At 60.9% G+C, this 57,671-nt stretch carries 45 protein-coding genes and 1 rRNA gene (1 of these 46 running past the window's edge); 39 read left to right on the top strand and 7 right to left on the bottom strand.

Features of this window, described 5'->3' with window-relative positions; all coding sequences use genetic code 11:
• The first annotated feature begins 6 nt into the window (after nucleotides 1-6).
• Nucleotides 7-122: ribosomal RNA gene (gene rrf, locus BM026_RS09590) — 5S ribosomal RNA — on the top strand.
• 283 nt (nucleotides 123-405) lie between these two features.
• A complete protein-coding gene (locus tag BM026_RS09595; RefSeq protein ID WP_071489588.1) occupies nucleotides 406-2,286 on the top strand; it encodes a methyl-accepting chemotaxis protein in 1,881 nt (626 codons plus the stop codon).
• A 44-nt stretch (nucleotides 2,287-2,330) separates the two neighbouring features.
• On the opposite strand, the gene BM026_RS09600 is transcribed toward BM026_RS09595, so the two are convergent.
• From BM026_RS09600 to BM026_RS09620, 5 genes are all read right to left on the bottom strand, one after another.
• Complete coding sequence (locus BM026_RS09600) at nucleotides 2,331-2,789, bottom strand: SRPBCC family protein (protein WP_092248780.1); 459 nt, start codon at nucleotides 2,787-2,789, stop codon at nucleotides 2,331-2,333.
• A gap of 18 nt (nucleotides 2,790-2,807) precedes the next feature.
• The gene (locus tag BM026_RS09605; protein WP_093528295.1) at nucleotides 2,808-6,185 is read right to left on the bottom strand and encodes an amino acid adenylation domain-containing protein; all 3,378 of its coding nucleotides are present in this window, start codon (nucleotides 6,183-6,185) and stop codon (nucleotides 2,808-2,810) included.
• The gene (locus BM026_RS09610) at nucleotides 6,182-7,129 is read right to left on the bottom strand and encodes a diiron oxygenase (RefSeq protein ID WP_092248774.1); all 948 of its coding nucleotides are present in this window, start codon (nucleotides 7,127-7,129) and stop codon (nucleotides 6,182-6,184) included. The genes BM026_RS09605 and BM026_RS09610 overlap by 4 nt, the downstream gene beginning before the upstream one ends.
• Nucleotides 7,126-7,884, bottom strand: coding sequence for a DUF3050 domain-containing protein (locus tag BM026_RS09615; protein WP_092248771.1), 759 nt, complete (start codon nucleotides 7,882-7,884; stop codon nucleotides 7,126-7,128). Before BM026_RS09615 ends, BM026_RS09610 begins: the two co-directional genes overlap by 4 nt.
• Before the next feature lie 314 nt (nucleotides 7,885-8,198).
• Nucleotides 8,199-8,909, bottom strand: coding sequence for a GntR family transcriptional regulator (locus BM026_RS09620; RefSeq protein ID WP_071489593.1), 711 nt, complete (start codon nucleotides 8,907-8,909; stop codon nucleotides 8,199-8,201).
• A 367-nt stretch (nucleotides 8,910-9,276) separates the two neighbouring features.
• On the opposite strand from BM026_RS09620, the gene BM026_RS09625 reads away from it, so the two are divergent.
• From BM026_RS09625 to BM026_RS09655, 7 genes are all read left to right on the top strand, one after another.
• Nucleotides 9,277-10,170 carry a TauD/TfdA dioxygenase family protein gene (locus tag BM026_RS09625; protein WP_071489594.1) on the top strand — a complete coding sequence of 298 codons (894 nt, stop codon included), beginning with the start codon at nucleotides 9,277-9,279 and terminating at the stop codon, nucleotides 10,168-10,170.
• Between the two features lie 26 nt (nucleotides 10,171-10,196).
• Nucleotides 10,197-11,048 (top strand): ABC transporter ATP-binding protein, encoded by an 852-nt coding sequence (locus BM026_RS09630; protein WP_093528298.1) that lies wholly within the window; start codon nucleotides 10,197-10,199, stop codon nucleotides 11,046-11,048.
• 12 nt (nucleotides 11,049-11,060) lie between these two features.
• Entirely contained in the window at nucleotides 11,061-11,909 is an 849-nt protein-coding gene (locus BM026_RS09635) for an ABC transporter permease (protein ID WP_071489596.1), read from the top strand.
• 51 nt (nucleotides 11,910-11,960) lie between these two features.
• Nucleotides 11,961-12,881 (top strand): LysR family transcriptional regulator, encoded by a 921-nt coding sequence (locus BM026_RS09640; protein ID WP_071489597.1) that lies wholly within the window; start codon nucleotides 11,961-11,963, stop codon nucleotides 12,879-12,881.
• 102 nt (nucleotides 12,882-12,983) lie between these two features.
• The gene (locus BM026_RS09645; RefSeq protein ID WP_093528624.1) at nucleotides 12,984-14,519 is read left to right on the top strand and encodes an MFS transporter; all 1,536 of its coding nucleotides are present in this window, start codon (nucleotides 12,984-12,986) and stop codon (nucleotides 14,517-14,519) included.
• 15 nt (nucleotides 14,520-14,534) lie between these two features.
• A complete protein-coding gene (locus BM026_RS09650; RefSeq protein ID WP_093121903.1) occupies nucleotides 14,535-15,593 on the top strand; it encodes an HlyD family secretion protein in 1,059 nt (352 codons plus the stop codon).
• A complete protein-coding gene (locus BM026_RS09655; protein ID WP_256572955.1) occupies nucleotides 15,590-17,140 on the top strand; it encodes an efflux transporter outer membrane subunit in 1,551 nt (516 codons plus the stop codon). Before BM026_RS09650 ends, BM026_RS09655 begins: the two co-directional genes overlap by 4 nt.
• On the opposite strand, the gene BM026_RS09660 is transcribed toward BM026_RS09655, so the two are convergent.
• Both BM026_RS09660 and BM026_RS09665 read right to left on the bottom strand, forming a co-directional pair.
• The gene (locus tag BM026_RS09660) at nucleotides 17,040-17,744 is read right to left on the bottom strand and encodes a DUF3142 domain-containing protein (RefSeq protein WP_093121898.1); all 705 of its coding nucleotides are present in this window, start codon (nucleotides 17,742-17,744) and stop codon (nucleotides 17,040-17,042) included. The two genes, BM026_RS09655 and BM026_RS09660, sit on opposite strands and share 101 nt — an antisense overlap.
• Nucleotides 17,741-19,909: a PA5441 family protein gene (locus tag BM026_RS09665; protein ID WP_093528301.1), complete on the bottom strand. Its 2,169-nt coding sequence runs from the start codon at nucleotides 19,907-19,909 to the stop codon at nucleotides 17,741-17,743. The genes BM026_RS09660 and BM026_RS09665 overlap by 4 nt, the downstream gene beginning before the upstream one ends.
• Nucleotides 19,910-20,077: 168 nt before the next feature.
• Here BM026_RS09665 and BM026_RS09670 point away from each other — a divergent pair, with 168 nt between their 5' ends.
• From BM026_RS09670 to BM026_RS09805, 30 genes are all read left to right on the top strand, one after another.
• Nucleotides 20,078-21,682, top strand: coding sequence for a glycosyltransferase family 39 protein (locus BM026_RS09670; protein WP_093513609.1), 1,605 nt, complete (start codon nucleotides 20,078-20,080; stop codon nucleotides 21,680-21,682).
• A gap of 33 nt (nucleotides 21,683-21,715) precedes the next feature.
• Nucleotides 21,716-21,970 carry a DUF2789 domain-containing protein gene (locus BM026_RS09675; RefSeq protein WP_058425812.1) on the top strand — a complete coding sequence of 85 codons (255 nt, stop codon included), beginning with the start codon at nucleotides 21,716-21,718 and terminating at the stop codon, nucleotides 21,968-21,970.
• Between the two features lie 273 nt (nucleotides 21,971-22,243).
• Nucleotides 22,244-22,654, top strand: a complete 411-nt coding sequence (locus tag BM026_RS09680) for a MarR family winged helix-turn-helix transcriptional regulator (RefSeq protein WP_058425810.1) — start codon at nucleotides 22,244-22,246, stop codon at nucleotides 22,652-22,654.
• Nucleotides 22,651-24,729, top strand: coding sequence for an FUSC family protein (locus tag BM026_RS09685; RefSeq protein WP_092248756.1), 2,079 nt, complete (start codon nucleotides 22,651-22,653; stop codon nucleotides 24,727-24,729). Before BM026_RS09680 ends, BM026_RS09685 begins: the two co-directional genes overlap by 4 nt.
• Nucleotides 24,726-24,935, top strand: coding sequence for a DUF1656 domain-containing protein (locus BM026_RS09690; RefSeq protein WP_010214247.1), 210 nt, complete (start codon nucleotides 24,726-24,728; stop codon nucleotides 24,933-24,935). The genes BM026_RS09685 and BM026_RS09690 overlap by 4 nt, the downstream gene beginning before the upstream one ends.
• Nucleotides 24,932-25,822: an efflux RND transporter periplasmic adaptor subunit gene (locus BM026_RS09695; RefSeq protein WP_092248753.1), complete on the top strand. Its 891-nt coding sequence runs from the start codon at nucleotides 24,932-24,934 to the stop codon at nucleotides 25,820-25,822. Before BM026_RS09690 ends, BM026_RS09695 begins: the two co-directional genes overlap by 4 nt.
• Entirely contained in the window at nucleotides 25,819-27,261 is a 1,443-nt protein-coding gene (locus BM026_RS09700; RefSeq protein WP_093528307.1) for an efflux transporter outer membrane subunit, read from the top strand. The genes BM026_RS09695 and BM026_RS09700 overlap by 4 nt, the downstream gene beginning before the upstream one ends.
• An 81-nt stretch (nucleotides 27,262-27,342) precedes the next feature.
• Nucleotides 27,343-27,975 carry an NADH:ubiquinone oxidoreductase subunit N gene (locus BM026_RS09705; RefSeq protein WP_092248747.1) on the top strand — a complete coding sequence of 211 codons (633 nt, stop codon included), beginning with the start codon at nucleotides 27,343-27,345 and terminating at the stop codon, nucleotides 27,973-27,975.
• A 146-nt stretch (nucleotides 27,976-28,121) separates the two neighbouring features.
• A complete protein-coding gene (locus BM026_RS09710; RefSeq protein WP_093121873.1) occupies nucleotides 28,122-29,618 on the top strand; it encodes a YdgA family protein in 1,497 nt (498 codons plus the stop codon).
• Between the two features lie 300 nt (nucleotides 29,619-29,918).
• Complete coding sequence (pgaA, locus tag BM026_RS09715; protein ID WP_092248744.1) at nucleotides 29,919-32,399, top strand: poly-beta-1,6 N-acetyl-D-glucosamine export porin PgaA; 2,481 nt, start codon at nucleotides 29,919-29,921, stop codon at nucleotides 32,397-32,399.
• 12 nt (nucleotides 32,400-32,411) lie between these two features.
• Nucleotides 32,412-34,409, top strand: a complete 1,998-nt coding sequence (pgaB, locus tag BM026_RS09720) for a poly-beta-1,6-N-acetyl-D-glucosamine N-deacetylase PgaB (RefSeq protein ID WP_093528310.1) — start codon at nucleotides 32,412-32,414, stop codon at nucleotides 34,407-34,409.
• A gap of 2 nt (nucleotides 34,410-34,411) precedes the next feature.
• On the top strand, nucleotides 34,412-35,752 hold the full coding sequence (pgaC, locus tag BM026_RS09725) for a poly-beta-1,6-N-acetyl-D-glucosamine synthase (protein WP_071489607.1): 1,341 nt from the start codon (nucleotides 34,412-34,414) through the stop codon (nucleotides 35,750-35,752).
• 2 nt (nucleotides 35,753-35,754) lie between these two features.
• Nucleotides 35,755-36,237: a poly-beta-1,6-N-acetyl-D-glucosamine biosynthesis protein PgaD gene (gene pgaD, locus BM026_RS09730; RefSeq protein WP_093528313.1), complete on the top strand. Its 483-nt coding sequence runs from the start codon at nucleotides 35,755-35,757 to the stop codon at nucleotides 36,235-36,237.
• 368 nt (nucleotides 36,238-36,605) lie between these two features.
• Nucleotides 36,606-38,327, top strand: a complete 1,722-nt coding sequence (locus BM026_RS09735) for a ShlB/FhaC/HecB family hemolysin secretion/activation protein (protein ID WP_092248738.1) — start codon at nucleotides 36,606-36,608, stop codon at nucleotides 38,325-38,327.
• Nucleotides 38,328-38,357: 30 nt separating this feature from the next.
• Nucleotides 38,358-46,934, top strand: coding sequence for a two-partner secretion domain-containing protein (locus BM026_RS09740; protein WP_256575508.1), 8,577 nt, complete (start codon nucleotides 38,358-38,360; stop codon nucleotides 46,932-46,934).
• 8 nt (nucleotides 46,935-46,942) lie between these two features.
• Complete coding sequence (locus BM026_RS09745) at nucleotides 46,943-47,401, top strand: SMI1/KNR4 family protein (RefSeq protein WP_064054208.1); 459 nt, start codon at nucleotides 46,943-46,945, stop codon at nucleotides 47,399-47,401.
• 56 nt (nucleotides 47,402-47,457) lie between these two features.
• Nucleotides 47,458-47,712: a hypothetical protein gene (locus BM026_RS09750; protein WP_231808977.1), complete on the top strand. Its 255-nt coding sequence runs from the start codon at nucleotides 47,458-47,460 to the stop codon at nucleotides 47,710-47,712.
• Between the two features lie 356 nt (nucleotides 47,713-48,068).
• The gene (locus BM026_RS28910) at nucleotides 48,069-48,479 is read left to right on the top strand and encodes a hypothetical protein (RefSeq protein ID WP_139212873.1); all 411 of its coding nucleotides are present in this window, start codon (nucleotides 48,069-48,071) and stop codon (nucleotides 48,477-48,479) included.
• Between the two features lie 4 nt (nucleotides 48,480-48,483).
• Nucleotides 48,484-49,302, top strand: coding sequence for a hypothetical protein (locus tag BM026_RS09755; RefSeq protein ID WP_139212872.1), 819 nt, complete (start codon nucleotides 48,484-48,486; stop codon nucleotides 49,300-49,302).
• Nucleotides 49,303-49,412: 110 nt separating this feature from the next.
• Nucleotides 49,413-49,919, top strand: a complete 507-nt coding sequence (locus BM026_RS28915) for a transposase (protein ID WP_139212871.1) — start codon at nucleotides 49,413-49,415, stop codon at nucleotides 49,917-49,919.
• Nucleotides 49,920-50,340: 421 nt separating this feature from the next.
• Nucleotides 50,341-50,733, top strand: coding sequence for a DUF2846 domain-containing protein (locus BM026_RS09760; protein ID WP_170856112.1), 393 nt, complete (start codon nucleotides 50,341-50,343; stop codon nucleotides 50,731-50,733).
• Nucleotides 50,734-50,812: 79 nt separating this feature from the next.
• Entirely contained in the window at nucleotides 50,813-51,508 is a 696-nt protein-coding gene (locus BM026_RS09765) for a hypothetical protein (protein WP_093528316.1), read from the top strand.
• A 163-nt stretch (nucleotides 51,509-51,671) separates the two neighbouring features.
• The gene (locus tag BM026_RS09770; RefSeq protein ID WP_071489755.1) at nucleotides 51,672-52,448 is read left to right on the top strand and encodes a tetratricopeptide repeat protein; all 777 of its coding nucleotides are present in this window, start codon (nucleotides 51,672-51,674) and stop codon (nucleotides 52,446-52,448) included.
• A gap of 292 nt (nucleotides 52,449-52,740) precedes the next feature.
• Complete coding sequence (locus BM026_RS09775) at nucleotides 52,741-53,322, top strand: hypothetical protein (protein WP_093528627.1); 582 nt, start codon at nucleotides 52,741-52,743, stop codon at nucleotides 53,320-53,322.
• Between the two features lie 40 nt (nucleotides 53,323-53,362).
• Nucleotides 53,363-54,043: a CsgG/HfaB family protein gene (locus BM026_RS09780; protein ID WP_071489756.1), complete on the top strand. Its 681-nt coding sequence runs from the start codon at nucleotides 53,363-53,365 to the stop codon at nucleotides 54,041-54,043.
• Between the two features lie 29 nt (nucleotides 54,044-54,072).
• Nucleotides 54,073-54,435 carry a DUF4810 domain-containing protein gene (locus BM026_RS09785; RefSeq protein WP_025855472.1) on the top strand — a complete coding sequence of 121 codons (363 nt, stop codon included), beginning with the start codon at nucleotides 54,073-54,075 and terminating at the stop codon, nucleotides 54,433-54,435.
• A complete protein-coding gene (locus BM026_RS09790; RefSeq protein ID WP_093528319.1) occupies nucleotides 54,432-55,082 on the top strand; it encodes a DUF799 domain-containing protein in 651 nt (216 codons plus the stop codon). The genes BM026_RS09785 and BM026_RS09790 overlap by 4 nt, the downstream gene beginning before the upstream one ends.
• Nucleotides 55,083-55,293: 211 nt before the next feature.
• Nucleotides 55,294-56,916, top strand: a complete 1,623-nt coding sequence (locus tag BM026_RS09795; protein WP_071489757.1) for a vWA domain-containing protein — start codon at nucleotides 55,294-55,296, stop codon at nucleotides 56,914-56,916.
• Nucleotides 56,917-57,069: 153 nt separating this feature from the next.
• Nucleotides 57,070-57,642 carry an RNA polymerase sigma factor gene (locus tag BM026_RS09800; RefSeq protein ID WP_093528321.1) on the top strand — a complete coding sequence of 191 codons (573 nt, stop codon included), beginning with the start codon at nucleotides 57,070-57,072 and terminating at the stop codon, nucleotides 57,640-57,642.
• Nucleotides 57,639-57,671, top strand: the 5' portion of a protein-coding gene (locus BM026_RS09805; RefSeq protein WP_093513603.1) for a hypothetical protein. 561 nt of this gene lie beyond the right edge of the window; the window shows 33 of its 594 coding nt (coding positions 1-33); its start codon is at nucleotides 57,639-57,641; its stop codon lies off the right edge, out of view. The genes BM026_RS09800 and BM026_RS09805 overlap by 4 nt, the downstream gene beginning before the upstream one ends.

The raw sequence follows: 57,671 nt of genomic DNA on the forward strand, positions 1-57,671 counted from the left end.
GAATTTCTTGACGACCATAGAGCATTGGAACCACCTGATCCCATCCCGAACTCAGCAGTGAAACGATGCATCGCCGATGGTAGTGTGGGGTTTCCCCATGTGAGAGTAGGTCATCGTCAAGATTGAATTCCAAAACCCCTGTCTGCTAGCGCAGACAGGGGTTTTGTCGTTTGGGGCTATAAGTCGGCACAATTTTTAGTTTCCTCACACATGCCTACCGCTGGTCAGTTTCCTGCTTAAAAATCAGAAACGTCTCACAATTTTCTAAGCTTTACCGCGGCTTGGCCGAAAGCCTGACGAGCCATGCGTGCACCGAAATAGAGCGGCCCGAGAAGCTGCCTATACCGTTACATGGAATGTTCCGCTCGGCACGCTCACCCCCCTTTGGCAAAAGAAGTCGATGAAATGAATCTCAAGTTCAGTCATAAAATTCTGTTGGCCGCGTCAGGCGTCGTGGTTCTGGCCTTCGCGTTATTCACCCTCTACAACGACTACCTGCAGCGCAGCACGATCAAGCAGAACCTGGAGTCGTCCATCCAGCAATCCGGTGAACTCACTGCCAGCAGTGTGCAGAACTGGCTTAGTGGCCGAATATTGGTACTCGAAAGCCTTACGCAAAACGTTGCTCACCAAGGCAGTGGTGCCGACCTTCCTGGCCTGGTTGATCAGCCGGCGTTCACTGATAACTTCCAGTTCACCTATGTTGGCCAAACCAACGGCGTGTTTACCCAACGTCCTGACGCAAAAATGCCCGACGGCTACGACCCCCGTCAGCGCCCTTGGTACAAACAAGCCGTAGCTGCAGATAAACCCATGCTTACGCCACCCTATATGGCAGCGGTGGGTGGGCAGATCGTGACCATTGCCATGCCGGTGAAAAAGAACGGCGAGTTGCTCGGTGTGGTCGGCGGTGACCTGAGTCTGCAGACCCTGGTGAAGATCATCAACTCGGTGGATTTTGGCGGCATTGGTCATGCGTTCCTGGTCAGTGGTGACGGGCAAGTCATCGTCAGTCCCGATCAGGATCAGGTGATGAAAAACCTCAAGGACATCTACCCCGGCACCCAAGTGCGCATTGAGAAGGTCAGTCAGGACGTCGTTCTCAATGGCCAGGACCGAATCTTGTCATTCACCCCTATCAGCGGCTTGCCAGGCGCGGATTGGTATATCGGCCTGTCGATTGATAAAGACAAAGCCTACGCACCACTGGGCAAATTCCGGACATCTGCGTTGATTGCCATGTTGATCGCCGTGGTTGCGATTGCCGTGCTCCTGAGCTTGCTGATTCAAGTCTTGCTGCGACCCCTGACCACTATGGGCGTGGCGATGCAGGATATCGCCCAGGGCGAGGGTGACCTGACCCGTCGTCTGGCGGTCACCAGCAAGGACGAATTTGGCGAGGTCGGCAGTGCGTTCAATCAGTTCGTAGAGCGCATCCATGCTTCGATTTCGGAAGTGTCCTCGGCTACCCGCCAGGTGCATGACTTGTCCCAGCGTGTGATGGCCTCGTCCAATGCCTCAATCGTCGGTTCCGACGAGCAAAGCGCGCGCACTAACAGCGTCGCCGCAGCGATCAATGAACTGGGTGCCGCCACCCAGGAAATCGCGCGCAACGCCGCCGATGCGTCACAACACGCCAGTGGTGCCAGCGAGCAGGCCGACGATGGCCGCAAAGTGGTCGAGCAGACCATCCTTGCCATGTCTGAGTTGTCGCAAAAGATCAGCTTGTCCTGCACCCAGATCGAGACCCTGAACGCCAGCACCGACAACATCGGTCACATCCTTGATGTGATCAAAGGCATCTCCCAGCAAACCAATTTGCTGGCGCTTAACGCTGCCATCGAGGCCGCCCGTGCAGGTGAGGCCGGGCGAGGCTTTGCAGTGGTCGCCGACGAGGTGCGTAACCTGGCTCACCGCACCCAGGAGTCGGCCGAGGAGATCCACAAAATGATCACTTCGCTGCAAGTAGGCTCGCGCGAAGCGGTCACCACCATGAACGCCAGCCAGGCCTCCAGCGAAGAAAGCGTAGAAGTCGCGAACCAGGCTGGTGAGCGCCTGGTAAGTGTGACGCAGCGGATCGTTGAGATCGACGGCATGAACCAGTCTGTCGCCGCAGCTACTGAAGAACAGACGGCCGTGGTGGAAACCCTCAATGTGGACATCAATCAGATCAACTTGCTGAACCAGCAGGGCGTGGCGAATCTCAATGAAACCCTGAAGGATTGCGATGCCCTGTCGCAGCAGGCCAATCGTTTGAAGCAATTGGTCGATAGCTTCAAGATATGACCCGCTGATTCAACGGCGGGGGCGCATCGAGTCGCTCCTGCCGTTTAGCTGAGCATTCGACGGACATTGTCCAGGGCGCTGCTGGCAAAGCCTTGCACAAACTGTTCGAACCCCTCGTTCGCCTCCTCTGTGGGCTCTGCAATAATTGTCCACATCACCTTGGCGCGCTCCGCTTCAATTGCTTCCACTTGGATCGCCGCCCATAGTCTGGCCACACCCAGGGTGTTGTAGATCGTGGTCCAGGTCATGTGCATAGCCTGCTCGTCCCGGCTATTGAGTTGCTCCACTACACAATTGCCATCGCGGAAGAATTTTGTCCGCAAGGCGCCCACGCCTGAGCCCATCATTTCGATATGGCTCAAGTCCGGAATGAACATATCGAAGCCGGCAAATCGTCCCACCATGTCCCACAGGCGAGAGGCGGAGCAGTTGACCACAACGGACGCCACTATCGGCAGGCCACTCGGGTTGCGGATTAATGTATCGGGTTGCAGCAGTTTCATGAGGTTGTCCTGGGGTATTCAAAGAAAGCCGATGGCCTTGAGGTAACTGCAGCCTTTGCTCAACAGTGCCGTGTCCTTTGCGGGGTAGTGTTCACCCATCTGCTGGACACCTATTCGCGCGTTGTCATAACGAATCATTGAAGTGTCCCCGATGTCTTCGTCGAGGCGGTCGAGGTAAAAACCGAGCACGCCAAACAGTGCGTTGTCCTGGCTTACCGTTCGCAGCGCCTGCTGCCATTGCGCGATGCCCACTCGCTTGAAGCGATGGCCCGCCCGACTGAACGCATCCAGGTAGTGCGCCCAGCTCAACGGTTGTGGGTTATGCAGGTTGAACACACTCCGGCTGGCGTGAAAGCGGGTGCAGTGGAATGCAATGAAGCGAGCCAGAAAGTCCACCGGCATCAGGTCGAAGTTCAGCGCCAGCCGGGGCAGCAGGCCCAGTTGCAGTGACCCCTTGAGCATCAGCATCAGGCGATTTTTTTGCGGCTGGCACGCGCCGTTTCGGCTGTTGAAGCTGATATTGCCTGGACGATGGATATTCACCCAGGCACCGCGCGCCACCGCATGCCCCAACTGTCGCTCCGCAACCCATTTGGACAGGTTGTAGCCATTCTTGATGTACAGCGGCAGCGTGGTAGAGGCGGGTGCTTCGAGGACATAGCCCTGCGAGTCGACACTGCTTGAGGCCGACAGTGTCGAGACAAAGTTGAAGACTTTCTTGCGGTGGGTTTCACACAAGCGCAGGCATTCGCGTATGGGGTCAACGTTGTCCCGCGTCAGTGACGCATAGTCCATCACGTGATTGACCCGCGCCGCGTTATGGACCAGCACGCCGAAGTCTCTGGCGAGAGACTCATGCACAGCGTCAGCCAGGCCCAATCGAGGTTGGCTGATATCGGCCGCATATACCTTCACTCGGCTCAGGTCCACATGCTCCAGGCGGTATTCATGTAACGCCTGGATGAGTCGTGACATTGGCGACCGCCCCGGTTCCTCACGTACCAGGCACGCCACCTCGGCTGCACCAGCGGCCAGTAATGCTTCGACGATATGGACACCCACAAAACTGTTGGCTCCGGTCACGATCACTTTGTGCGGATCACCTGCACGGTCCTCGGGCAACGTGTCGAGCACCCACTCCGATTGAGCATCACGGGCGGCCCGGCCGGATCCTGCATCGGGTCGTTCACCGTTCTCCACCAGCGTTGCGAGCGTACGAATCGTCGGCACTTCAATAAAGTGACTCAACACAAAGCTACGGCCGAATTGCTCGCGAACACGCAGCAGCAAGGTCGATAGCAAAATCGAATGCCCGCCGAGATCAAAGAAGCTCTGGTCAATAGACAGATTACCTGCGGGCACTGCCAGCAGCTCGCTCCACAAGCGGGACAACCGAACGTGAAGCGGACTTTTCGCGGCACTGCCGTCTGCTTGCAACGCAGACCGAATCGGCAGTGCCAGCAATGCCGGCCGGTCGACTTTCCCATTGACGGAGCACGGCAGGTGGGGCAACACCTCCCAGAAGCCCGGCTGCATGTAGTCTGGCAGCCATTGTCGTGCATGGTGCTTCAGGGCGGCCACGCTCGCGTCTGGTTCAGGCTGGGCGATGTAGCTGCGGATCCTGCTGTCCCGGTCGATTACTACCGCCACCTGGCGATACAGCCGACTATTGCGCAGGCATTGTTCAATCTCCTGCGGCTCGACCCGAAACCCGCGGATTTTCACTTGGTCATCACGCCGTCCACCCAGCACGATCCCGTCGGCGGTCCATCGTGCCAGGTCGCCACTGCGGTAGGCCCGCAGTGGCTGACTCCCTGGTACCGCCAGTTCCACGAAAGGACTGGCAGACGGTTGCGACGTGCCCACATACCCCAAGCTGACTCCGGGGCCGACGATGTACACCTCACCCATCACCTCTTCATCCACCGGTTGCAGAGTGTCATCGAGGATCAGCACCTGGCTGTTGGCGATGGGGTAGCCGAGGTTGCGGTTGCAGTCACCGGGGAGCAGTGTCCGATGGGTGGCCAGCACCGTGGTCTCCGTGGGCCCGTACAGGTTGTGAAACCGGCACTGCCCTGCCAGGCGTTCGATGACATGGGGTTCGCACACATCGCCGCCGGTCAGCAGGTGCGTCAGGCCCAATGGTTGATCAAGCGGCAGGATGCTCAACAGCGCAGGCGGCAAAAAGGCATGGGTGACGCGTTGCTGGTGGAGCAGATCCAACAGTTGCTCAGGGGCGTGCCGTTGCTCGGCGCTGGGGACGATCAACTCGGCACCCGCTATCAGGGCGGGGAAAATATCGATCAGCGATGAGTCGAAGCTCAATGGTGAGAACTGCAAGACACGGCTCTGGTCATCCACGTTCATACAGGACCTGAACCAGGCCGTGAAATGCGCCAGGTTTGCCTGGCTGAGCAGCACGCCCTTGGGTTGGCCTGTGGTGCCAGACGTAAAGAGCGTCATGCAGGGCGCATCGGGGTGGGGGCGAGCTGGCATCAGCGCAAGCGTGAGGTCGACATGCCTGAGGTCGAGACGGGTGACATCCAGTGCAGTGAAGTGCGCTCGCAAAGGATGTTGACCGGCGTCCAGCAACACATGCGCCCCTGCGGTCTCGAGCATGACTTGATGGCGTTGTGGCGGGTGGTCCGGGCCCAGCGGTAGATACACCGCTCCACAGCCGAGCACCGCAAGGATACTCGCGTACAACTCGATGGATTTTTCCAGGCACACGCCAACCACGGGGGGCGCCTGCGTATTGCCCAGCATGGGGTGTAACTGTTGCTGGATCGTGAGGGCCTGGACGTGCAGCTCGCGGTAAGTCACTACACTACCGGCGATCCTCAGCGCCGGTCGATCAGCGGACCTATGGAGGCTGGCCTGCACGCGTTCAATCAAGGGCACCTGAGCTTCGCGCAGTACAGCGAGGTCTTCGGTGCGGTTGAATCGATGGACAAACGCCAGCGCGTCAAGCGCATCCAAACCCTGCTCTGGCCAGTCATTGGCAACCGCACTCACGGAGAAATATCCAGGGTCCCGTGAGAAACGACTGATGTGCAGCGCGACCCATTCCACCAATGCGTGGCTCACTTGCTGGCGTAACCGTTGCCCGTTGCCCGTTGGTTCGTCGGCGATGTCCAGGACTCCCGACAAGCTCCGGCTGGCTCCATAGGCGCGCAACTGCAGCGCGGGCAGTCCGCAGTCGGGTACCGGGCCAACGCCCAGGCGCAGGCTCAACGCTGGGGTTGGGTCTGTCGGGTCCCGCAGCGGCTGACGTCCGTCGTCTATCCACAGGTCGACGTCTTCATCGCTCGAGACATGCCCATGCTGTTCCAGCTCCCGTCTGATGGCGTCCAAGGCACTGCTGGCACCGGAAAATCCGATTGTCAGGCGCTTCATGTCGCGCCCCCGGGCATCGGCAAATAGTCTTTCAACGCGTGCACCACGCTCGGTGTCTGCAGCAAACCGCTGTGTTGCAGGAAGTCAAGGATATTGCTCAACAACGGGTGCCGGCGGGTGATGGGGAAGGTGAGCGCGGCGATTTCATTGCGCAACGCGTTGCGCAGGCTGGCGTCGATGTCGAGGTGTTCGATCAAGTGAAGGTCAAAGTCTTTTTGCAGATCGTTCGTCAGGTACTGAGCCAGGAACGTCGGCAGTACCTTGGCAATACTGTCGCGATCGTCCGCGTTCGCGGCTTGCCAATACATGCGTACGAGTCGCGTCCAGAAGTGCGCGTGGCGGCCTTCATCAAACAGGTGGTCGGCCATCAAGCCACGGATGGAGGCTTTGACACTGCTGTCCTTGGAGAATGCTGCTACATCATGGGTCACCGTGTTTTCGGCGATGGCCACGGCAATCAGTTCTACTGCATCGTGCAGATGGGCTGGCGCCTGGGCTTGTGCTGTCGGCAGTGCGCGGGTCAATTCGATTTGCCTGGGTAGCTCCAACGGCTGTATGCCGGTCAGGGCCACGGTTTGCTGCAGGAAATCCAGTGCGACCAGCGCGTGGTAGTCCTCGTCCACGACGACTGTCATTGCATCAACGCGGCACGCCAGCGGGAAGGGGATCGAGAAGCGGTTCTTGGCGATGCTGCGCGCAGTCTTGTCGACGATCTCCGTCTCGAATATCACCACGTCGTTGATGAACTTGTAGAAGCTCTGCACCAGCACGAAATCGCGCCATTGCGGGCAGTGTTCAAGAAAAGTCGCACTGAGCACCAACGGTTGGCGGCACAGTGGGTAGATCAGCTTGTCATCGTTTTCCAGCAAACGGCGAGGGCGTGTACGGATGGTTGCACGGCGCTCCCAGTCGTCGGCGATGGATGGGTAGTCGCCGGTGTTCATGGGCGCACCTCTTGCAACGAGCCCTGAACCTCATCCCAGAACGCGATGCGGTTTTCCATGGCGGTAAGGGCTGCGTCATGGGCCTGTTGCGCGTGCGCCGGGTCTGCGCTGGCGAGCCGTTCGAGCAACCGCTCGGCGGCCGGCCCATGCTCCTGGGCGTCCATCTCAATGTGACGCTTGAGGTAGGCGCACAAGGTAGGCGCCTGGTGGTGGAGGCGTTGATCGGATTGCAGGATGCGCTCGAACATTATCGGGATGACATGCTCGCGTCCGTACAGGAATGTTGCAGCCACACAATGGGTGGGAGCGCTCAGCGCAAGGTTCAAGGTGTCGCTGACAAAGCGCGCCACGCCAGGAAGAACCTCGACTTCCTGTAAGGCAGCATGTGCTTCCAGGCCTTGGCGTTGCAGCGTAATAAAGCGGTTGATAGACGTGGTGCTGGCGCCCACTTCGGCCATGGCCTCCAGATAGAGTTCGAAGTGGCTGCAATAGCCTTGCGCGGGATGTTCGTCCGACTCCTCGCCCAATACGATCTCATTGATCAGACGTGCGGCCAGCGGGTCTGTCGGTGGCAGCCAGGGCAGGCGTGTACAGGTCAGATCCTGTTGCAGGCGTTTGGCGAGGGTCATGAAGTCCCAGACTGCAAATACATGGCTCTCCATGAAAAGTTGTAACTTCCGTAAGGAAGTTATTTCTGAAAATAACGAATGACTGCATAACTGCAGTTTTGCTGTTTCAAGTAACGGTTGATGCATGGTTGATGCCTATAAGTTGTCGCGTCTGCTGTGTAAACAGCGATGAGTTCTTTATGGTTGGCAGGGGGAAGTCGTTGTTAAACGGCTGCTGGCGTGCAGGGTCGCTAAATATGACGAGTGCCGGGGTTGTTAATAAATATAATAAGCGGGTTAAACAAGTTGGCGAACATACAAATATGTTAGAAGTTTTTCTAAATAATATTTATGTAAGTTGGCGTCTTGGTTGTAAGTGGGAAGTTTCTTCGGGGCGAGGCGCTCACCGTCAGTCAGGATGCCCCGCCACAGGGAAGGTCGGGGCAAGAGGGCCGTGTGCCTTACTGCGTATCTTTCTTGCCTTGGGCATCCAGACCATTGAGGTACGCTGTGATCACTTCCATGCCTCGCATCAAGTGATTGCGCAGCGTCAGGATGCTTTCCTGGGTTTTCTTCCGCGCCACCAGGTTCAGCAGTTCGCGGTGGTCTTCCTGGGACGTCTCGCCCAGCCCCATGGCCTCAAGGTTATAACGCAGGAAACGCTCCTCTTCGTTCAACCCATGCTCCACCAATTTGAGTAGCCTTTGGTTCGGGGCTTTGCCATAGAGGGCCATGTGAAACAGTCGATTGAGGCGGCCCATTTCGGCATAGTCTTTTTCCTGCTCAAGAGCACAAATAATGGCGTCCGCCTCGGCAATATCGGCCTCGGTGAGCAAAGGAATCGACAAGCGCAGCGCCTCAGATTCCAGGAGCATCCGCAGTTCATAGGTCTCGGCCGAGTTGTCCTCGATCAAGGGGGCAACCACGGCGCCTTTGTGCGTTACCACATGCAGCAGTGATTGGGCTTCCAGCTGGCGCAAGGCTTCCCTCACCGGCATGCGGCTGACTCCGAACAGGCTGGCCAGTTCCTGTTGACGCATAGCGGTACCGCAGGGCAATCGACCATCCAGGATGGCGTTGCGCAAGGTTTCTTCAATCACGGAACGAGCAAGATGCGCGGGAATAGGACCGCTTATCTTGATGCTGTTCAAAGGGTTCGGCTTCTGCGTCACGGTTACGCTATCCTCCTTTTTCTAATTGGGTAGCTAATTGGATCCAATGCACACTAGAGACTGCCCATGAGCTTGTCAAACGGGCACGGTTTCGGCTTGTAAGCGGTTCAACACCATGCTCTCAGCGCCCACAGCCGGCATTTATGGCGTCTTACGCAACCAGGTTCATTGAGCCTGTTCCAGCAGCCACCAATGGCAAGACCGCCGGCGATGTACTCAAAACACTTTGCCGTTGCAATTTATTTCCCAGGTGCCAGAGGGATGAGTTCTCACGGTACTTTCCTGCATATGGATATTCATTAACGGTATTTAAATTGAAGTTCTTATATCTATAAAGTCGCTCTCCTGACTGACCGGGAGTGACCTCATGTCCGCCACCTCTACTGTTCCAACAGCGACCGCCACCGCCCAAACCTTCGAGATTCTTCCTTTTTCCGGCAGTGTCGGCGCCGAGATCATCGGCCTGGACCTGTCGCGTCCGGTCAACGATCAGGATTTCACCCGCATCCATCGAGCGCACCTGGACCACCACGTCGTGGTGTTTCGCGACCAACGCATCACCCCCGAACAACAGATTGCCTTCAGTCGCCGCTTCGGTGTGCTGCAGATCCACGTGCTCAAACAGTTCCTGCTGGCCAACCACCCGGAAATCCTGATCGTCTCCAACATCATCGAAAACGGCCAATCCATCGGCCTGGGAGATGCGGGAAAATTCTGGCATTCGGACCTGTCTTACAAAGAGCTGCCGAGCCTGGGCTCGATGCTGCACGCCCAGGAACTGCCGTCTGAAGGTGGCGATACCCTGTTCGCCGACATGCACAAAGCCTGGGACCAGTTGCCCGAGCACCTGCGTAAAGCCGTCGAGGGCCGCAGCGCCGCGCATTCCTACACCGCGCGTTACAGCGAGACCAAATTCGAAGGTAACTGGCGCCCCACGCTGACCCCAGAGCAGCTCGCCCAGGTCGCGGAAGTCGTGCACCCCATCGTGCGCACCCACCCGGAAAACGGCCGCAAGGCGCTGTTCGTCAGTGAAGGGTTCACTACCCGCATCGTCGGCCTGCCGGAAGACGAAAGCCGTGACCTGCTGGCCCAGCTCTACGCCCATAGCGTGTTGCCACACAACATCTATCGCCACCAATGGCAGCCCCACGACCTGGTGTTCTGGGACAACCGCTCGCTGATCCACCTGGCCGCCGGCTGCCCAAGCCACCTGCGCCGCAAGCTGTTTCGCACCACCATCCAGGGCGATGCGCCTTTCTGATCCCCATTTGCGCCAAGTGAGATGAAATGAACATGCCCCTGCAAGGCCACGCGGCCAGCACTCTGAACACGGCGCAGCCGCTGCTGGCGGTGGATAACGTCAGCCTGGAATATCGCACGCCCGAGCGGGTGGTGCGGGCCACCCACCAAGTGAGTTTCGAGATCGACCCGGCCGACCGCTACGTGCTGCTCGGCCCGTCGGGCTGTGGCAAATCCACCTTGCTCAAGTCCATCGCCGGGTTTATCAAACCCTGCGAAGGCGAGATCCGCCTGTTGGGGCAAAAGGTCGAGCAACCCGGCCCGGATCGCATCGTGGTGTTCCAGGAGTTCGACCAGTTGCCGCCGTGGAAAACCGTCAAGCAGAACGTGATGTTCCCGCTGTTGGCCTCGAAGACCTTGAAGCGCGCCGAAGCTGAAGAGCGCGCGCTGCAGTACCTCGACAAAGTCGGCCTCAGCGCCTTTGCCGATGCCTATCCACATACCCTTTCCGGCGGCATGAAAGCCCGCGTCGCCATCGCCCGCGCCCTGGCCATGCAGCCGAAAATCCTGCTGATGGACGAGCCCTTCGCCGCCCTCGACGCCCTGACCCGACGCAAAATGCAGGAAGAGTTGCTGCTGCTCTGGGAAGAGGTGCGCTTTACCCTGCTGTTCGTCACCCACTCCATCGAAGAAGCGCTGGTGGTGGGCAATCGCATCCTGTTGCTGTCGCCTCATCCCGGGCGCGTACGTGCGGAAGTCCACAGCCATCAATACGACCTGCACAGCCTTGGGGGCGTGGCGTTCCAGGCATCGGCGCGGCGCATTCATCGCCTGCTGTTCGATGAAGCACCCGAGGCCGAACGTGAGTTGGGTTTCGCCGATATCCGCATCGCTTACTGAAGGGTCAACCCAATGCGCGAGGAATTTGAAATCACCCTGGAACCGCTGCTCAGCGTCCCTGTGGAACGCGAGTTGCCCCTGCGACAGCGCCTGTGGCAACAAGGCTGGCTGCGCAAGGGCCTGATCCTGATTGTGCTCGCCATCCTTTGGGAAGCCGTTGCACGCTACCAGGACAACGACCTGCTGTTGCCGAGTTTCTTGCAGACTTTTCATGCGCTGTACGACGGCCTGCTCAGTGGTGAATTGCTCAGCAAAGTCAGCATCTCGCTGGCCGTGCTGATCAAAGGCTACCTGATCGGCATCGTGCTGGCGTTCGCCCTGACCACCCTGGCGGTGTCGACCCAACTGGGACGCGACTTGCTGAGTACCCTGACCTCGATGTTCAACCCGTTGCCGGCGATTGCGTTGCTGCCGCTGGCGCTGCTGTGGTTCGGCCTGGGGCAGAACAGCTTGATTTTTGTGTTGGTGCATTCCGTGTTGTGGGCACTGGCACTCAATACTTACTCGGGGTTCCTCGGCGTGTCCGAAACCCTGCGCATGGCCGGTCGCAACTATGGCCTCAAGGGCATGCGTTTTGTGCTGTTCATCCTGATCCCGGCGGCGCTGCCGTCGATCCTCGCGGGCCTGAAGATCGGTTGGGCATTTGCCTGGCGCACCCTGATCGCCGCCGAGTTGGTATTCGGTGCCACGAGCGGCAAGGGTGGCCTGGGGTGGTACATCTTCCAGAACCGCAACGAGCTGTACACCGACAAGGTGTTCGCCGGACTGGCGGTGGTGATCCTGATCGGACTGTTGGTGGAGAACCTGGTGTTCGACACATTCGAGCGCTTGACCGTGAAACGCTGGGGCATGCAACGTTGAATACGCTACGATTGCGTCAAATTCACGCGCCACCGATCACGAGTGCCTGGCATGCAACTACCGGACATGAACCTGCTGGTCGCCCTCGACGCCCTGCTCGACGAGGGCAGCGTGGTCGGTGCCGCGCGCCGCATGAACCTCAGCCCGGCGGCCATGAGCCGCACGCTCACGCGTATCCGCGAAGCCGTGGGCGACCCGATCCTGGTGCGCGCCGGTCGTGGCCTGGTGCCCACGCCCAAGGCCCTGCAGTTGCAAGGCCAGGTGCGCAATGTGGTGGAGCAGGCGGCGCTGCTGTTCCGCTCGGCGGACCAGGTGGACCTGAGCACCCTGCGTCGCCGTTTCAGCGTGCGTGCCAATGACTTTTTCATCGGTGTGTATGGCGGGCGCCTGTTCGACACCATGGAGCGCATGGCCCCCCTGTGCGAACTGTGCTTCGTGCCCGAAGGCGACACCGACGACGAGGCGCTGCGCGAAGGTCGCCTGGATCTGCGGGTGAGCAACACCATGCCCGCCAGCCCTGAAGTGAAGGTGCAGAACCTGTTCTCCACTACCTTCGTCGGCCTGGCGCGGGAGGACCATCCGTTGTTCGATGAGGAAATCACCGCTGCACGTTTCGCCAGCTATTCCCATATCAGCATCTCGCGGCGCGGTATTGCGCGGGGGCCGATCGATACCGCACTGAACGCCCAGGGCCTGGAACGTCGCGTGGCGATGATCGCTCCGGGCTTTCACGGTGCAATGTTCATGCTGCCCGATTCCGATTTGCTGTTGCCGGTGCCCAAGGAAGCGCTGCTGAGCGCCACGCGCCTGAAACTGCCACTGCGCGCCTTCGCCTTGCCGATCTCGTTGCCGACCCTGGTATTGGCCCAGTCCTGGCACCCGCGCTTCGACAAGGACCCCGCCCACAAATGGCTGCGTGAAACCATGCGCGAGAGCTGTCACGCCACGTGGCTCGAAGCCCAGCCCGCCTGACAATTGCGTTTGGCGCACTTATATCCTGCCAACAAGTAACTTTTTGTCATGTGTGTGCCTGATTAAACTGCTCGGGTATTGATCATTCCGAGTTACCTGTTCATGACTTCCCTCGCTGCCCCCACCCTTGCGGCCGCAGCCAAACCCACTGCCATGACCCCGCCCGTATTCGGCCCGCGCATCATCATCGGCCTGGTCGGGGTGTTGCTGGCGGTGCTGGTCTCCGGTCTCAACGAGATGGTCACCAAAGTGGCTCTCGCGGATATCCGTGGCGCGCTGTACATCGGGTTTGACGAAGGCACCTGGCTGGTCGCGGCCTACACCGCCACTTCCGTGGCGGCCATGGCCTTTGCGCCTTGGTGTTCGGTAACGTTTTCCCTGCGTCGCTTCACCTTGTATGCCATCGGGTTGTTCACGGTGCTCGGCATCCTGTGCCCGTTCGCGCCGAACTACGAAAGCCTGCTGGTTTTGCGTACCGTGCAAGGCCTGGCCGGCGGCGCGTTGCCGCCGATGCTGATGACCGTGGCCCTGCGTTTCCTGCCGGCCAACGTCAAGCTGTACGGCCTGGCCGGCTACGCACTCACCGCCACCTTCGGCCCAAGCCTCGGCACACCGCTGGCGGCCCTGTGGACCGAGTACGTCGGCTGGCAGTGGGCGTTCTGGCAAATCGTCGCGCCGTGCCTGCTGGCCATGGCCGCCGTGGCCTATGGCCTGCCGCAAGACCCACTGCGTCTGGAACGCTTCAAGCAGTTCAACTGGCGCGGCCTGCTGCTGGGCTTCCCGGCGATTTGCATGCTGGTGATCGGCATTCTGCAAGGCAACCGCCTGGATTGGTTCGAGTCGGGCCTGATCACCTTCCTGCTGTGTGGCGGGGGGGTGTTGCTGGTGCTGTTCATGCTGAACGAATGGTCGCAGCCCATTCCCTTCTTCAAGCTGCAAATGCTCGGCCTGCGCAACCTGGCGTTCGCCCTGATTGTGCTGGCGGGCGTGCTGATGGTGTTGACCTCGGTGATCATCATCCCGTCGAGTTTTCTCGCTCAGGTGCAGGGTTACCGTCCACTGCAAACCGCGCCGCTGATGCTGCTGATGGCGATCCCGCAGTTGATCGCGCTGCCGCTGGTGGCGGCGTTGTGCAACTTGCGCTGGGTCGATTGCCGCTGGGTGCTGGGGATCGGCCTGGGCATGCTGGTGCTGTGCTGCGTGGGCAGTGCGCATCTGACGTCAGCGTGGATTCGCGACGACTTCTACGGCCTGTACCTGCTGCAAATCTTCGGGCAACCGATGGCCGTGCTGCCGCTGCTGATGCTCTCCACCGGCAGCATCCAGCCCATGGACGGGCCGTTTGCTTCGGCCTGGTTCAACACCATCAAGGGCCTGGCCGCCGTGATCGCCACCGGCGTGCTCGATACCTTGACCACCCAGCGCCTGCACTTCCATTCGACCATGTTGGTCGATCGTCTGGGCAATTCGCCCCTGGCCGACGGCGATGCGCCGGGCCTGGCGCACCGCCTGCATGAGCAGGCCGTGGTGCTGACTTCTTCGGATTTGTACTACGCCATGGCCGCGGTCGCGGTGGCGTTGATCCTGCTGATTTTCTGGATGCCCACGCGGATTTTTCCGCCGCGCGCACCGACTTGATTGAAAGGACTGTTCATGAAACGCAAAGACAAAATCGCCGTCGCCGTCATCGCCATAGTTGCCGTGGGTGTGCTGGTGTACCTGGTCGCGCCGGGCGTGTTGGGCAGCAAGCGCCAGACCACCAACGACGCCTTCGTCGCCGCTGACTTCACCCTGGTGGCGCCCCGTGTGGCCGGCTTCATCAAGGAGGTGCTGGTGGAAGACAACCAGCGCGTCAAGGCCGGCCAGCTGCTGGCGCTGATCGACGACCGCGACTTCCGCGCCGCTGCCCAGGCTGCCGATGCCGACGCCTTGGTCGCCCAGGCCCAACTGAAAAACGCCACTGCGACCCTGGAGCGCCAAAGCTCGGTGATCGCCCAGGCCCAGGCCACCGTTGCAGCGGATCGCGCCGAAATGGCCTTTGCCGAACACGAACTGAACCGCTACAACCACCTCGCCGGTGTCGGTGCCGGCACCGTGCAGAACGCCCAGCAAGCCAAGACCCGCATCGACCAGGCCACCGCACGCCTGGCCAACGCTACGGCGGTGCTGGCGGCCGAGCGCAAGCAAGTGGAAATCCTCACCGCCCAGCGCGATGCCGCCGAAGGGGGGCTCAAACGTGCCCAGGCCGCGCTGGAACTGGCCAGTTATCAACTGTCGTATACGCGCATCGTCGCGCCGGTGGATGGCATGGTCGGCGAGCGGGCGGTGCGGGTGGGCGCCTATGTCACACCGGGCAGCAAGATCCTTGCGGTCGTGCCGCTGGAGGACGCTTACGTGGTGGCCAACTTCCAGGAAACCCAGCTTTCCCACATGCACGCCGGCCAAGCGGTGCAGGTGCGTGTCGACAGCCTGGACGGCGAGTTGCTCAACGGCCATCTGGATAGCCTCGCGCCTGCGACAGGCGTGACGTTTGCCTCGGTCAAACCGGACAACGCCACGGGCAATTTCACCAAGGTGGTACAGCGCATTCCGGTGAAGATCATCCTCGAACCCAACCAGGCTCACATTGAACGCCTGCGTGTCGGCATGTCGGTGGAAGCCAGCGTCGACACTCGGCCGGTCGTGCAAGCGCGTGAGGTGGCCCAGCAATGAAGCGAGTTGCCTGGCTCACCTTGAGCCTCATCAGCCTGAGTGCCTGCACGGTCGGCCCGGATTTCCACACGCCGCAGGGCCCGCAAGTGACGCAATGGAGCGAGCCACAGGGGCGCCAGGCAGCCAGCCGCGCCGTCAGTGATCCTTTGCAGGAACGCTGGTGGGATGTGTTCCACGACGAGCAGCTTTCGGCCCTTACACGCCGTGCGCTCACCGACAACCTTGACCTGAAACTGGCCAGCAGCCGTCTGCAACAAAGCCGGGCGGTACGCCAGGTGACGACCGCCGAGCGCTACCCCGAGGTTGATGCGACGGGGGCTTACCAGCGCAAACGCAACAGCGGCCAAGGCCTGAGCGACCCGTCCGGCGAGAACGGCCGTGCGGCGTTCAACCAGTGGGACGCGGGCTTCTCCGCCTCCTGGGAGCTGGATTTCTGGGGCCGGGTAAAACGCGAAACCGAAGCCGCCGACGCCACCCTGCAAGTCGCCGAAGACGACCGCCGCGCCGTGCTGCTGTCGGTACTCGCCGAGACCGCCCAGGACTACATCCAATTGCGCGGCGTGCAGAACACCCGCGCCGTCACCGAACAGAACCTCGACGTCGCCCGTCACAGCCTCAAGCTGTCGCAATTGCGCCTGGCCGACGGCGTGGCCACCGACCTGGATGTCGCCGAAGCCGCCGCCCAGGTCGCCGCCATCGAGGCGCGCCTGCCGGATCTGCAACAGCGCCAGGACCAACTGATCAACGCCCTCAGCCTGTTGATGGGGGCGCCGCCGCAGGCGCTGCACGCGCAACTGTCCAAGGACGCTGCCGTGCCGCAAACCCAGCGCCAGGTCGCGATCGGCCTGCCTTCGGAACTGGCCGAACGCCGCCCGGACATCCGCCAGGCCGAGGCCCGCCTGCACGCCGCCACTGCCAGCATCGGCGTGGCCAAGGGCGACTTCTACCCGCGCATTACCTTGTCCGGCAGCCTCGGCTCCCAGGCCATGCAACTCTCGGACTTCGGTTCCTGGAGCTCCCGTGCCTTTGCCTTCGGCCCGCAGTTCAGCCTGCCGCTGTTCAACGGCGGGCGCCTGCAAGGCATGTTGAACCTGCGCGAAGCCCAGCAACAGGAAGCGGCGCTCGCCTACCAGCAAACCGTGCTGCGCGCCTGGCATGAGATCGACGACCAGTTGACCCGCTACAACGCCAGCCAATTGCGCCGCGACAGCCTGGCCGAAGCCGTGCGCCAGAACCGGATTGCCCTGCGCACGGCGCAGCAGCAGTACGTGGAAGGCGTGGTGGATTTCGTCAACGTCCTCACCGTGCAAAGCGCACTGTTGGCCACGCAGGAGCAGTGGGTCGAAAGCTCGACCGGCGTCTCTCTGGCGATGGTTGGCTTGTATAAAGCGTTGGGCGGAGGATGGGAATCGGTGTATCCGTTGCGAACGGCGGGCGCGGCTCAGGTTAGGGATTCTGCAAAAACACCACGTACCCCCGAAACCACTCGCTCCCCTGCAAATACCCCGGCGCTTCCCACTCTCCACCCTGAATCAACCCGATCTTGAACGGCAGCCCCAGCCGATTCATGCGTGGCAAGTACGCCGCGTAATCCGGGATGCTATGGCGCCCCTGGTACGTCTGCACCACCACCTCATCCACCACGCCCTTGAGTTGGGCGATGGCAGCCGGGTCGGCGTTGCTGCTCCAGTCCATCAGGCCGGTGATGCTCAGGCGCAGGTCGGCCGGCAAACGCCGGCGCAGGTCGCGCAAGAACCCGGCGTATTCGTGCAGGTATTGGGTGCGCGCATCGAAGTCGATCTGGATACCGACCACCGGGTTGCCCGCGTCGCGCCAGCGTTGCACCTGGCCGAGCAGTTGGCGGTAGACCGGCTCGGGCCAGCGCAGGGTGTGGGCGCGGTATACGATCCAGATGTCGCCCTGGGTCAGGCGCGGCACGCTGATGCCCTGGGCGATCATCCGCACGCCGAGCTGAGGGGCGCGGCGAGTCGAGTTGATCTGGCCCTGGAGGATATACAGGGTCTTGGCCTGCTTGAGTACCGGCTGTGGGGTGACGCCACTCCACAGCCAGAAGGCGTCATAGTCGCGGGCGTCGACAGCGCCGAAGGCCGGGCTTGCCAGCAACAGCAAGCCGAGCCACAGGTGCTTCACCAGTAGTACTGCAGGGACTTGCCCCACTGGGTGTCGGCGAAGCCGGTTTTCAACTGGCGGAACCACGCCTTGCGCACGGCCGGCTCCACCTCGACGCCGCCGCAGCTGTTGTAGCCCGATGGCCCGTAGCAGTTGATGGCGCGGAACAATGCATAGGCTTTGTCGTTCTTCGGCGCCTTGGCGTTGCCGATCACTTGCTTGTAGCCGTCCAGGCGCGAGAAGGTTTCACCCTTGAAGTCCGACGCGGTGCTGCCCAGGCTGCCGGCGGCGCGTGCCTGTTCCAGCGGCATGCCGTCCAGGCCGTTGCGCAGGATGAACTCGCCCAGGCAGTTGAGGCCCTGTGGGTTTTTGGCATCGGCCTGCAAGGTTGTGGCGATCTGCGCGATGCTCGGGCAGGCGTAGCCGGACTCGGCTTTGTCACCGTTCCACTGGAATAGCTTCAAGGTCTGGCTGGCGCTGTAGACGTAGCCCAGGCTGGTGCCCAGCTTGTCTTCCGGGGCGCTGGCCGGCAGTTGCTTGAGGTCCTCGGCGAAGGTGGCGAACTGGCCGCGCAACAGGTCTTTGTAGAGCAGCACGAATTGTGCGGTCTGGCGTTCCAGCGGGTCGCTGGCCTGGGCGATCTGCTGGCGCAGCAACTCAGGGCCGGCGACGTTGCGCAGCAGGATGTAACGCACCTGCTTGGCGCTGATCGGCGAGTCGGCGGCGAACACCTTGGCCAACTGGCCGCTGCGTTCGTAGTTCATCGCCAGGGCCAGTTCCACCTGATCGCGTTGCAGCGGCAATTTCGCCAGGGGCAGCAGTTGCAGCCAGAGCGCTTCGGCGCCTTTCCAGTCTTTTTTCTCTTCCAGGGCGAGTGCGCGCAGGGTCTGTTGGCTGAAGGCGAAGTAATTCAGGTTCGACGGCACGCTTTGCGGCAACAGCTTCAGGGCGGCGTCCGGTTGATGCTCGCTGTACAGCGCGTTGACCGCCAGCAGGTAGTCATACAAGTCCGGCGCACTGGCGAACGCGGCTTTTTGTTTTTCCAGATCGGCGCGGGAGAGGGCGGGCTGGTTGCCGCCGCGCATCACCATCAAGTCACTGACAAACTGGATCATCGGTGTGGAGACGGTCTCGCTGTTGACCATCAGCAGCTTCAGGTCGGCTTCCTCCACCAGCTCATCCACCGACACATTGCGCTGTGTGTCAGTGGCCTGGGTTATGGCCCAGGCGTAGGCCTCGGCAAGCTTGCTGTTGTCATCCCCCAGCCAATAAACCCGGCGCAGCAGGCCTCGGGCGGAGGCCACGTAAACGCCTTGTGGATAAGTCTTCAGATAGCCGAGAAAACCTTGTTCGGCGTCGTTCAAGGCCGACTTGTCCACACGCGCGAGTTGCGGCATGCCGTATTCGTCGAAGGCCTCGGCCTGGGCCAGGTTCAAGGACGTGCGTGCCGTCATGTACAGCGCGGTTTCCTTCAGCCAAGGCAGAGGGCTGGAGCTGGCGGCGGCAAACCCCCGTTCGGCATCGCCGAAACGGCCACTGTAGAAGTCGGCAGCGGCTTGCAGGTAAGTGCGCAACAGTTGGCCATCGGCGGACTGGATCTGCTGGGCGTCGACTACCTGGCCTTCCCACGAGCAGGTCGTCAGCAACTGCAAGCGCGCCTTCACCAGCAACTCGCGTTCGGCCGCCGGCATGTCGGCCTTGGTCACCTGGCTGATGAACGCGGTGGCGCTGTCATCGTCGTTGCTGCGGCAGCGGCTGCCTTCGCCACTCAGAAACTCTTCCCCGGCGGTTTTGTACTCGTCACGCTTGATGCCCAGGGGCTGGAGCAGCGCGTCCAGTTCGGCAGTGCGCGAGTCGTCGGGCTTGTTATCCGGTTCTTCGTTGGTGCTCGGAACCGGCGCCAGGCGGTAGACCGGGAAGGGCACCGCGCCAAAGCCCTGGGACAGATCGTCTTCGCTCAAGGCATTGGGTGCCAGGGGCGCCGCGTTTTGGTCGGCCAGCAGCAGGCGCAGGTTGACGCGACTGTCGTTGCCGGGGCTGAGGAAAGGCAGGTTGCTGCACGAATCGAGGCTGTCACGCGAAACCCGCCAGTCGGGGTAGCACGAGTCGTCGGAACTGGCCTGAGCCTGTAGGGAAATAACGGCGAGCAATGCCAGTGCCAGGGGTGACAGAAAACCGATGCGCATGACGTGTCCTTGATCCTGAGTCCTTGGAGGGGCGCAATAATAGCCTGTTCCTGCGGTTGCTTCGGAGAAGCCCTGCACAAATTGCTGATTTGTCCGATTCCAGCGGCGGATCCTGGGCTTTTGTCCTAGAGTGGCGGTGTTTGCGCTTGGGCAATCAGGGGAATTGAGGTGCGTCGGTCTGTGGTAGAGCAAAACGAAAAGGTCGGGACGTTACCGGCACTCAATCGCCTCACGTGGGAAGGTGCCGGCTGGATCAGCGGTCTCTGGTGGTTGCCGATCCTGGCGCTGGCCATGGCCCTGCGGTTTTACCACCTGACGGCGTCGGCGATCTGGGGTGACGAGGGTTCGAGCCTGCTGCTCAGCGAATACGCCGTGGGCGACCTGTGGTTCCACGCCGCACACGACGTGCACCCGCCGCTGTATTTTTTCCTGCTGCGCGGCTGGATCGAGCTGTTCGGCGACAGCATCTGGTCGATTCGCGGCATGAGCGCCATTCCCGGTGTGGTCGCCGTGGGCCTGGGCGTCTGGCTGACCCGGCAACTCTCCACCCGCCGGGCGGCGGTGCTGGCGGGGATCCTGCTGGCGCTGTTGCCGACGGCGGTGCGCTACAGCCAGGAAGTGCGCATGTATTCGCTGCTCGGCGTGTGGCTGCTGGGCGCCACGCTGGCGCTGGTGTACTGGGTGCGCCAGCCCGAGCGCACGCGTTATCTGGCGGCGTATGTGGTGTTGATGAGTGCCGGTTTCTACACCCACTACTTCACCGCGCTCTGTGTGCTGGTGCACTGGGCTTACCTGGGTGTGTTGTGTGGCACGGCGCCGCGAGGCCAGCGCCTGATCACGCGTCCGGCCTGGTGGGCGGCCAACGCTGCGATTGTGCTGTTGTACCTGCCGTGGCTGCCGAACCTGCTGGACCTGGTGCAGCATGTCGAACAGCTCAAGGTGGGGGGCGACATCGGTTGGGAAGATCCCGTCAGCCTGTTCTCCCTGCCGTCGATGATCTGGCAGTTCGTGCTGCAGGATGAAGGCGTCGGCTTCTGGGCGCCGCTGTTCTGGCTGTTTCCGCTGCTGCTGGTGGCGGTGGTTGTCATTACCGCCTGGCGCGATCGCGAACGCCACCGACCGGCCAGCCTGTTGTTGCTTTTTTTCCTGTTGCCACTGCTGCTGGTCTACGGCGTGTCGTTTATTTCCCCGGTGTTTATCGAACGTTACCTGACGGTGTACGCCCTGGGCTTGCCGATCCTGCTGGCGATGGCCATTGATCGTCTGCCGTCGCGGTTTGCACTGCTGGGCGCGGCATTGTTTGTGCTATTCGTCGGCGTCGAGCTGGTGGGATTGAAGAACAATTTCACCGTGGATGAGCACGACCAGTTCAATGTGCCGGTGGAGTTCGTCAACCGCAATTACCAGGAAGACGACCGCATCGTCCTCAGCGACATGTTGTGGTACCTGAGCTATGTGTATTACGACCAGACCGATGCCCAATTGCAGCTCTACACCCCACCTAAGCCGGATGGCGCCTCAACCCGGCCGAATGCCTATGGTTTCGGCACCCTGGTGGACCAGGACGGCGGACGCATCTACCTCGACCGCCTGTCGGCACTGCCCGCCGAAACCCGCCGTGTGTGGCTGATCAGCAGCAATGAAGCGCCGGACGAATTCGCCCCGCTGCCCGAAGGCTGGCGCGAACTCAGTCGCCAGGATGGCGGAGGCGCCAGGGCGCGCTTGTTCGTGTTGTGCAATGTCCCGTCGGCGCAACCCGAGGGCTGCCGCTAGACTGGGTAAATGCTTTTCTATCAGGAGCCCGTCATGCAATCGCCCGTACATAGCTTGCCATCACTGTTCAAACAGCTCGGGCTGCCCGATGACCCGGTGAGTATCGAGAAATTCGTGGCGGTGCATTCACCGCTCAAACCGGAGCTGAACCTGGCGGATGCGTTTTTCTGGACGGACAGCCAGAAGGCGTTTTTGCGCGAGGAGATTCTGGAGGATGCGGATTGGGCAGAAGTGGTGGATGAGTTGAATCTGATGTTGCGGGGTGGGCGAGGGGTGCAAAAAACTTAGCAGAAAGGGCAAAAGTTGAAAAAATCTGGTGAAGGTTAAAAAAATCTGAGGTTTTTCCGCGTTAGTGAACTTTTTCTGACGCACGGGCCATGGGGTTGATGGCGGGAATTCAGCACCGGCCCCCAAGACCCGCTTTACTTACCGCTACCACCCACCACCCATCCGCAAAATTGTTTCAAAACTTGACGCATCTGGCTTCACCTATCATATTGATAGTTAGCAAACTAACTGTATGCGAACTATCCAGTGCCTCAATCCCTCGAACAACTCCAGATGAACCTCAGCAGCAGCATGGTGGTGGGCGCCCGTAACTGGCGCAAAATCTGCCAGACCACGCTGGTGAGCTATGGCATCTCCGAAGCCTGCGCCGTGCCGTTGTTGATGATCGGTCGCCTGGGCGACGGTGTGCACCAGGTCAAAGTGGCTCAGGCCTCGGGGATGGAAAGCCCGTCGCTGGTGCGCTTGCTCGACCGGCTGTGCACCGACGGTTACGTGTGCCGTACCGAAGACATCCACGACCGTCGCGCCAAGTCCCTCAGCCTCACCGAGCGTGGCCGCGAGTTGGTACAGGCAGTGGAAGTGCAGTTGGTACGCCTGCGCAAGGAAGTGCTGGCCGACATGACCCAAGGTGATATGGAGGCCGCGCTGCGTGTGCTGCGTGCCTTCGAGGCGGCGTCGCTTTGAACGGATTTTTTACCGGTTTCCCGCCCGCTCGTGATTGGTTCTACGGGGTGCGTACCTTCGCGGCCTCGATGATTGCCTTGTACATCGCCATGCTTATGCAAATGCCACGTCCGTACTGGGCGATGGCCACGGTGTATATCGTTTCCAGCCCGTTTGTCGGCCCGACCAGTTCCAAGGCGCTGTACCGTGCCATCGGCACTTTCATGGGCGCGGCGGCGGCCGTGCTGTTCGTGCCGATGTTCGTGCAGTCGCCCTACATGCTGGTGGTGGTGATTGCCCTGTGGACGGGCACTTTGCTGTTCCTGTCGATGCATTTGCGCACGGCGAACAACTACGCGCTGATGCTCGCCGGCTACACCTTGCCGTTGATCGCCTTGCCGGTGGTGGATAACCCGCTGGCGGTGTGGGATGTAGCTGAAGCGCGTACCGAAGAAATCTTCCTCGGTATCGCCGTAGCGGCGGTGGTGGGTGCGATGTTCTGGCCGCGCCGGCTGATGCCGGTGTTCGATGGCTCGGTGGCCAAGTGGTTTGCCGATGCCCAGGTCTACAGCCAACGCTTTATCACGCGCAATGTGGCGCCTGAAGAAATCAGCACCTTGCGCGGCGGCATGGTCGCCACCTTCAATACCCTCGAATTGATGATCGGCCAGCTGCCTCACGAAGGCGCACGGCCGCAGACGGTGCGCAATACCAAGGAGCTGCGCGGGCGCATGATTCACCTGCTGCCGGTGGTGGACGCCCTCGACGACGCGCTCTATGCCATCGAACATCGCGCGCCCGAGTTCCTCGATAAAATCACGCCGCTGCTGGAAGCGACCAGCCAGTGGCTGGAGGACACCCAAGAAGCGGCGCCAATGGAACGCTGGCGCGTCCTGCGTGATCAGGTCGACGCCCTGCAGCCCAGCGGCGAAGCGCTCGACGATCGTCACACGCTGCTGTTCTCCAATGCGCTGTATCGTCTGGCCGAGTGGATCGACCTGTGGCAGGACTGCCGCAGCCTGCAAGCCGCCATCCAGTGCGAAAGCCAGGACACCTGGCGCGCCGTCTACCGCCACTGGCGCCTGGGCCGGCTCACGCCGTTCCTCGACCGTGGGCTGATGTTCTACTCGGCGTTTTCCACCGTCACCGCGATCATTGTCGCGTCGGTATTGTGGATCCTGCTCGGCTGGACCGACGGCGGCAGCGCGGTGATCCTGGCCGCCGTCGCCTGCAGCTTTTTTGCCTCGATGGACGACCCGGCGCCGCAGATCTACCGGTTCTTTTTCTGGACCGCCATGTCGGTGTTGTTCGCCAGTCTCTATCTGTTCCTGGTGCTGCCCAATCTGCACGACTTTCCGATGCTGGTGCTGGCCTTCGCGGTGCCGTTCATCTGCATCGGCACGCTCACCGTACAGCCGCGTTTCTACCTGGGCATGTTGCTGACGCTGGTGAACACCTCGTCGTTCATCAGCATCCAGGGTGCTTACGACGCCGACTTCCTCAACTTCGCCAACGTCAACCTGGCCGGGCCGGTGGGCCTGCTGTTCGCCTTTGTGTGGACGCTGATCGCGCGGCCTTTCGGCGCCGAGCTGGCGGCCAAGCGCCTGACCCGTTTCAGCTGGCGCGACATCGTCAGCCTCACCGAACCTGCGACCCTGGCCGAACACCGCCACATGGCCGTGCAGATGCTCGACCGCTTGATGCAACACCTGCCGCGCCTGGCCCTGATCAACCAGGACACCGGCACCGCTCTGCGCGATTTGCGCGTGGCGTTGAACCTGCTCGATTTGCTGGCCTACTCGCCGCGCATCCTCGGCGTGCCACGGGTGTTGCTCAACCAAGTGGTGGAAGGTGTGGGCGGTTACTTCAAGGCGTGTCTCAAGGCCGGTGAACGCTTGCCCGCGCCCAGCGGTCTGCTGATGACCCTGGACCGCACGCGCCGCGCCCTCAACGGCCAGGGCCTGCAAGACGAAGACGACACCCGCCTGCACTTGCTGCACGCGCTGGCCGGTTTGCGCCTGGCGTTGCTGCCGGGTGTGGAGTTCATTGGCGGCACTGAGATGCAAGCGCCGCTGCCTGATGGAGCGCCTTTATGATCGGTGATCTGGATATCAGCGGGGTGTTCCTGCCCACGCTGCTGGTGCTGATGGGCATTACGTATGTGTTGTTCCTGGTGGTGCACGGGTTGTTGACCCGCCTCCACTTCTATCGCCTGGTCTGGCACCGGGCATTGTTCAATGTGGGGCTGTACGCGCTGTTGCTGGGCGCGGTGGACTCACTCAGTCGATACCTGATGACATGAAAAAACCTTTTTTGACCATCGGCCGTGTAGTCCTCACGTTGTTGATCGTGACGTTCGCGGTCGTCGTGGTGTGGCGCATGGTCATGTACTACATGTTTGCCCCCTGGACCCGTGACGGCCACATCCGTGCCGACATCGTGCAGATCGCCCCGGACGTGTCCGGGCTGATCCAGCGCGTGGACGTGCACGACAACCAGTTGGTGACCAAAGGCCAGGTGCTCTTCGCCGTCGACCAGGACCGCTTCAAGCTGGCCTTGCGCCAAGCCCAGGCCGCCGTGGCCGACCGCCAGGAAACCCTGGCCCAGGCCCAGCGCGAGTACAAGCGCAACCGAGGCCTGGGCAACCTGGTGCCCAGCGAGCAACTGGAAGAAAGCCAATCCCGCGTGGCCCGTGCCCAGTCGGCCCTGGCCGAAGCCCAGGTGACGGTGGATTCCGCGCAACTGAACCTCGACCGCTCGGTGATCCGCAGCCCCGTGGACGGCTACGTCAACGACCGTGCGCCGCGTACCCAGGAGTTCGTCACCGCCGGGCGCCCGGTGCTGTCGGTGGTGGACAGCAATTCGTTCCATATCGACGGCTATTTCGAAGAAACCAAGCTAGACGGTATCCATGTCGGCATGGGCGTGGACATCCGGGTGATCGGCGACAACGCCCGCCTGCATGGCCACGTGCAAAGCATCGTCGCCGGTATCGAAGACCGCGACCGCAGCAGTGGCTCCAACCTGCTGCCCAACGTCAATCCGGCGTTCAGCTGGGTGCGCCTGGCCCAGCGGATTCCGGTGCGTATCGCCTTTGACGATGTGCCGGCGGACTTCCGCATGATCGCCGGGCGCACGGCCACCGTCTCGATCATCGACGACAAGGTTAAAGACGGAGACAAGCCATGAAGCAGCTGCTGGCCACCGCTACGCTGGGGTTGCTGCTGTCGGCCTGCCAAGTGGTGGGGCCGGATTACACGCTGCCGGAAAAGTCCGCCATCAACCGGGGCGACCTGCAAGGGCAGATTGCCGGCGAGGGTGGCAACGTCGTCTCGGCCCCGGTGCCGGCCGACTGGTGGAAGCTGTACAAGGACCCGCGCCTGGATGAGCTGGTGCGCCAGGCCATGGCCTCCAACACCGACTTGCGGGTGGCCGCCGCCAACCTGCAGCGCGCGCGGTTCCAGACCCAGGAAGCTGAGTCCGCAGGCGGCTGGAGCGCGGGCGCAAAGGCCGAGGCCCAGCGTCTGCAGGAATCCGGTGAAGCGTTTTTGCTGACGGAAAAAGTCCCGGTGGCCAACATCGGCAGCGTGGGGATCACCACCTCGTACCAGTTCGATTTGTTCGGCGCCTTGCAGCGCGGTATCGAAAGCGCCCAGGCCAACGCGGATGCGGCTCAGGCCGCTGCCGACATCGCCCGCATCACCCTGGTGGCGGATGTCGTGCGTTCCTACACCCAGGTGTGCGCAGCCAATGAAGAGCTGGCCATCGCCAACGAGTCCCTCGACCTGCAAGCCCAGAGCACCCAGCTGACCCAACGCCTGCGCGACGCCGGGCGGGGCGATGAAACCCAGGTCACCCGTTCGCAGACCCAATACAAATCCCTGCGCGCCGACATGCCGCGCTACGAAGCAGCGCGCCAGGCCGGACTGTTCCGCCTGTCGATGCTGCTGGCCAAGCCGGTGGATCAATTGCCGGCCGGCACCGGCACTTGCGCCGAGCTGCCGCATATCGCGCAATTGCTGCCGGTGGGTGATGGCGCTGCGCTGCTCAAGCGCCGTCCCGACGTGCGCCAGGCCGAACGCCAACTGGCCGCCGCCACGGCGCGTATCGGTGTGGCCACCGCTGCGCTCTACCCTGACATCAGCATTGGCGCCACCGTGGGTACCGTCGGCATACTGGACGACTTGGGCACGGCGCCCACCAACCGCTGGGGCTTCGGCCCGATGATCAGCTGGACGGTGCCGACCAACGGCGCCCGCGCACGCATCCACGAAGCCGAAGCCGCCACCCAGGGCGCCCTGGCCCACTTCGACGGCGTGGTGCTCAATGCCATCCGCGAAACCCAGACCGGCCTGGCGCAATACACCGCGCAACTGCAACGCCGTGATGCCCTGAATGAGGCCGGCGAGTCGGCGAAGGAAGCGGCGGGCCAGACCCATCGCTTCTTCCAGGCCGGTCGCGCGTCGTTCCTGGCCGACCTGCAAGCCACCCGCACCTATACCGATGTGCGCGCCCAGCTGGCGGCGGCCAACACCCAGGTTGCCATGAGCCAGATCGATCTGTTCCTGGCCCTGGGCGGCGGCTGGGAAAGCGGACGAACGCAAGCGTCACAGCCCGGCAAACCCTGAGCTAAAAGCTATGCTTGGTCAGGTGGGGCGCCGTGACGCTCCACCTGACACTGCTCGCGTTTGCTCATGGGGATTCCAATAATGAAAAACCCTTATGCTCCCGCTTTCTGGTGCGTGCTCTTCGCACTGGTGCTGTTATCGGCTGCTTATTTCTACGGCGTCATGCTGGCTCACCAACTCGACAAGGCCATGGTGTTTCTCGACAGCGCTTGCCTGGTGATCGGCACCCTGTCCATCGGTGTGGTGGCCTGGGCCTCCTACCAAAATCAGCGGGTGAAGCGAAAGCTCCTCGAACAGGGCAAGACCCGTGTCGCGATCTGGGACACCAAGGTCGCGCTGCGCCGGGTCGAGACGGTGTTCGACCGCTATTTCTGGGGCAGCTATTGGCAGCCGGGGCGTACCTTCCAGGAAGTCATGGGCGACCTTACCGGCACCCCCCTGGAAAAAAGCCTCGAAGTCCTGAAAAAACAGTGCGTGGCGCTCGATAAACAAGTTGCCGAAGGTAGGCACTGGCTGAATAACGCGCGGGAATTGTCCGACGTAGCCACGCAAATGGCCCGCGAGCGCTACCAGTTGGACTTCTGCGACCCCAAGGCCGATACCCCGGGCAACGCCGTGATACACCGCGAGTTTGAGGTGCTGGTGTACACCTGGACGGCGCGGTTGAAGAGTTTCGACCACCAGTTGGATGAAATTGAGTTGGAGTACTCCTGAACTACTGCTGAACTGATCCCTCTGAAAAGCTGGGCCGTTCGCGGCCCCCAGTGCTAATCTTCCCCCGTTTTCGGCGGGCTTGAGCCAATCCCCTTGGGGTTCAAGGAAGACAGCCCACTTCTCACAGGATTTGATCAGGTCACTTCATGAATAAGCCAGCAGTCGTTCTTTTGGGTTTTGTTGTCGCCGTGGGCGTCGTCAGTGCAGGCGGTGCCTGGTACACCGGCAAGCAGTTGGAGCCGGTGCTGCAAACGGCCGTGCAGGACGCCAACAAGGAACTGCAACGCTCCATGGCCGGCGTCGACGGCACCGTTTCCCTGGAGCTGGTGTCCCTGGACCGTGGCCTGTTCAGCAGTACCGCGCACTATCGTCTCAAGGGCCAGGGCTCGGTCTTCGGCGAACAGAACCCGAACCCCGAGCTGCTGATTGTCGACCATATCGAACACGGCCCGCTGCCGTTCTCGCGCCTGGTGTCGTTGAAATGGCTGCCGGTCATGGCCACCAGTCACTATGCACTGGAAAAGAACGCCACCACCGAGAAGTGGTTCGCTGCCGCCAAAGATGTATCGCCGCTCAAAGGCGTGGCCAATATCGGCTACAGCCGTTCGGTGAACGGCAATCTCGAACTGTTGCCCCTGGCGTTCAAGGACGAAACGTCCTCTGTGGACTTCTCCGGCCTCAACCTGGATTTCGACAGCACTGCCGAAGGCAAGAAGGTCAAGGTGGATGGCTACGTGAACAGCCTCAAACTGGCCGTTGTCGACGCCAATGGCGCGCCATTCGACGCTGAGTTCGCCGGCCTGACCGTGGCCAGCAACCTGGAAAAATCCACCTTCGGCTTCTACACCGGGCAGAACACCATCGAGCTGAGCGACACCAAAGTCACCTTCGGCCCGCAGAAAGCCGTGCTGACCCTCAAGGGCTTCGAGCAGAAAGACTCCAGCGAAGTCAAAGACAACAACATGGCCGGCCGCGTCGATTACAAGATCGACGAGATCGGCTACCAGGGCAAACCGGTCGGCTCTGCCGCCATGGCCCTGAGCGTGAAGAACATCGATGTGCCTTCGGGCTTGGTGCTGACCAAGCTGTACCAGGACAAGATGCAGCCGGTGCAAGCCGCTGCCGCTGCCGGACAACCGGTGCCGGAGTTGCAACTGACCGAAGCCGAGCAGGCCCTGGCCGAAGCCAACGTCAACCAGTTGCTGGCTGCCAAGCCGCACCTGGCGCTGGAAAACCTGTCGCTGAAAACCACCCACGGCGAGAGCAAATTCAACCTGGTGCTGGACTTGGCCAAACCGACCTCCATGGAGCTGCCGCCGGTTGAACTGGGCAAGCAGATGGTCTCGCTGCTGGACGCCAACCTGACGCTGTCCAAGCCGATGATCGCCGACGTGGCGGCCCTGCAAGCGCAGGTCGGCGGTGTGACCGATCCTAAAGCCATCGAGCAGCAATCCCAGATGGCCAGCGAAATGGTCAGCGGCATGGCCGTGGGTACGCAGCTGGCAACCCTGGTGGGCAGCGATGTGGTGTCCAAGCTGCACTACGCCAACAATGAAGTGACCTTCAATGGCCAGAAAATGACCGTCGAGCAATTCATCAGCTTCGTGATGTCCAAGGTCGGTGCGGTTGGCGGCGCGCAGTAAAAATTTCGTCATCGCCCTGAAATAAAAAATGGGGGAGCGGGGTTAGCTGCGATAAAGGTCAAACCGTCGACACCTATGTCGACTGGCAACCCTCTATCGCAGCTAACCCTGCTCCCCCATTCGTATTTCAGATTTGCAGTGCAATTCTGAACAATTGTTATGACTTGTCCTTTTCCATCCACGCGTCGGGGATAGTTCCTACAGGAAAGCTAGGTCGGGTCACGAGACGCCGACACCCTGATGCAAACCGCTCAGGACCACCTATCGTTACAGCTTTCCGTGTGTAAGGAAGCTCACGATATGCTGCGAACACTCCCACTCAGTGCCTCAGGCCGGTTGCGGCTGCTCATCGGGGTAACCTTGTGCAGCCAGTTGCTGATGCCCACTTTCGCCATGGCCGACCCGGCCTATGACGCCCTGATCATCCAGGCGCGCAACGGCAACTTCACCCCCGCCCTGACTCAATTGCGCCAATTGCCAGCCGAGCGCCAGACGCCAGGCCAGATCAGCGACCACCTGGTGATCGCCGGTTGGGCCGGCCAGGATGCCGAGGTGCTGAAGGTTTACGAGGCCCAGGGGCAGAATCGCAACCTGACCGCCCAGGCGCTGGCCACGGTTGCGCGCACGTATCGTAACCAGAAGCAGTGGGCGCAGGCCGAAGCGGTCTATCGCAAGGCGCTGCTGCGTGAGCCGAATAACATTGACCTGCAATTGGGCCTGGCCCTCACCGAGGCTGACGGTGGCAAAGCCAACGCAGCGGTGCAACGCACACGCGCACTGGTGGCTGCCAAGCCCGACGATCCCAACCGCCGGATGGCGCTGGGCTACGCGCTGACCCGTGCAGGCTTGCAGTACGACGCGCTGTTTGAATTCGACCAGGCCTTTATTCGCGCCGGCGACAAGCCTGAGGTCGCCCGCGAATACGTGGTCGCCCTGCAAAAGGCCCGTCTGCCGCAGCCGGCGTTGCGTCTCTCGGCCCAGCGTCCGGGGCTTGTCGACCCGGTGACCCAGCGTCGCCTCGAAGGTGACCTGGCCGCCGAGCGTGTGCGCATCGCCGAGTTCGCAACGCGTACCGAGAAAGAACGCTATGTCATCGCCGACCGTGCGCTGCAGGACTACGACAGGCTCCTTGCTCGCTGGACCCCTGACGCCACCGCCCATGACGACGTGGTGATCTGGCGCATCGACCGCCTGGGCGCGCTCAAGGCACGGGCGCGTACCGCGGAGGTGATCCGCGAATACGAGACCCTCCAGGCCGAAGGTGTGCGCTTGCCCACCTACGCCAAGCGTTGGGTGGCCGCGTCCTACCTCGATCAGCGTCTGCCGGAAAAGGCCGCGCCGTTGTACCGCGAGGCGCTGGATGCTCCCGATGCGGACGTGGGCGACCGTGTAGAAGACACCACCGCGCTGTTCTACGCCTTGCTCGAAAACGACCAGGTGGATGAAGCGCGTGCGGTCGCCAAGCACTTGGCCGACACCCAGAAACCCCGGGTTGAACTGAAGGGGCTGCCGATCGGCAACCCGAACGATGAGTGGATGGACGCCCAACAATTGTCCGCACAGGCCGGCACCTATGGCGCCGACCTGCCGTCCAGCGAAAAGGCCCTGGAGGAGTTGGTGGGCAAGGCCCCTGGCAGCATCGGCCTGCGTCTGGCGCAAGCGGAAATGTACCGCGCCCGCGACTGGCCTAGACGCGCTGAAAGCTCGCTCAAGGAAACCGAAGCGCAGAGCCCGCGCGACATCGGCCTGGAAATGTCGCAGGGCTTCACCGCGCTGGACCTGCAGGAATGGCGTCAACTCGACATCCTCACCGACGACGTGGTCGCCCGCAACCCGGACAACCGCCAGGTGCAGCGCCTGCAACGCCTGCGCGAAGTGCATGACATGGCCGAGCTGCGGGTCGAGGCCTACACCGGGAAAAGCTTCGGCGGCGGTAACAACGGCGATGCCGGTGCCGTCTCGGGCAGCCGTGACTGGGGCATTGAAAGCCGCCTCTACACGCCACCCATCGACGAAGACTGGCGCCTGTTCGCCGGTGCCGGCTATGCCCGCGCCACGTTCGAAGAGGGCACCGGGCAGCATCGTTGGCAAGTGGTTGGCGTAGAGCGGCGCACACGCGACATGACCATTGAGGCCGAGGTCTCCAACCATTCCTACGGCGATGGCTCAAAACAAGGCGCCGCCGTGTCGATTGCCCGCGACATCAACGACAACTGGCAATACGGCGGCAGCCTGGGTTACCTGCTGTCCACCACGCCACTGCGCGCATTGAATGACGGGATCACGGCCAACGGCGGCAGCGGTTTCATCCGCTGGCGCGCCAACGAAAGCCGTGAATGGAAACTGACCCTCAGCCCTTCCCATTTCAGCGACGGCAACGACCGCTTCGAAGCCTTGCTCAGTGGCCGCGAAGGCCTCTACAGCTCGCCGAAAGTACAGGTGGACCTGGGCCTGGAAGTCGGCGCCAGCCGCAACAGCAAGGAAGACACGATCTACTTCAACCCGAAGTCGGACTTCACCGTGTTGCCCGTCCTCAACATCAACCACGTGCTCTATCACCGCTACGAGACCCAGTGGAGTCAGCAGTTCCAGGTCGGTGCGGGTACCTACAGCCAGCGGGACTATTCCACCGGTGGCATCGGTCTGGTGGGCTACGGCCAACGCTTTCGCTGGAACGATGTACTGGAAGCCGGCGCCAACCTGAGCCTGGTCAGCCGACCATACGACGGTGATCGCGAACGCGATCTGCGTCTGCTCGTCGACCTCACTTACCGTTTCTAGAAGAGCCTGACCATGACCGTCTTCAGCCGTTGCCTGTTGATCCTGGGTGTAATGCTGGCCAGTGCCTGCGCCCAGCAACCCGCACCTTTCACCCCACCCGCCGAGCGGCCGACACCGGCCAACGAAGCGCCGTGGCCGAAAAACCATTTCCTGGGCATTGCCTATCACGACGTCGAGGATCGCGACCCCGATCAGGCAGTGGTGGCGGTGCGCACCGAACGTTTGATCGAGCAGTTGGCCTGGCTGCGCGAGAACGGCTACCAGGCGGTCAGCGTCGACCAGATCCTGGCGGCGCGCAACGGTGGGCCGGCGTTGCCGCCCAAAGCCATCATGCTCAGCTTCGATGACGGCTACTCCAGTTTCTACACCCGGGTGATGCCGGTGCTGCGCGCCTATCGCTGGCCGGCGCTGCTGGCGCCAGTGGGCTACTGGATCGATACGCCGATGAACCAGCCGGTGGACTTCGCCGGCCAGCCACGGCCGCGTGGGGAGTTCCTGACCTGGCAGCAGATTCGCGAAGTGTCGCAGTCGGGCCTGGTGGAAATTGCCGCGCATACCGACAACAACCATAAAGGCATCCTGGCCAACCCCCAGGGCAACCTGGAGCCGGCGGCAACCTCGCTGCGCTTTGATCCGGCGACGGGTCGCTATGAAAGCCAGGCGCAGTTCGATGCGCGCATGCGTGCCGACGTCGTAGCCATCTCCAACAAAATCCAGAACGTCACCGGCAAGAAACCACGCGTCTGGGTATGGCCTTACGGTGCTGCCAAGGGCACCTCGCTGGCGATCATTGGCGAGCAGGGCTACCAGATGGCCCTGACCCTGGAAGATGGTCTCGACAGCTCCGCCGACTTGATGAACAGCCCGCGCTTCCTGGTGGCGTCCGACCCGGATGGCGAGCACTTCGCCAACAGCATTGTCGCGGCGCAAGCCAAGGCACCGCTGCGCGTGTTGCACGTGGACCTGGATAACGTCTACGACCCGGACCCGGCCCAACAGGCACGCAATCTCGACCAGCTTGTACAGCGGGTGGTGGACATGGGCGCGGGCACCGTGTTCCTGCAAGCCTTCGCCGATCCCAAGGGCGACGGCCTGGTGCATGAACTGTACTTCCCCAACCGTCACCTGCCGGTACGTGCCGACCTGTTCAACCGCGTCTCCTGGCAGTTGCACACCCGGGCTCATGCTGCGGTGTACGCGTGGATGCCGGTGCTCAGCTTTGCCCTCGACCCCAAGCTGCCACGGGTGACGCGCTGGGACCCGAAAACCGGCCAGTTCGGCCTCGACCCGGACCAATACAAGCGTCTGTCGCCGTTTGATCCGCAGGTGCGCAAGATCATTGGTGAAATCTACGAAGACCTGGCGCGCAACAACGCCATCGACGGCGTGCTGTACCACGACGATGCGGTGTTCAACGATTTCGAAGATGCCAGCCCTGCCGCGCTCAAGGCCTATGTCGCCGCCGGCCTGCCGGGCACGATTCAGGCCTTGCGTGCCGACCCTGCGGTGATGCAACGCTGGACGCGCTTCAAGAGCCGCTACCTGATCGACTTCACCAAGGAGCTGACCGCCAAGGTCCGCGCCATCGGAGGGCCGCAGTTGCTGACGGCGCGCAATATCTTCGCCGAGCCGATGCTCAACCCAGGCAGCGAAGCCTGGTTCGCGCAGAACCTCGATGACTTCCTCCAGACCTACGACTGGACCGCGCCCATGGCCATGCCGCTGATGGAAGGCCAGGAATACAAAACCTCCAACGCCTGGCTGGAAAAGCTGGTGGCGACGGTCAAGGCACGCCCTGGCGCGCTGGAGCGCACCGTATTCGAACTGCAAGCCAAAGACTGGCGCACCAAGGCCGCACCGGACATCGACAGTCAACAGATGGCTGAGTGGATGGGTGTGCTCAAGCGCCAGGGTGTCACGAGTTTTGGCTACTACCCGGACAACTTCCTGGAAAACTCCCCGGACCTGAAGACTGTGCGTCCGGCCCTTTCCAACCAATGGAACCCTTGACCATGTTCGATAGAATCCTGGCTTTATTCGTGCTGGCATTGGTATTGGGTGTGCCCCTGGGCCTGATCTTCCTGGTCACCGGGCAGTTCCTGATGGACTTTGTGTTCTTCTACCCGCTGTTCATGTCGGCGTTGTGGATCGCGGGCGGCCTGTACTTCTGGCTGCACTGGGAGCGCCATTGGCCGTGGAAAGAAGACACTCCGGCACCAACCCTGGCCGGCAACCCGCTGATCTCGATCATCATCCCTTGCTACAACGAGGGCGATAACGCGGCCGACACCATCCATGCGGCGTTGGGCCAGTTGTACCCGAACATTGAAGTGATCGCGGTCAATGACGGCTCCAAGGACAACACCGCCGCAGTGCTCGACGCCCTGGCATTGGAGCATCCACGCCTAAGGGTGCTGCACCTGGCGCAGAACCAGGGCAAGGCCGTGGCCCTGCGCATGGGCGCCGTGGCGGCGCGCAGTGAATACCTGGTGTGCATCGATGGCGACGCGTTGCTCGACAAAAACGCTGCCGCCTACATGGTCGCGCCGATGCTCGACAACCCGCGCCTGGGTGCGGTCACCGGCAACCCACGCATCCGCACGCGTTCGACGCTGATCGGTCGAGTGCAGGTGGGCGAGTTCTCTTCGATCATCGGCTTGATCAAGCGTACGCAACGGGTGTTCGGCCGGATCTTCACGGTGTCGGGTGTGGTGGTAGCGTTCCGTAAAAAGGCGCTGGACCGCATCGACTACTGGAGCACCGACATGATCACCGAGGACATCGATGTCAGTTGGAAGCTGCAGCTCGATCACTGGAGCATCTTCTACGAGCCTCGCGCCCTGTGCTGGATCCTGATGCCGGAAACCGTCGGCGGCCTGTGGAAGCAGCGCCTGCGTTGGGCCCAGGGCGGTGCCGAAGTGCTGTTCAAGAACATCCGTGGCATCTGGCAATGGCGCCATCGCTACCTGTGGCCGCTGTTGTTCGAGTACTGCCTCTCCACCGGTTGGGCGTTTACCTTCCTGCTGTCGGTGATCTTCTACGTACTCGGCAAATTCATGGTGCTGCCACCGGCAATTACCGTGGACTCGCTGGTACCGCCGGCGTTTACCGGGCTGGTATTGGCGATGGTGTGCCTGGTGCAGTTCGCGGTGAGCATCATGATCGACCGCCGCTACGAAAAAGACCTGTGGAAAACCCTGTTCTGGACGGTGTGGTACCCGATGGTGTTCTGGCTGGTGAGCCTGTTTACCACCCTGGTCAGTTTCCCCAAGGTGCTGTTCAACCAGCATCGCAAGCGTGCGCGCTGGGTCAGCCCCGATCGCGGCATCAAACCCATTGAAGAGGAGGCGTGATCATGAAACTGGTCAGAACCCGCCAACGTTTGGTGATGTGGATCATTGACGTGCTGTTGACCCTGCTGGCCTGGGCCGGGTTGATCTGGCTGCTGGCGCGGGGGATCACTTCGATGCTGGAAACCCACGGTGGGCCGCGCATCGAGGCGCCGATTTTTGCCGCGCTCAATACCCTGCAGGTGTACCTGTGGATTGCATTGTTCAACGCCGTGATCCTGGTCACTTGGGCGCGCTACCAGCAACGCAAGGGGCGCAAGTTTGCCCAGCGCCGTGCCGAGGGCAACGCCCTCAGCGATAAGCGCCTGAGCGAGAGCTTCAGCCTCGGTGAAGGGGACCTGGAGCAGTTGCGCCGACCCGGGGTGTTGGTCATCCAGAATGACGACGAGGGCGGTGTTGCGGGTGTGAAGTCCCATGTCTCCCGCGATGTAGAAAAGCCGGGGTTGACCCTGGTGCCCGGCAAGGACCAGAACAAAGACGCCAGCTGAGCCAGTGCGCTGCAAGGTCGTTCCCATTGCAACGTGGGAACGACTTCGGTTAATCCCGACAAATGGGATCCAATTCACAAAACACCCGCGAACTTTTCTGCTTTTCCCGGTACTAACCTATCTCGGCAGGAACTTGATGGCCAATTAATGGCAATTTCTAAGTTCTCCGATGAATCGCGATCAATAGTGCTGCCGCTGGTCGGAATAATACTTCCGATGACAGCCCGCTCATCTGATTGATTATTTTTAGTTGTTATTAATCAAATGCTTGCGTGAATAACTAGTACGAATGTGAAACTAGCTCGGTCTTTTGAGTTGGTGCAAGTTCGATGTTAGTTTGCCGGCCCTTGATTTTCGACGGATCGAACATGTCTTTGTTATTGCCACGGACTCGGTACTTTCTGTGCACTTTCGTGCTCGCTTATTTGAGCCTGAACAGTGCCATGGCCGCCCCTACGCCAGGGGACCAGGACCTGATCCGCGACCGCCAGAACCGTCTTCTGGAAGAGCAGCGTCGGCGCCTGGAAGAACTCCAAGACCTGCCTGGCAAAGAAGCAAAGCCCCAGGCCCCGGCCACGCCGGTCGACACCCGCTGCTTCCCGATCAAAGACATCGAACTCAAGGGCGCCGACAGCCTGTCCGGCGCCGACCGCACGCGTCTGCTCAAACCCTACATCGGCCAATGCCTGGGCGTGGCGCAGCTCAATGAGCTGCTCAAGGTGATCACCGACTACTACATCGCCAAGGGCCGCGTCACCAGCCGTGCCTACCTGCCGCAACAGGACCTTTCCAGTGGCCACCTGCAGGTGCTGGTGGTGGAAGGCAAACTCGAAGGCTTGAAAGGCGCGCAGGGTAGCACCGTCACCGACCGCGAACTGGCCATGGCGTTTCCTGGCAAGGTCGGCGAGGCGCTGAACCTGCGGGAGGTCGAGCAACTGGTCGACCAGCTCAGCCGCTTGCCGTCCAGGCAGGCGCAGATGGAATTGACCCCCGGCAGCCAGATCGGCGGCAGTGAAGTGCTGGTCAAGAACACCCCGCAAAAGCCCTGGCGCGCCAGCCTGTCGCGTAACAACGACGGGCAGAAAAGCACCGGCGAACAGCAATGGGGCGCAGGCCTGGAATGGGACAGCCCCCTGGGCCTGGCCGATCAACTGATCCTGCGCGGTGGTCACGACGCCATCAGCGACCACCAGAAAACCTCGAAAAACAGCATGCTGTATTACAACGTGCCGTGGGGCTGGTGGAACTTCAGTTACACCTACAGCGAGAGCGACTACCGCACGCCGGGCGACCTTGACGGCTACAAGTACAAGCAGACAGGCGACAGCCAGAACCACCAGCTGCGTGCCGAGCGCGTGGTGCATCGCGATGACGTGAGCAAGACCTCGGTCAATGTCGGCCTGACCCATCTACGCACCAACAACTACTTCAACGACGAGCGCCTGGACGTCAGCAGCAACCGCCTCAGCGAGTTCCAGGTGGGCATCAACCATGGACGCCGTATCGGCAGCGCCTTCGTCAACCTGGATGTCGGCATGCAGAACGGCACCGGTGCCTTTGACGCCCAGAAGGATGACCAGGAACGTATCCGCGGCAACCTCACCCCAACCCCGCGCTACCGCAAATACACCGCCACGTTGAGCTACCTGCAACCTTTCACGCTGTGGGGCGAATCGTTGAGTTTTTCCAGCCTGGCCACCGGGCAGCGCAGTGAAGACGTGTTGTACCCGGCGCAACGCATGAGCCTCGGCGGCTCGTACTCGGTGCGTGGGTTCAAGGACCAGCAACTGACCGGCGACAGCGGCGGCTACTGGCGCAACGAAGTGCGCTGGGCCCGCCCGGTGACCCTCGACTGGATGCGCCCGGCCTTTGCCGAATACGGCGCCAGCGTCGGCTATGACCAGGGCGTGATTCGCCACGATCGCTACAACGATGAGCAGCACGGCCGGGTGTCGAGTAACTCCCTCGAGCTGTTCGCCCGCGGCAAAAACGTCAGCACCAGCGTGACCTTTGCCCACTCCCTGGAGCGACCTGGCGTGATGACCGAGCGCGAAGCGCCGATCTATTTCCGCCTGGATTTCTACCTGTAATTCAACGCCCGCTGCTTTGAGATTTTGAATATGGACGTTCGCCCTGTTACTGCCCTGAAAACCCTGAGCCAACGCGGCCTGGCCTTGATCCTGGCCAACGCGCTGTTCTGGCAGCCATTGCTGGCGAGCGCCGAAGGCATCGTGGTCAGTGGCCCCGGTACCACGGTCGGCCAGGCGGGCAACGGCGTGCCGGTGGTGAACATCGCCACCCCTAATGGCAGCGGCCTGTCCCACAACCAGTTCAAGGACTACAACGTCGGCCCCAACGGCGTGATCCTCAACAACGCCAACGGCATTGTGCAAAGCACGCAACTGGGCGGGATCATTGTCGGCAACCCGAACCTCAAGGGCGGTGCGGCGAATGTCATCCTCAACGAAGTCAAAGGCGGCAGCCCCAGCCAATTGCGCGGCTACACCGAAGTGGCGGGCCAGTCGGCCAAGGTGATCGTCGCCAACCCTTACGGCATCAGCTGCAACGGTTGCGGCTTCATCAACACCCCCAACGTCACCCTGACCACCGGTAAACCGGTGATCGATCAGGCGGGGCAACTGAAAAGCTATCAGGTCGACGGCGGCGCCGTGACCATCGACGGCAAAGGCCTGAACGCGAGCAACGTCGACCGTTTCGAGATCATCACCCGTTCGGCCAAGATCAATGCGCAGATCAACGCAAAACAACTCACGGTGATCGCCGGGCGCAATGACGTCGATGCCCAAAGCCTGAAAACCACCGCCCGTGCCGATGACGGCAGTGCCAAGCCGGAGCTGGCGATTGACTCGTCGGCCTTGGGCGGCATGTACGCCGGCGCGATCAAGCTGGTGGGCACCGAAGCCGGTGTGGGCGTGAAGCTCGACGGTACGCTGGCCGCCAGTGGCGGCGACATTCAACTCGATGCCAACGGCCACCTGAGCATGGCCCAGGCCGCCGCCAGCGGTGCGGTGGACATCAAGGCCGCCAGCCTGGAGACCAAGGGCGCGGTCTACGCCGGCACCACCCTCAAGGCACAGACCAAGGGCACCCTGAAAAACAGCAAGACCCTCGCCGCGCGCGACAGCATCACCCTGGCCAGCAACGGCCAATTGACCAATAGCGGCATCATCGAAGCCGGGGTCAACCCTGACAACACGCGTAATGCCGGTGGCGACGTCAGCCTCGACAGCCAGCGCATCACCAACACCGGCACTGTGATCGCCAATCGCAGCCTCACCGCTACTGCGCAAAGTCTGGATAACCAGGGCGCGACCTTGAGCGCCAAGCAGGCGCTGAACATCACCGCCGCCAGTGTCGACAACCGCAACACAGGTCGCCTGCTCAGCGACGGCGCACAGACGCTCAACGTCAGCGGCCTGCTGGACAACAGCCAGGGCGGCATCATCGACAGCAGCGGTGCGTTCACCCTCAACGGCAATAGCCTGGATAACAGCGCCGGTAGCCTGACCGGCGGTGGGGCGATCACCCTGGATCTGATCGGCGACCTGATCAACCGTAACGGCAAGCTGGCCAGCGCCGGGCCGTTGCTGATCCAGCGCGCCGCGCACATCAATAACCAGGGCGGCAAGCTCGCCAGCCAGGGCTTGCTGACCGTGTTCGCCAACAGCGTCGACAACCAGAGCAACGGCACCCTGGCCGCCAACGATGGCCTGGTCCTGACCACCAGCGGCCTGTTGCAGAACAGCGGCAATGGCCTGATCCACAGTGAAAACGCTGGCGTGACCATCACCGCCGGCACCCTCGACAACAACGGTGGCCGCATCGCCGCCAAAGCCGGTGATGCGCAGATCGACGCCACGGATTTCAACAACGGCAGCGGTGCGCTGTTCGCCCGGGATCGTGTGCACCTGACCGGTATGAATGTGGATAACGGCGGCGAGATCGCCGGCAACCGCATCGACGTTGGCCTCAATGGCGCACTGACCAACCGTGGCCTGATCGAAAGCGCCACGGCCCTCGATGTCGAGACCGCCAGCCTGAACAACAGCGGGCAAATGCGCGCCTTGGGCACCAGCGGCAAAACCCGCTACGCCATCGGCGGCCTGCTCAACAACAGCGGTAGCCTGGAGACCGCCAACGATCAATTGAGCCTCGCCGCCACCCGCTTCCAGAACACCGGCGGCAAGGTGTTGCACGTGGGCACCGGCGTGCTTGACCTCAGTGGCATCAGCCTCGACGAAGTCGGCGGCAGCCTGGTGACCAACGGCGACCTGACCCTCGATAAAGCCAACTGGACCAATAGCACCGCGATCCAGGCCGGGCGCCTGACCGTCAATGTCGGGACCCTGAACCAGACCGCCACCGGCAAGCTGCTCGGCACCCGCGCCCTGGTTGGCCGCGGCCAGGACTGGACCGTGGGCGGCAGCGTCGCCAGCCAGGGCAGCCTGGATCTTTCGTTGGGCAACCTGCTCAACGACCACGGTTTGATCTTCAGCGGCGGCGACCTGAACCTCAAGGTCGACCGCCTGAAAAACCTCGGCGCCACGATCTACGCCATGGGCAACTTGCGCGTCGACCGCGACGGCCAGGGTGGCCTGGCCACCAGCATCATCAACAGCTCGGGCACCCTCGAAAGTGAGCGCAACCTGATCCTGGCCGCCAGCACGATCCAGAACATCAGGACTGTGCTCAACACCGAGTCCGGCATCTACAGCGCCTCCATCACGCCCACCGCCTGCATCTTTGGCGTGACCGGTGGCGACTGCGACGGCCCCAAGCAGAACCGCCCGTTCCTGATTACCCAGCGTGATCACTTCATCGTCACCCAGGCCACGGCAGCGTCCAGCATCACCTCGGGCGGCAACATGCTGCTCACCGGCGGCGAGCTGCTCAACAGCAGCAGTAGCATTGCCGCCGGTGGCGGTATGACCGTGCGCGTCGACCAACTGACCAACATTGGTTTGGTAACCCACGACACCCAATACGACCGTGTCTTTACCTCTGAACGCGAGCGTAAGCCGGGGGGCTGGTACCGCGAGGCAGCGGCCTTCACCCAGCGCTATTCGGCAGGCCAGGACATGACCGGCGTCGAAGCCGGCCTGGCCTCGTTCATCGGTAAGATGGAGAGCGAGCAGATCGCCCTGCGCAAGACCACCCAGTTAAGCGCGCCAGACCAAAGTTACGCCGCCGTGATCCAAGCCGGCGGCAGCGTGGATGTGAAGGCCCAGGCCGGCATCGACAACAGCGTCGTGCGCGGTGGCTACACCTACGTCGGCAGCGGTGCCAACACCCATGCGCCGGGCTACTCGACCCTGGTCAGCCTCAACCCGCAACTGCCGCCGGACGTTGCCCAGCAACAGGTCAACCCACTGGGCCTGCCCGGCTTCGACCTGCCCACTGGCGAGAACGGCCTGTTTCACCTCAGCGACAGCGATGGCGCCAAAGGCCTGCCCACCAGCCAGTTCGCGGCCAACCCGCATAAGTACCTGATCGAAACCAACCCGCTGCTCACCGACATGCGCCAGTTCATGAGCTCGGACTACATGCTGAGCAAGCTCGGCTACGACCCCGACACCGCGCAAAAACGCCTCGGCGATGGCTTCTACGAACAGCGCCTGATCCAGCAAGCCGTGCTCGCTCGCACCGGCCAGCGTTTCATCGATGGCCAAACCAGCGACGCCGACCTGTTCAAGCACCTGATGGACAACGCCGTCAGCAGCAAAAGCGCGCTGAATTTGTCCGTAGGCGTAAGCCTCACCGCCGAACAAGTCGCCGCCCTGACCCACGACATCGTGTGGCTGGAAAACGCTACCGTCGCCGGCCAACAAGTGCTGGTGCCGGTGCTGTACCTGGCCCAGGCCGGCAACCGCCTGGCGCCCAACGGCGCATTGATTTCCGGCACTGACGTCAACCTGATCACCGGCCGTAACCTCAACAACGCCGGCACCTTGCGTGCCACCGGTAGCCTGTTGGCGAACGCTGGCGGCAACCTCACCAACAGTGGGTTGATGGAAGCCGGTGGCCGCCTCGACCTGCTCAGCGGCAACAACCTGACCAACCGCGCGGGCGGTGTGATCAGCGCGGGCAACGTCAACCTCGCCGCCGGCGCCGACCTGCTCAACGAACGCAGCGTCACCACCCACGCAAGCGCCAGCAGCTACCGCACCGAACGCAGCGACTTCGTCGACAGCGCCGCGCGCATCGAATCGGCCAACGATTTGACCCTGCAAGCCGGTGGCAATTTCAACAGCGTCGGCGGCGTGCTCAAGAGTGGTGCCGACACAACGGTCAAGGCCGTGGGCGACGTCAACATCACCGCCTCGAAAACCCTCGACAGCGGCGCCATCGGCAACCGTTCCAGCTTCACCACCATCGCCCAGCAAGGCTCCGTGGTCGACGCTGGCCGCGATCTGCATGTGATTGGCGGGCGCGACATCAGCGCCGTGGCCAGCCAGGTCGAGGCCAAGCGCGACGTCAACCTGATTGCCACCCGCGACCTCAACGCCGTTGCGGCGGCCAACGAGCAGCACTCCACGGGCAACACAAAAAAGGTCAAGAGCATCGAAGACCACGTGCAGCAAGTGTCCAGCGTGATCAAGGCCGGCGGCGACGCCACCCTGAGTGCCGGGCAGAACCTGCAACTGGTCGCCAGCCAGGTCAATGCCGGCAGCGAGGCGTACCTGGTGTCCGGCAAAAACCTTGAGCTCAAAGCCGCTGAAAACCAGGACTACAGCTTCTACAGCAAGACCAAGAAAACCTCCCAGGGCAAAAAATTCCGCCTGGATGAAACTGACGTCGTGAACAACGTTGGCAGCCTTGTCAGCGCGGGGACGAACAGCACAGTCGTCGCCGGTGCAGACCTGCTGCTGGCTGGCAGTGCCGTCACTGCTGAAAAAGGCGCCACGCAACTGGTGGCCGGCCAGGACGTGAACATCCTCGCCGTCAGCAACGCCGACAGCGCCCGCCACGAACGCAAGGAAAGCAAAAGCAGCTGGGGCGGCCTGAAGTCGAGCAAGGTCCAGGACAAAGTCGACGAAAAACGCACCACCGCCCTGGGCAGCATGGTCTCCGGCGAAACCGTCACCGTCGCCGCCAAGCGCGACGCCACGGTCACTGGTTCCAACCTGGTCAGCACCGGCGACCTCGCCGTCCAGGCCGGCCGCGACCTGACCATCGACGCGGCGCAGAACACCTTCGCCCGCACCGACATGCACAAGGAAAAAAATCGCGACCTCACCGGCGTGCTGACCGGCAACAAGCTCGGTCTGGACGACATGACCGGCAACCAGAAGCTGTACATCAACAGCTCGAAGCACAACGGCACGGCCAATGAAATGACCTTGACCGGCAGCACGATTGGTTCGAGTGCGGGCAATGTGTCGTTGAGGGCGGGGCGTGAGTTGAAGGTGGTGGCCAGTGATCTGGTGAGCACCAAGAACATGGAGTTGAGTGGGGCGAATGTCACCGTTACTTCGGGGATGGAGACGGCCAGTCAGACCAGTAAGGACAGTTCCAAGAGTTTGGCGGTAGGGCGGGTGATTGCGGGCTCGGTGGTGGACACCGCCACCAGCATGCGCGACGCCGTCAAAGCGGCCCGTAGTGCTGATGACCCACGACTCAAGGCAGTCAAAATCGCCCAGGCGGCCCTCGCCGCTTACAACCTGAACGGCCAGGCCTCGGACGCCAATGCGCAAAGCTCCGGCTTTAAAAACAAAACCGGCGGCACGCCCGGCAACGGTTCGCTGATCAAGATCGGCACCGAACTGGCTAATAATCGCAGCAAGAACAGCAGCGAATACAACAGCATCACCGCCAAGCAGAGCACGCTCAACGCAGGGCAAGACTTGTCGATCGTTGCCACGGGCGCTGCGACGGGAACTCAGGGTGATATCCAGATCACTGGCAGCAGCTTGAGAGCCGCCAACACCTTGTTGTTAGCCAAAAACGATGTGTTGATGCAAAGCGCACAAAACACCACCGACCGCAAAAACGAAGGGTCGAAAAATAAAACCGCCATTGGCGCCAGCTTCAATATTGGCGAGCAAAACGGCTTCACCCTCGACCTCGGAGCGCAGGGTGCCAAGAACAATGGCAACGGTAACTCCGTCACTCAGGTCAATAGCACCCTCGATACAGGCAGCCTGTTGTTACAAAGCGGTGGCGATACCACCCTCAAAGGCGCCCAGGTTCGTGCGGACCGTATCAAGGCAGATATTGGCGGCAACCTCAATATCATCTCCCTCCAGGACACCGAGTCGTCGCGCAGCAAACAGAGCAGCGCAGGCTTCGGCGCCAGTATCTGCGTCCCTCCGTTCTGCTACGGCTCTACCGTAGCGGGCTCGGCGAACCTTGCCGCCGCGAATATGAACAGCGACTACAAGGGCGTGACCGACCAGAGCGGTTTGTATGCGGGCACGGGCGGCTACGACATCAATGTCGGCAAGAACACCACCCTGCAAGGCGCGGTGATTGCCAGTGAGGCGTCAGCTGATAAGAACCGCCTAAGCACCGACCGCCTGATCGTCAGCGACATCAAGAATGTCAGCGAAATCAAAAGCCAGTCTGCCGGTATTTCGGTGTCGTCCAGCAGCACCAGCGGTGCCTCGATGGGCGGCAGCATCCCGATAGCGCTCAAGGAAAAAGACCATAGCTACACCCGTAGCGCGGTCAGCAAAGGCACGATTGTGGTTCGCAATGCCGATGGCGCCAATGACCTGGTGGGGTTGAATCGCGACACCGCCAATGCCAATCAGAAACTTGACCGGCCAGATGAAAAGGCCATGCAAGAGCGTATTGACCTGATCCAAAGCTCGGCGCAGTTGGCCAGTGGGGTGATCAGTGCGGTGGGCAAAGCCAAGGCGGATGAGGCGAAAGCACTGGCCGATAAAGCCAAAACCCAAACCGAAACCGGTTCGCCGGATGCCGCTGGAACGGTGCTCGCAGCGAATGCCGCTTATACGGAAGCCCAGCGCTGGCAGGTCGGTGGCGACAAACGCTTAATGGCCGATATCGCGTCCGGACTAATCGCCGCAGGGCTGGGTGGCGCGCCTGTAGGAACGACGGTTGGTATTGTCGCCAACACGGCCTCCAGCGATATCTTCAACAAGATTGGCGATTATGCCCAGTCGCGTGCGACTGATCCGAAGTCGGATGCGGCCACTCGGGCGGCTTGGGCTGAAGGCGGTGCGGCACGTGTGATGTTGCACGCGTTGGCGGGGGCGGCTATTGGGTTGTCCAGTGGCAATGTGCAGAGTGGTGCATTGGGTGCGGGAGCTTCTGCGGCCTTGATGCCTAGCATTGCGGATGCACTGGGTAAAAATGGTATCAGGGGATCGGAACAGGAGACGTTGGCTGCGTTGGTCGCCCTCGGTGTGGGCGCCTCTGTGGGCGGTAGCGGCACCGCTGCGGGTGCGGTAGTTGCTGGGAGTACGGCAACAGCCGTCGAGCAATACAACCGTCAAGCGCACCCTACGGAAGCGCGTTTAATACAAAAAGAAGCCGATAAGTTAGCGGCGGAAGCGGGAATTTCCCCTGCTGAAGCAGAAAGGCGCATGGCCGCAGCGCTGGCGTCCTATACCGATAAAACGTGGAAAGCTACGATCGAAAAAGCTGGTGAGAGTCAGTTTGACCCCCTCACTCTGAAACACTTGGGTGAAGCGCTGGCTCCCTTGGCGTCTATCTACGAGAACAGTGCGATGTATCCCGAGGGGACCCGTCGCACTTACAGCGCCGACGAAACTGTTAACTTGCTGAAAAATTTCAGTTCGACACACGCCAGTGAGTACAGAGACGGCAACATTAACATCAGCTATTTGGGTGACCCCGATACCTATAAGAGCGCCGGGCTGGTGGATTACTACAAAGCCAACCTCGATTATCGAGACAAGGTGCCCTCTGCTGGTGGCGCTCAAGGCAGTGGAGCAGGCCTGGGGCGGAGCGTTTTGGAGATGGCTCAGGGTATGAGCTCACTGTTCAAGATTGCCTTTGGCGGTAATTCATTGGAGGAGGCGAACAAACTGATCGATCCCTTCGTCGAGCCGTCTTCCGACATGGCGGGTGAATGGATAACTCGCAACGGCGGCCAGGGTTTGGTGTTTGGCCTGCAAGGTAATACCTACGAGCAATATGCAAAGAACACCAAGCTCGGCGCCGATTTACTACTGATGGGCATGCCGGGTAGCGCGAGCCAGGCCGGTAAAGTGGAGCAAGTCGCAAAGGTCGCGGAAGCGGCGAAAGCAGAACGTAAACTGGCGCAGCAACTCCACGATCTAGAGTCGGTACTACCTCCAGAAAAGCCGACAGGTTACAGCGTAGCGTTTGAAACTGCCTTGAACCCGGCCGATTTCGGTCGCAGCCGAGACGTGCATTTCAATAGGTCCAATGCTGCGTTGGACAACGCGTTGAGCATGGACTCTGCGTTTGCGCAAATGATGGAGACACTGATCCCGAATATTAAATCGTCGGTTTCAAAAGTCGGAGGGCGGCAAACACCTTCTGGCTGGACATGGGAGCATGCGTCGTCGTCGACTGCTTTCAATCAGGAAGGAATCATGCGATTAGTACCGACCGCCCAACACACACCTGGTTCTCCTTGGTGGCGCGTACTGCATCCCGATGCGGGGGCTGCGGGTGGATATTCTGAATGGGCAATTCCAAGAGGCGCCCCAAAAAATTAGGTGGAAGAATGAATATTGCTGAGTTGAACATCAATGTCGGGGGACGCCCCAGCGTGGGTTTCAGTGGTGATGACTCAAGCGTGCGCGCCCTTGAGGCTCGGCTGGGCCGTAGGCTTCCAGAAACCTACCTTCAATTCATTCGAAGTGCCAACGGTGGGCATCCTGAAGCCGGAAGTTTCTTTTTGAACGCATCACCAGATGCTAGCGTCAGCGTTGATTGGTTTTATTCACTAGGAGACGCAGGTATCGACAGCCTGGATAAGGCTCTTGATGACTGGGCTCAAGTGTTGGGGCCATTCATGTTGCCCATTGGGCGCGACGGAGGTGGCAGCCAGTTTTATATTTCGCTGGATTCGCCATCCGGTTCTGTTTGGTATTATTCACATGAAGGCTCAGAACGCACCCAACTTGCCGATAGCTTCGATAAGTTTCTGCAGCAGTTGCAAGTTCACCCGGATTTTATTTGAGAGCCGTTATGAATCGATATGAGGGGAAGCCTTTTCTCCGGCTACTGGAATGCTACGTGCTTTCGGCTATTGATGAGCTGACAGACGAGCAGTGTGCGGCGTTAAGTGCGCTGGAGCCCAAGTTGCACGAGCTGTACGGGGTGCAAGGCAGTTGGAGTGATGTCGTCGCGTCTCAGATGGATTTTCCGGAATCCCTGGTGGAGAAAATAAAAGAAGTGTGGCGCGTGAATTCGGAAAAATTTGCGCGAGCTGGTGTAAAAATAAACGCAGAAGATTTTGCTAGAGACTTTGTGGATACCAATTTTCCTTGATGATGATAAAAGGGACAGATTTGAATGGCACTTACTTAGCAGCTAACTAGCTAGTGTGACTGAAAAAAAGAAAAAACAGAAAATAGGGGGCAGACCCTGAGGAGTCCCCACAAATCTACTCTAGCCTCTGAGCTTGCCGGTGTACTTCATCGCGCACCAATAGCTCCATATCCGCCAATCTCGAGCGGGACAATCCGGTGGGGATTCCTCAGGGTCAGGCCCCTCTTTCCTCTGAGTGTCGGAGGATACTAAGCGGTATGACAAATCGTCGCAGGGAAATAGGGGTCAGACCACGATTAGTGCACCAATGTATATTGGTGGTCTGACCCCTATTTCCGAGCTTTGGCTTCTCTACCGTGGCCGATAACCCGCAATCACTGCAGATGTGGAACGATGCCATGCGTTCTGCGGCCAGTGCAAACCGCCCGAACGGCTACACGCGATACTTGGATACATTGGCCAGCGGCCAGAACCCCAGTCAGCAAATACTCGAAGATGCGTTCAGCGCGGTGAACAGTCGCTTTGTTAAGTCTGCCCGTGAGGCAGGTCAGGAAATTGCCCAAGTTCACCATTGGAACTTCGGCAAGACAGATTTCCCAACGCAGATCGTTGACCCTCGCCATCTTGTGCCCGTACCTTCGCGCGAGGCTCATCAACTGATACACCAACAAACGAGCGCGACCTCTAACATCTGGGTGGGGCCTATTTCTCCGTTGCACCGAATAGAGATCCCCGAATGGTCGACGCCCCTGGCGCCAAAACGGTGAAGGCATGAACGTTAAAACAGCATTGGAAGCGCTGGGGTTACCCGACACGCTGGTAGCATGCGCCGATGGAAGCATCGAGCCGCCCATTTGCACGCTGCAGGCCCCTGCCGAGTGGTATGGGTTTCCACCTGCGCTGATCCCGATATGGAGTGACGGATCTCGGCCTACCTATATTGGGTACTGGAAGCACTGGTTTGTTGATCGTGAACCCACCTTCGTAAAAATGTACGTTGGCAGCGACCGAATGACCGTCGAGATCGCCCGCACGCCTGAGCAACTGATGGCCGTGCTCGCCATGATGTCGATGAGTCTTGAGGAGGGTGTCACGCCCGAACTTGAGCAGTTCGCCAAGGCGGTGGGGCTTGATTGCCTGGACGCATTGGATGCGCAATCGTTGAAAAGTGGCGACGACCCCAAAGGCTTCGCCAACGTCGAACCGTTCAAGACGTTGACGCCACTGGCCAGTGTTGCTGACGGCGTAACGCGTTACACCGGAAACTTCCCGAACCCGTCCGCCCCAGCCCCTGATTGGTGGGAAAGCAGTTGCTATTTTGAAGTTGTCGACGAGCACATGCCGGTGCCCAAAGGCGTGGAATTGCCCGCGTGGTTTGATCCTGAACGCGAGAAAAAGCCGTTGTTCGAGGCTTATATGCAAGCGGGGCGCCTTGACTGTGCATGGCTGACCTTGAACTCCACTGGCTGGTCCATCGCCGATGCTCGCCAGGCACTGGTGGAATTGCAGGCTCGGGCCGGTGATGAACGCTTTGATAACGTTGTCGACTATTGGTTGTCCATTGCGGATCTGGATGCCGGAGGCTATTGAACTTGGCTGATTCGTAGCGGTTAAAGGTTACGTGCACTGGCGAGCCACGCAGTAACATGCGCGCCCGATGGCCTTATGGAAATAGGGGTCAGACCACGATTAGTGCACCAATGTATATTGGTGGTCTGACCCCTATTTCTCTACTAGTTAGAGGGCTGGGGCAGCGCTACGTTCAATACATCAATCGAACCTATCAACGAACGGGCACGTTGTGGGAAGGACGTTACCGCTCCTGTCTGGTTCAAAAAGATAACTATGTTTTAGCTTGCTATCGATATATCGAAATGAATCCGGTTAGAGCTGGCATGGTTGCTCATCCGGGCGACTATCGCTGGACCAGCTACAGGGCAAATGCACAGGGCGAGCCATCAAGCTTTTTAAGCCCACATGCGGTCTATAGAGAGTTAGGTAGCAGCACCGTGCAACGAGCCGAATCCTACCGGTCTTTATTCAAGGATCGGCTTTCACCTGAGTTGATAGAGCAAATTCGATCTTCTACAAACGGTAATTACGTTTTGGGCGATCACAAGTTTGCGGCCGAGATTGAGCAGGCATTAGGTAGACGAGTTTCTCAGGGGGGTGTCAGGGCGCCCAAAAAGTTTGATCTAAAAGAGTAGAAGAATAGTGGTCTGACCCCTATTTTCCTTATTTTCCTATTTTCTTCTGACCCCTATTTTCTTCCGTCGAATAGTTGCGGGAGAAAATAAAGGTAACTGGCGAAGCGCAAAAAAGGGGAGAGTCTCATTTAATAATTACTTGCCGATCAGGAGAAAATCCGGGCCAGACCACATTTTGTACAAAACCGCACACGGGATCGCAGTGATGGCACAATGCCTCATGTAACGCCATCCACTGCCGACACACTGGCGATGGCCAGACGCATCAGGAAAAGGTGAACCGGCCGTCGTCGGCGTTTTCGAAACCGCCCCACCGCTACCCACAAGGAAGATACGCATGATCAAGTTGTTCTGCAAAGCCGCTGTTGTTCTGTCCCTGGCCACGCTGTTTGGCTGTTCCTCGACGCCGTCGGTGGAGAAGATGCAGGCCGATGTGGCGAACTATTCGTTGCCTAAGGCTGCTGTCGCCGATAAAGGCTTGGTGTATGTGGTGCGTCCGAGCAACGTGGGGATGATGGTTCGCTTCAACGTGTTCCTGGATGACAAGGAAGCCGACTCGGAGATGGGTTACAACCGCGGTAACCAGTACATCTATTTTTTCGTGACACCGGGCAAGCACGTGATCAGTTCCAAGGCTGAAAACTGGGCGGACATGCCGATTGATGTCAAGGCGGGTCAGGTGGTCTACCTCAAGCAGGAAGTCGACATGGGCTTCGCCATCGCACGCAACAGCCTCAAAGTGCTGAGCGACCTCGAAGGCCGTTACCTGGTCAAGGATGCGTCGCTGGGCACCGTGGCAAAAGAAAGCAAGTGAGTTAAACCGTTGAAGCCTGCCGGGCTCCAGGTCCGGCAGGCCGTCATTTTTCACCCTGCGCAAACGTTCAAGGACTGATGTGAAAAACCTCCTCTTCATCCTCTTTACCACCCTTATCCTCGGCGGCTGTGTCAGCCATCCCCTTACACCCGAACACCGCGCTCAGATCAAGACGGTCAAGGTGTTGCCGGTAAAGTGGGAGTCGCAACAGATGGTCTACATGGGCCGTGAGCAAGCCTGGGGCGCAGCATTGGGGGCCGGGCTTGGCGCGGGCGTTGGCATGGCCAGCGGTGCTTCCAGGTTGGGCACGGCGGCGTTGAGCGGCGCCGGGTTTGCAGGTGGCATGAAACTTGGGCAGTTGGCCGAGATGCCGACGCCGGTAGCGATCCTTACGGTGATGGACGCTGAAAAAATCGATTTGGGCGTGTTGCTCAAACAGGGCTTCATCGATGCGTTGGGCAAGACCTCAACCCTCAAAGTGGTGGGTGACGACGAACCCGCCGATGCGCAGATCCAACTGACCGTGGCCGAGTGGGGCTTTCGCCTGACCCAAGGGTTCAGCAGTGTGGTGTACCCCACCCTCAATGTGTTGGCGCAGATGAATCGCGGCGATGAAATGGTCTGGCGCACCAGCGAGGCAGTCACGCCGTTCAATGGCCAGAACGTCTACGGCTACACGCCGCTCACCTATCGCACCGACCCCGAGGCGTTACGCCGCGCGCTCACGGGGATTACGCAGATCTCCAGTGGGTATTTGGTCAAAGAGCTCAAATAAGCCGGCGCGTGCGTTAATGCTGGGCTGCCCCTGTTTCCCGACTCCACGGACGCATCACATGAAAAAGGCAATGGTTCTACTGGCAATCACGGGCCTCGTCACCGGGTGTCAAGCTGCCAGGCCACCAAGCTCCTTTGAACAGAGTCTGGCCAACGTTCAGTGCATGCTGTCCGAGGGCGAGAAAAGCCCCACAGCCGATCAGGCTCAGTTCATTCGTCAAGCCAGCGATAACGGCAACGTGCGCTGTAAGACTGCGCTCGGTGGTTTGTACGAATCCGGTCGTGGCGGCCTGCCACAAGATTTTGTCAAGGCCAGATCGCTTTATGAGTCCGTCGCCGCCGTGGATGGCGTCGGTTACGAGAGGCTGGCGCGCATGGCCGAGGAGGGCCACGGGCAAGTGCGCAACGATGTGGAGGCGCGACGGCTTTATCAGTTGGCGCTGACCAACAGCGACAGCGATAAAAGCAAACTCGCCTTGGCCCGATTGATGGAAGAGGGGCGCGGTGGTCCGCAGGATTTGTTCGGGGCCATGATGTATTACGTGGAGGCCAGCCAGCATGCCGGCGATGTCGCGTGGAAAGGCCTTCAGCGCATTCGTGCGCAACGGCCGGTACTGACGCCTGAACAGGTACAGCGCTACAACGAGGCCTGGGGTGACACCAGTCGCAAGAGCCTCAATCGTACGGCACTGGACATCGAGATTGCCTTGAACAAGCAAATCAAACGCGGCAGCGCGAGCAAGCCGGTGACGCTGCAAGTGCAAGGCCTGTCGGGTTCGAATGTGCCGAAAATCCTATTGATCGAAAGCTCGGGCAACGCCGAGGTAGACCAGGCCGTGGTCACCGCATTCGGTCAATATCGCTTTCCTGCCGAGCCGCTATTGCAGGCAGGCCAGGACTCCTGGTCGTCCGAGCGATCTCTCAAGGTCGGTTTGAAGTGAAGTGCTGGAGCCCTGATGCCATGGGCCGTTCACATTCAACGCAGACACAAACACCTTGAATCTGGAGCAACACCGTATGGATGCAAGCAACACCCCTGAACGCCCGACCGTCCTGGCCAGCATCGGTCGTCGCCTGGTTGCACGGGGCATCGACTGTGCCATCGCAGTACTGATCTTTTTCATCGTGAAGTTCAGCGCCGCTCGAGCTGTAAAACAGCTTGAGAACGCCTTTCAACTCCGTAAAATGCCGCCACTGTTCAAAACACGATACTTTTCAGGGACGAATTCATACATGCGCGTGTTTGCCGTATTTCTCGCGGCCTGCCTCATGGCGGGCTGTGCCTCCAAGCCGGATTACTACATCTCCCCGGCGCCGGTGACCATTCCCAAGACCGCTACTTACTGGCTCGACACCTTCGACGTCGAGGTGGTCGGCAAGAACGAACGCTTCCTGCCGGATGACAAAGTGCGCCAGCAACTCGGGGTTGATCTGGTCGACCGCCTGCTCAAGGCCAAGCGCTACGCCACCAGCAAGGACAAGGCCGATTACCTGCTGGATGTGAACGTCATCTATACCCGGCGCATACAAGACACCCAAGGCGGTTTCATGACGGCAATCGTCGATGACAAGACCATCCTCGCCAGTGTCGACTTCAACTACCAGGTCAAGGTCAAGAAAGCCGGCGCCGAGGTGCTGCATTTCTCTCAGGCTCGCCAAGGGCTGATGCCAGGCGGGTACAAGGGCGACTGGCAGAACATGAAAACGATGGCCGGGGTGCTGACCAACTCTGGCAACTCCAGCGTCGAGACCTTCTACACCGGTTTGTTGAGCCGATTCATCGTTGACGACCTGCGTGGCATTCCGTCCCGCTAGCGTTAGCTGCCGTACCCGTTTTCCCACCTAGGAGCACCCTGTGAACACACTGTCCAAAATCCTGCTGTCCGGCTTCACCGCCGCAGCGCTGCTGACCGTGGCCGGTTGTGCCACGGAGAGCAACCGCGCGATGCCGGTGGAACAAGTCGCCAGCGCCAACGTCGCTTATTCCGGCGTGCGCGTGCCGATTGCCGTAGGCAAGTTCGACAACCGCTCCAGCTACATGCGCGGCATCTTCTCCGACGGCGTCGACCGCCTCGGCGGCCAGGCCAAGACCATCCTGATCACCCACCTGCAGCAGACCAACCGCTTCAGCGTGCTGGACCGCGACAACATGGGCGAAATCTCCCAGGAAGCCGCGATCAAAGGCACCGTGCAGAAGCTTAAGGGCGCTGACTACGTGGTGACCGGCGACGTGACCGAGTTCGGCCGCAAGGAAACCGGCGACCGCCAACTGTTCGGCATTCTCGGCCGTGGCAAGACCCAAGTGGCCTACGCCAAAGTCGCGTTGAATATCGTCAACATCAGCACCTCCGAAGTGGTGTATTCCACCCAGGGCGCCGGTGAGTACGCGCTGTCCAACCGTGAAGTGGTCGGCTTCGGCGGCACCGCCAGCTACGACTCCACCCTAAATGGCAAGGTCCTCGACCTGGCCATGCGCGAAGCCATCAACCGCCTCGTCGACGGCATCAATGCCGGCGCCTGGAACCCGCGCAACTGATCAGCAGCACCTCAAGGAGCAGTACAAGGATGAGCAAGGCAGTCAAGTTGGCCCTGATGCTGACAGCAGTGGCGACGGTCGCCGGGTGCCAGACGGCGCCCCAACCCCTGTATCAATGGGAAAGCTACCAGCCGCAGGTTTATGAATACTTCAAGGGTGAGCCCAAGGAGGCGCAGGTCGAGGCGCTGGAGCGCGATCTGCAGAAGATCAACGCCAGCGGCCGCAAGGCCCCGCCGGGTTATCACGCCCACCTGGGCATGCTGTATCTGAGCATGGGCAAGGATGACCAGATGGTGCAGGAGTTCCGCACCGAGAAGGCGCTGTTCCCTGAATCCGCCTCGTACATGGACTTTCTGCTGAAAAACGCCAAGACCGGAGTCGCCACTAAATGAGCCTGTTGAAACTCACGGGCGCCTTGCTGGCCCTGGCCCTGCTCGGCGGTTGCGCAGCCCCCAAGACCATTGATTACACGGCGTACAAGCAGGCACGACCGAAGTCGATCCTGGTACTGCCGCCGCTCAATGAATCGCCGGAAGTGCAGGCTTCCTACAGCCTGGTCTCGCAAGTGACCTACCCGTTGGCGGAAGCCGGCTACTACGTGCTGCCGATTGCCCTGGTGGACGAAACTTTCCGCCAGAACGGCCTCACCACCGCCAACGACATCCAGGCCGTGCCACCGACCAAGCTGCATGACATCTTTGGTGCGGACGCCGCGCTGTACATCACCGTCACCGAGTACGGCACCAAGTACATGCTGATCTCCAGTGACACTGCCGTGACGGCTTCGGCCAAACTGGTGGACCTGCGTACCGGCACCACCCTGTGGACCGGCTCGGCGCGAGCGTCCAGCGAAGAGGGCAACAACAACAGCGGCGGCCTCGTCGGCATGCTGATCACGGCGGCGGTCAAGCAGGTGATCAACAGCTCCACCGATGCGGCGCACCCGATCGCCGGTATCACCAGTGCGCGCCTGCTGTCACCGGGGCAACGTGCGGGGATCCTGTACGGTCCGCGTAACCCCAAATACGGCACGGACTGATATCCGGATTCTGAGAGCACCACGGTCCAAATGTGGGAGGGGGCTTGCCCCCGATAGCGGTAGATCAGTCAGTCCATGTTTGACTGACCCACCCCATCGGGGGCAAGCCCCCTCCCACAGTTGGACTGTTATTTGAATCAGGGTTAACCCGAACATTCCACACCTCGCGTCTGACCTTGTGAACGGATCATTCATTCACGAGGTTCAGCCCATGTCCCACCCTCTGTTTTTCCTGCGTCCTGCCGCCCAAGGCTTTGCCGTTACCATGGTGGTGGCGTTGGCCGGTTGTGGGCTGTCCTCATCCCCTGAGTTGGCCAAGCCGGCCGAGCCCGTCGCCGAGCTGCAAAGCGCGTCACCCCAGGGTGCTTTGGTCAAACGCATGGCAATGCCTGCACCGATGCATATGCAGGAGTCAGCCGTGATGGACTACCGCAGCGAACCCCGTGAACAATACGCAAATCTGCCGGACAACCCGGTGCATCGCGTGGCCGAGACGCCGGTGTCCACCTTCAGCGTCGACGTCGATACCGGCAGCTACGCCAACGTCAGGCGTTTCCTCAACCAAGGCAGCCTACCGCCCGAAGGCGCCGTGCGACTGGAGGAGATGGTCAACTATTTCCCCTACCACTACGCGCTGCCCACCGACGGCTCACCTTTTGGCGTGACCACCGAAGTCGCTGCCACACCGTGGAACCCGCATACCCAGTTGCTGCGCATCGGCATCAAGGCGTCCGACCGTGCCGTGGCGCAATTGGCACCGGCCAACCTGGTGTTCCTGGTGGATGTGTCCGGCTCCATGGACCGCCGCGAAGGCTTGCCGCTGGTGAAAAGCACGCTGAAATTGCTGGTGGATCAGTTGCGTGAGCAGGACCGTGTTTCGCTGGTGGTCTACGCCGGTGAATCCCGTGTGGTGCTCAAGCCCACCTCCGGGCGCGACAAGGTCAAGATCCGCAACGCCATCGATCAACTCACCGCCGGTGGCTCCACGGCGGGCGCTTCCGGCATCGAACTGGCCTACCAGATGGCCCGCGAAGGCTTTATCGACAAGGGCATCAACCGCATCCTGCTGGCGACCGACGGTGACTTCAACGTGGGCATCAGTGATTTCGACAGCCTCAAACAGATGGCGGTAGAGCAGCGCAAAAGCGGCGTGTCCCTTACTACCCTGGGCTTCGGTGTGGATAACTACAACGAACACCTGATGGAACAACTGGCCGATGCCGGCGACGGCAATTACGCCTACATCGACAACCTGCGCGAAGCGCGCAAAGTGCTGGTGGACCAACTCAGCTCGACCCTGGCGGTGGTGGCGCGCGATGTGAAGTTGCAGGTGGAATTCAACCCGGCGCAGGTCAGTGAATATCGCCTGCTGGGCTATGAAAACCGCGCCTTGAAACGTGAGGATTTCAATAACGACAAAGTCGACGCCGGTGAAATTGGCGCAGGGCATACGGTCACGGCACTGTACGAAATTGTGCCGAAAGGCGAGAAGGGGTGGTTGGAACCTTTGCGCTATGCCACTGCGCCTGTGACCGGGGATCGATCCGCTGAACTGGCGATGCTGCGGGTGCGCTACAAACCTGCTGCGGGCGGTGCCAGCCAACTGATCGAAAGGCCCATCAGCCAAGAGCCCACCAAGGCCAGCGATGACCTGCGCTTTGCGGCGGCAGTGGCGGCCTTTGCCCAACAGCTCAAGGGTGATGGCCGCTACACTGGCAGCATGAGCCTGCAGGACACCGCTGCACTGGCCCGCTCGGCCCGAGGCGATGATCCGTTTGGCCTGCGCAATGAATTCGTGCAACTGGTGGAGTTGGCCCAAAGCCTCAAACCCTGATCACAGCCATGACAACAATCGAATGTGGGAGGGGGCTTGCCCCCGATGGCGGTGTATCAGCATCAAGTGTGCTACTGACCCACTGCTATCGGGGGCAAGCCCCCTCCCACAGTTAGACCAGCTTCGGCTGATAAAAAGGAGTTCGCCCCCTACATGGCTGTTCCAGATGATCTACCCAGCGACGAATCGCTGCTGGCCCGCTACCGCACCGGTGACAGCGCCGCGTTCGAAGCCTTGTACGCGCGGCACCGCCAGGGCCTGTACCGATTCCTTGTGTCCCTGAGCAACAAGCCCGAACTGGCCGAGGAAATCTACCAGGAGACCTGGCTCAGCCTGATCCGCAGCGCCACCCAGCCACAAGGCCGGGCGAGCTTTCGCACCTGGCTGTTCCAGATCGCCCGCAACCGCCTGATCGACCACTGGCGCAAGCACGGCGTCCACAACCCCTTGCACGACAGCTACGACGAACAACTGCATGCCCAGGCCGACGACAGCGCCGGCCCCGAGCAGCAACTGAGCCTGAGCCGCGACCAGGCGCGCCTCGATGCCGCGCTGCAAGACCTGCCCGAAGACCAGCGCGAAGTCTTCCTGCTGCGCCTGCACGGCGACCTCGAAGTGCCGCAAATCGCCGCCCTCACCAACGCCCCGCTGGAAACCGTGAAAAGCCGCCTGCGTTACGCCCAGCAGAAACTGCGCCGCCTGCTGGCCGAGGAGATACCCGCATGATCGACTCCCGAAACACTCCCGATTCCGAC

Source organism: Pseudomonas sp. NFPP24, from assembly GCF_900112095.1.
Lineage (GTDB): Bacteria > Pseudomonadota > Gammaproteobacteria > Pseudomonadales > Pseudomonadaceae > Aquipseudomonas > Aquipseudomonas extremorientalis.

Excerpts from the sequence above, each read along its gene's own strand:
- BM026_RS09635 (WP_071489596.1), top strand. The coding sequence starts at position 11,061 with ATGCGCGAGGAATTTGAAATCACCCTGGAACCGCTGCTCAGCGTCCCT.
- BM026_RS09690 (WP_010214247.1), top strand. The coding sequence starts at position 24,726 with ATGATCGGTGATCTGGATATCAGCGGGGTGTTCCTGCCCACGCTGCTG.
- BM026_RS09615 (WP_092248771.1), bottom strand. The coding sequence starts at position 7,884 with ATGCATCAACCGTTACTTGAAACAGCAAAACTGCAGTTATGCAGTCAT.
- BM026_RS09785 (WP_025855472.1), top strand. The coding sequence starts at position 54,073 with ATGAGCAAGGCAGTCAAGTTGGCCCTGATGCTGACAGCAGTGGCGACG.
- BM026_RS09665 (WP_093528301.1), bottom strand. The coding sequence starts at position 19,909 with ATGCGCATCGGTTTTCTGTCACCCCTGGCACTGGCATTGCTCGCCGTT.
- BM026_RS09650 (WP_093121903.1), top strand. The coding sequence starts at position 14,535 with ATGAAACGCAAAGACAAAATCGCCGTCGCCGTCATCGCCATAGTTGCC.
- BM026_RS09605 (WP_093528295.1), bottom strand. The coding sequence starts at position 6,185 with ATGAAGCGCCTGACAATCGGATTTTCCGGTGCCAGCAGTGCCTTGGAC.
- BM026_RS09735 (WP_092248738.1), top strand. The coding sequence starts at position 36,606 with ATGTCTTTGTTATTGCCACGGACTCGGTACTTTCTGTGCACTTTCGTG.
- BM026_RS28915 (WP_139212871.1), top strand. The coding sequence starts at position 49,413 with ATGTATATTGGTGGTCTGACCCCTATTTCTCTACTAGTTAGAGGGCTG.
- BM026_RS09595 (WP_071489588.1), top strand. The coding sequence starts at position 406 with ATGAATCTCAAGTTCAGTCATAAAATTCTGTTGGCCGCGTCAGGCGTC.
- BM026_RS09675 (WP_058425812.1), top strand. The coding sequence starts at position 21,716 with ATGCAATCGCCCGTACATAGCTTGCCATCACTGTTCAAACAGCTCGGG.
- pgaB (WP_093528310.1), top strand. The coding sequence starts at position 32,412 with ATGACCGTCTTCAGCCGTTGCCTGTTGATCCTGGGTGTAATGCTGGCC.
- BM026_RS09695 (WP_092248753.1), top strand. The coding sequence starts at position 24,932 with ATGAAAAAACCTTTTTTGACCATCGGCCGTGTAGTCCTCACGTTGTTG.
- BM026_RS09700 (WP_093528307.1), top strand. The coding sequence starts at position 25,819 with ATGAAGCAGCTGCTGGCCACCGCTACGCTGGGGTTGCTGCTGTCGGCC.
- BM026_RS09755 (WP_139212872.1), top strand. The coding sequence starts at position 48,484 with ATGAACGTTAAAACAGCATTGGAAGCGCTGGGGTTACCCGACACGCTG.
- pgaD (WP_093528313.1), top strand. The coding sequence starts at position 35,755 with ATGAAACTGGTCAGAACCCGCCAACGTTTGGTGATGTGGATCATTGAC.
- BM026_RS09800 (WP_093528321.1), top strand. The coding sequence starts at position 57,070 with ATGGCTGTTCCAGATGATCTACCCAGCGACGAATCGCTGCTGGCCCGC.
- BM026_RS09740 (WP_256575508.1), top strand. The coding sequence starts at position 38,358 with ATGGACGTTCGCCCTGTTACTGCCCTGAAAACCCTGAGCCAACGCGGC.
- BM026_RS09645 (WP_093528624.1), top strand. The coding sequence starts at position 12,984 with ATGACTTCCCTCGCTGCCCCCACCCTTGCGGCCGCAGCCAAACCCACT.
- BM026_RS09710 (WP_093121873.1), top strand. The coding sequence starts at position 28,122 with ATGAATAAGCCAGCAGTCGTTCTTTTGGGTTTTGTTGTCGCCGTGGGC.
- BM026_RS09610 (WP_092248774.1), bottom strand. The coding sequence starts at position 7,129 with ATGAACACCGGCGACTACCCATCCATCGCCGACGACTGGGAGCGCCGT.
- BM026_RS09680 (WP_058425810.1), top strand. The coding sequence starts at position 22,244 with ATGAACCTCAGCAGCAGCATGGTGGTGGGCGCCCGTAACTGGCGCAAA.
- BM026_RS09770 (WP_071489755.1), top strand. The coding sequence starts at position 51,672 with ATGCTGTCCGAGGGCGAGAAAAGCCCCACAGCCGATCAGGCTCAGTTC.
- BM026_RS09760 (WP_170856112.1), top strand. The coding sequence starts at position 50,341 with ATGCAGGCCGATGTGGCGAACTATTCGTTGCCTAAGGCTGCTGTCGCC.
- BM026_RS09625 (WP_071489594.1), top strand. The coding sequence starts at position 9,277 with ATGTCCGCCACCTCTACTGTTCCAACAGCGACCGCCACCGCCCAAACC.
- BM026_RS09630 (WP_093528298.1), top strand. The coding sequence starts at position 10,197 with ATGAACATGCCCCTGCAAGGCCACGCGGCCAGCACTCTGAACACGGCG.
- BM026_RS09745 (WP_064054208.1), top strand. The coding sequence starts at position 46,943 with ATGAATATTGCTGAGTTGAACATCAATGTCGGGGGACGCCCCAGCGTG.
- BM026_RS09775 (WP_093528627.1), top strand. The coding sequence starts at position 52,741 with ATGCGCGTGTTTGCCGTATTTCTCGCGGCCTGCCTCATGGCGGGCTGT.
- BM026_RS09640 (WP_071489597.1), top strand. The coding sequence starts at position 11,961 with ATGCAACTACCGGACATGAACCTGCTGGTCGCCCTCGACGCCCTGCTC.
- pgaC (WP_071489607.1), top strand. The coding sequence starts at position 34,412 with ATGTTCGATAGAATCCTGGCTTTATTCGTGCTGGCATTGGTATTGGGT.
- BM026_RS09600 (WP_092248780.1), bottom strand. The coding sequence starts at position 2,789 with ATGAAACTGCTGCAACCCGATACATTAATCCGCAACCCGAGTGGCCTG.
- BM026_RS09705 (WP_092248747.1), top strand. The coding sequence starts at position 27,343 with ATGAAAAACCCTTATGCTCCCGCTTTCTGGTGCGTGCTCTTCGCACTG.
- BM026_RS09655 (WP_256572955.1), top strand. The coding sequence starts at position 15,590 with ATGAAGCGAGTTGCCTGGCTCACCTTGAGCCTCATCAGCCTGAGTGCC.
- BM026_RS09790 (WP_093528319.1), top strand. The coding sequence starts at position 54,432 with ATGAGCCTGTTGAAACTCACGGGCGCCTTGCTGGCCCTGGCCCTGCTC.
- pgaA (WP_092248744.1), top strand. The coding sequence starts at position 29,919 with ATGCTGCGAACACTCCCACTCAGTGCCTCAGGCCGGTTGCGGCTGCTC.
- BM026_RS09795 (WP_071489757.1), top strand. The coding sequence starts at position 55,294 with ATGTCCCACCCTCTGTTTTTCCTGCGTCCTGCCGCCCAAGGCTTTGCC.